The organism is Promicromonospora thailandica (assembly GCF_024171955.1).
Taxonomy (GTDB): Bacteria; Actinomycetota; Actinomycetes; order Actinomycetales; family Cellulomonadaceae; genus Promicromonospora; species Promicromonospora thailandica.
This window is the reverse complement of sequence record NZ_JAMTCS010000002.1, coordinates 56,596-114,266: the sequence shown is the minus strand read 5'-3', so window position 1 is coordinate 114,266 and position 57,671 is coordinate 56,596. Positions and strand designations below refer to the sequence as shown.

The following is a 57,671-nucleotide window of genomic DNA, read 5'->3' as shown; positions in this document are numbered from 1 at the left end:
TCGACCAGGAAGTTGAGCAGCACCACGAGCACCACCAGCACCGCCACGACCGACTGCACGGCCAGCAGGTCGCGGTTGCCCACGGAGTCGAGCAGCAGGCTGCCGAGCCCCGGCACGGCGAACACCCGCTCGATCACGACGGCGCCGATCAGCATCGAGGCGATCTGCACGCCCACGACCGTCACGACGGGCACGCCGGCGTTGCGCAGCCCGTGCCGCACGAGGGCGCCGGTGAAGGTGAGCCCCTTGGCCCGGGCCGTGCGCAGGAAGTCCTCACGCATGATCTCCAGCACGGCGCTGCGCACGTACCGCGTGATGATCGCGGCCTGCACCGAGCCGAGCGCGACGGCGGGGAGCAGCACGTGCCGCCAGAACTCGCCCCACCCCTCGACGGGCGCCGTCCACCCGCCCGACGGCAGCCAGCCGAGCCGCACCGCGAACAGCGCCACGAGCAGCACGCCCACCAGGAAGTTCGGCACGGCCACGCCCACCTGGCTCACCGCGGACAGCACGACCCCGCCCGCGTTCCGGTGCCAGACGGCGGCCAGCGTGCCCACCGGCACCGCCACCACCAGAGCGATCAGCATGCCGAGGAGCACCAGGATGCCGGTGACCTGCACGCGGTCCGCGACCAGCGGCGTGAGGTCCTGCGCCGTCACGTAGCTGGTGCCCAGGTCGCCCGTGAACAGCCCGCCGACCCAGCTCAGGTACTGCGCGAGCAGCGGCCCGTCCGTGCCGTGCTCGGCGCGCCAGGCCGCGAGCGCCTCCGGCGACGCCTCGATCCCGAGTGCGACGACAGCGGGGTCGCCGGGCAGCACGCGCAGGAGCACGAAGATGGCCGCCGTGGCCACGAGGAGCGTGGCGACGAGCTGGGCGACGTGCGAGGCGAGGTGTCTGAGCACGGGCGGTGAGCGGCGGCGGGCCCGGTCAGTCGGACCAGCGCAGGCCGGTCAGGTCCATGGACTCCGTGGTGGCGTTCGCGGCGATGCCCTGCAGCGCCGCGTCGGCCACCACGGTGTTCGGGAAGAGGAACAGGGGGTCGCTGGCGGCGTCGTCCACGATCATGCGGGCGACCTCCTGCATGCCCGCGACGTACTGGTCCGGGCTGCCCTCGTCGGCCTGCTCGGCCACCTCGGCGAGCCGGGGGTTGTCGTAGCCGATGTAGTAGTCGGGGTCGCCGAAGATGGTCAGCATGTCCCGGGCCTCGGTGTGGAGGATCACGGACATCTGGTAGTCGTGCTCGGTGAACACCTTGTCGAGCCAGACGGCGGGGAACTCGGCGGGGACGATCCTCGCGTCGACGCCGACGTCCTTGAGCTGGGACACGACCACCTGGGCCACGGCCTCGGCGTAGGGGCGCGTGGGGACGTCGAAGGTGATGCTGAGGTTCTCGGCGCCCGCCTCTGCCAGGAGCTCGCGCGCCCGGTCCGGGTCGTGGGGGTAGGCGCCGGTCAGGTCCTGGTAGTACGGGTCGGTGGGCGGCACCATCGACCCGATGAGCTGGCCGTGGCCGGCCCACGCGGTGTCGAGCACGGCCTGCCGGTCGATCGCGTACATGATCGCGCGGCGCACCCGGAGGTCGTCGAACGGCGGGGCGGCGTTGTTCAGCGCGAGCAGGACCTCGCCGGTGGACGTCCCGTCGATCACCTGCAGCCGCTCGTCCTGCTCCAGGCCCGCGATCAGGTCGGGTGCCTGCAGGTTGTACGCCAGGTCGACGTCGCCGGCGCGAACGGCGTTGGCCTGCGCGTTCGCATCGGCGAAGTAGCGCACGGTGATCTCGTCGAGCGCCGGGGCCTCGCCCCAGTAGTCGTCGCGGGCGGCGAGCGTGACGTGCTCGCCCGTGGCCACCTCGGTCACGGTGTAGGGGCCGGTGCCGACCGCCTCGGTCGCCAGGTCGGCGGACAGGTCGTCGGGGAACATCGCGCCCACGGACGTGCCCATGTCGAACAGCCAGGCGTTGCTCGGATGCCGCAGGGTCACGACGACCTCGGTGTCGCTCGTGGCCTCGGCGCTCTCCACGACGTCCATCTTGGACTTCAGGCTCAGCGTCCAGTCGTCCTGCACGCGCGCGATCGACGACACGACGTCGTCCGCGGTGAAGGCCGAGCCGTCGGAGAACGTCACGCCGTCGTGCAGCATGAACGTGTAGACCGTGCGGTCCCCGCTGACCTCCCACGACTCGGCGAGCTGCGGCTGCACCTCGCCGTCCTGGTCGATGGTCACCAGGCCCTCGTACACGTTGTTCATGAGCAGCTGCGGGATGGCCGACCCGGACGTGGTCGTGAAGTCGAGGTTGGTCGGCTCGCCGGTGAGCCCGACGACGACGTCCGTCCGGTCCTCGCCGCCCGTGGAGCTGCCGGCGGAGCACCCGGCGACGAGTGCCGCTGACAGGAGGGCGGCGGCGGTGCCGAGGGCACGACGCCCGGTGAGGATCTGCACGCGACCAGCGTAGTCGGGGGGAACCTTCCGGCGATCAGGGTCCGAGAAGTGCGGCGGGGATCACATCACGCGCTCCGGGTGCCTGCTCCGGACGGCCCCGGGAAGAGACCGGCTCTCCCGAAGATGTCGCGGAGAGTAGACACGGTCTACTGTGCGCAACCCGTCCCCGCGGGGCGGCTTCCCGCCCGTGGGTCGGCAGGAGGCGGTGCCGCACGTACGCTGGCCCGGTGCGCCTCGTGACCTGGAACGTGAACTCCATCCGCTCCCGTGTCGACCGCGTGCTCGCCTTCCTCGACCGCTCCCAGGCGGACGTGCTGGCGATCCAGGAGACCAAGTGCCGGGACGACCAGTTCCCCACCGCGGCGTTCGAGGCCGCGGGCTACGAGGTGGCGCACTTCGGGCTGTCGCAGTGGAACGGCGTGGCGCTCGCGTCGCGCGTGGGCCTGGACGACGTCGCCACGCGGTTCCCCGGGCAGCCCGGCTTCGCGAAGACGGTCGCCGACGACGCACCGGACGCGCTGCTCGACGTGGACCCGCCGATCGAGGCGCGAGCGATCGGCGCCACGTGCGGCGGCGTGCGGGTGTGGAGCCTGTACGTGCCGCACGGCCGCGCGCTCGACGACCCGCACTACACCTACAAGCTGGCCTGGCTGGAGGCGCTGCGCACCTCGGCACAGACCTGGGCGGACGCGCAGGACGCCGTCGCGCTCATGGGCGACTGGAACGTCATCCCGCTCGACACCGACGTGTACGACGCCGCGGCCTTCGCCGGCAAGACCCACGTCTCGCCGCCGGAGCGAGCAGCCTTCGACGCGTTCGGCGAGGCCGGGTACACGGAGCTCACCCGGGCCTTCCTGCCCGCCGAGCACACCTACACCTACTGGGACTACCAGCAGCTCGCGTTCCCGCGGAACAAGGGCCTGCGGATCGACTTCTGCTGGGCGTCGCCCGCGGTCGCGGAGCGCGCGACCGGTGCCGTCATCGACCGTGACGAGCGCAAGGGCAAGGGCGCCTCCGACCACGTGCCGGTGATCGTCGACCTGGCGGACTGAAGCGCCCGCGTACGGGCCAGGACCGCCCGGGGTTCCCTCCGGGACGGGGAGATCAGCGGGTGAAGTTGTCCGTAAACGGAACGCACCCCGACCGGGTGCCGTCCGGGTGACAAGGACGATGCCGAATGTCGGTAAGTTAACCTGCATGACGCCGACGCCCGACCAGTCCCCGGCAGCCACCGACGACGCCCGGGTCCCTGACACGGATCATGTCGAGACGGCGTCCGCGGACGAGCAGGCGTCCGCGCCCGAGGGCGCCGCTGCTGACGATGCCGTCGCCGGCGTGGACGACGGCGTGGACACGCGCGGTGCGAGCTCGGAGGAGTCGCGGTCCGGGGAGCCGACGGGCGACGACGGTTCGGTCGAGGGCGGTGTTGTCGCGGAGGGTGCTGCCACAGGCGGCGCTGTCCCGGACGGTGCTGCCGAGGAAGGTGCTGCCGAGGGCGGCCCGACGGACCAGGGCGGGGCGGACGAGGGGGCGGCCGACCAGGGCGGGGCCGGCGACGATGCCGCGGGCGACAGTGCCGCGGATGTTGCCGCGGACGATGCGGCCGCGAACGCCGCCGACGGGGCCGGGAAGGGGCCGGCTGACGGGACCTCCCAGCCGGCCGACACCGACTCCGGCCGCGCGGGCGAGGCAGCTCCGGAGCCGGACACCGCGGCTGGTGCCACCGAGGAGCCACGCCCCGCAGCGCCCGCGCCCGACACCGACGACACGAGGGCCGGCGCGTCGGACGCGAGCCCGTCGGAGACCGGCGCGCCGGAGACCGGCACGTCAGACACGGGCAGCGCCGACGCGGGAGGTCCGGCGCCCGCCGGAGCCGCCGCGCGCACCGCCGCCGACGCGGGTGAGACACAGACCGGGACACCGGCCGAGGCGCCCGCAGAGGCGCCGGCAACCGGCGACGGTGGCGCGGCCGACGAGGCGTCCGGTCCGGCCGAGGGCGCCGACACGGCGGACGACCCGACCGGGTCGGCCGACAGCACGGGCGAGACGACGGCCGACACCACGACCGACACGACGACCGACACCGCCGCTCCGGGGCCGACGGCGACCGCCGGGTCGATCCGCGCACCGAGGCGCGACGAGACCCCGACCGAGGAGATCAGCGTCGTCCCGCCGGCCGCCGCGGCCCCCGCCGACGGGGCCGTCGCGAGCCCGGCCGACGCCCCCGCCGCGTCGGCGAGCAGTCCAGCCGCCCCCGTCGTCGACGAGAACTTCGACTTCAAGGCGCTGTCGTTCGCCGCGATCGCCGAGGCGCACAAGAAGGCGCTCGGTCCGCGCACCGTCGTGAGCGAGACCACCCCGGACGACGCCCAGGCGTCGGATGCCGAGCAGACTCCCGACGAGGGCGGGACCGCCTCGCCGAACGAGACCAGCCCGGCCGAGGCCAGCCCGGCCGAGACCAGCCCCGCCGGGGCGATCGCCGCACCGGCTGCCGGTGAGGCGCCCGAGCTCTTCGCGTCGCCCACCACGCACACCCCGCCGCCCACCGCGCCCCCGAGCCCGTTCCCGACGCCCGCCGCGCCCGTGCAGCACCACCCGGGGGCTGCGGGCCGGCCCGCCGTCACCCAGCCGCCGTCGCCGTTCCCGGCGGCTCCCGGCAGCGCCGCGCACGGCTTCCCGGCGGTGCACGACTACGCCCCCGAGGCCACGTACGTGGGCTGGCGGCCCGCCACGCCGGCCGACGAGGCCGCCCGGCGCCGCCGCTATGCGCTCGTCGGTGGCGCGGTGGTGGCGGTGATCGCCGTCGTGGCGGTGGTCGCCGTCGTCGTCAACGTGGTCAGCCGGCAGCAGTGGGACCCGATCGAGGCGATGATCGCCGAGCCCCGTGAGGTGCACCCGCTGCAGCTCGTGCTCGGCTCGTGCGTGGAGAGCCTCCCGGAGGACGGCGAGGTGTCCGAGGTGCTAGCCGTGCCCTGCAACGAGGACCACACCGCCCAGGTGGTGGGGCGCACCGACTTCGCGGACGCCGCCGTCTGGCCGGGCCGGGACGAGGTGGACAAGCGGGTGGCGCAGGTGTGCGGCACCAAGCAGCTCGGGCCGGTCGCGCGGACCAGCCCGGTCGTCAACAACGTGCGCTACGTGGTCTGGGGCCCGAGCGAGGACTCGTGGGACGACGGCGACCGCGTGGGTCTGTGCCTCGCGGCCACCGCCGAGCCGATCACGCAGGATCTCCTGCAGTAACCGACTGCCGGGCGGGCGTGAACAGGGCGGGCGCCACCGGAGTCTGCCCGGCGCAGCCGTCCAGGAGCGTCTGGCCGAGCGGCGTCGGCGCGTGGATCACGGAGTTGCGCTCGCGCCCCGACGCGACCAGTCCCGCGTTGCGCAGCACGGTGGCGTGCTCCGACGCCGACGCGGGCGAGATCGCGAGCCGCTGCGCGATCTCGCTGGTCGTCGCGCCGGTGCCGAGCGCGCGCAGCACCGCCGCCCGGGTGCGGCCGAGCAGGGCGGTGAGCTGTCGGCCGCCGTCGGCCGCGGACTCGAGCGACCGGTCAGGCGTGACGTTCTCGTGCACGATCGGGTAGATCAGCACGGGCGGCAGCTCCGGGTCGGCGAGCGTGATCGGCGCGCGCAGGCAGAAGTAGGACGGGACGATCAGCAGGCCGCGGCCGGCCAGGTCGACGTCGCGCTCGGCCGCCGTGGCCACCGACAGGACCGGGTGCTCCCACCGCACCGCGGGGTGCAGGGTGCGCAGCGCGTGCTCCGTGCCGCCCTCCACCCAGGCCCGGGTCCGCGCCGCGCGGTCGAGGTCGACGGCGGCCCGGATGCCGCTCCAGTACGGCCCGATCGCGTGGTCGTAGTAGGCGCGCAGCGCGACCCCGAGCCCGCGCACCGCGGGTGCCGAACCCGCCCCGAGGTCGCGCATCCACAGGTGCGGCCGGTACCCGCGGGTGAGCAGCGCCATGTCGGTGCCGAGCCTCGACCGCGGCGTGGACAGCACGGCGTCCAGGCCCGAGTCGAAGCTGTCGGTACCGGTCACCGGCGTGAGGAAGTCGGGTGAGTACCCGCGGGGCGGCGCCAGGCGCAGCAGCATCCGGGCCGCCGGGGGCAGGTCGGTCAGCACCCGCTCCCGCCAGGACGCGAACAACGGCACGCCCGGGCGCTGGTTCACCACGTGCGCGCTGAGCAGCACCTCCCACATCGGGTCCGGGCCCGGTGCTATCCGGACCCGGGCTAGATCGTCCGCAGTGAAGTGGAACCGCAGCATCAGGCCCTCCCTGACCGTCCGCCTCTCCCCGTGGCCCCCGTCGGCTCGCCCCCCGCGTGCCCTGACCGTGCGGGTCCTCCCGCGCGGCGAGCCGCGCGGGGATTCACCCGCACACAGAGGGACGAGCGGGAAATCCTGTTCTGGTCGTCGGCATCGACACCTTCACAAGACCGACACACCCGTCCTCGTCCGTCCAGGATGGCAGGCCGCGCCCGTCCGCACATCGGCCGAGAAGCGTAGTCCGGTGTCCGTCGTTCGACGGACACCGGACCACCGGTCACAGGCCAGGGGTCACACCACGGGCACGCGTCGTTCGAGGGTCAGGCCCTCTCCGTCCGCCCGGTCCACGACCACCGCGTCGCCGTCCGACACGTCGCCCGCCAGCAGCAGGCGCGCGAGGCGGTCACCGATCTCGCGCTGCACCAGGCGGCGCAGGGGCCGGGCCCCGTAGGCGGGGTCGAACCCGTCCAGCGCGAGCCACTCGCGCGCGGCCGGGGTCACCTCCACCGTGATGCGGCGGTCGTCCAGGCGCTTCGCGAACGCGTCGACCTGCAGGTCCACGATGCGGCCCAGCTCGTCGAGCGTGAGCGCGTCGAAGACCACCACGTCGTCGAGCCGGTTGAGGAACTCCGGCTTGAACGCCGCGCGCACCGCCGTCATCACCGAGTCGCGCCGCTCCTCCTGGGAGAGCAGCGGGTCCACGAGGAACTGCGACCCGAGGTTGGAGGTCAGCACGAGGATCGTGTTGCGGAAGTCGACCGTGCGGCCCTGGCCGTCGGTGAGGCGGCCGTCGTCGAGCACCTGGAGCAGGATGTCGAAGACCTCGGGATGGGCCTTCTCCACCTCGTCCAGCAGCACCACCGTGTAGGGCCGACGACGCACGGCCTCCGTGAGCTGGCCGCCCTCCTCGTAGCCGACGTACCCCGGGGGCGCCCCGACGAGCCGCGCCACGGAGTGCTTCTCGCCGTACTCCGACATGTCGATGCGCACCATGGCGCGCTCGTCGTCGAACAGGAAGTCCGCGAGCGCCTTGGCGAGCTCGGTCTTGCCGACGCCGGTGGGCCCGAGGAACAGGAACGACCCGGTGGGCCGGTCGGGGTCGGCGACGCCCGCGCGGGTGCGCCGCACGGCGTCGGACACCGCGGCGACCGCGGAGCTCTGCCCGATCAGTCGCTGCCCGATGACCTCCTCCATGTGGAGGAGCTTCTCGGACTCGCCCTGCAGCAGGCGCCCGGCGGGGATGCCGGTCCACGCCGCGACGACCTCGGCGATCTCGTCGGCGCCGACCTTGTCCGCGATCATCGGCTGGTCGGGGGACGGCAGGCTCTCACCTTCGGACTCCTCCTGCTCGGCCGCCGCCAGCTCCTTCTCGACCACGGGGATCTCGCCGTACCGGATGCGCGCCGCGCCCTCGAGGTCGCCCTCGCGCAGCTTGCGCTCGGCGTCGGTGCGCAGCTCGTCGAGCCGTGCGCGCAGGTCGCCGACGCGGTTGTGGCCCGCCTTCTCGGACTCCCAGCGCGCGGTGAGCGCGGCGAGCGCCTCGCGGCGGTCCGCGAGGTCGGCGCGCAGGCGCTCCAGGCGGTCCTTCGAGGCGGCGTCCTCCGACTCCGACAGGACCACCTCCTCCATCTCCAGGCGGGTGACGGCGCGCTGCAGCTCGTCGATCTCGACCGGCGAGGAGTCGAGCTCCATGCGCAGGCGGGAGGCGGCCTCGTCGACCAGGTCGATCGCCTTGTCGGGAAGCTGCCGGCCGGAGATGTACCGGTCCGAGAGGGTGGCGGCGGCGACCAGGGCGGAGTCGGCGATCGTGACCTTGTGGTGGGCCTCGTAGCGCTCCTTGAGACCGCGCAGGATCGCCACGGTGTCCTCGACCGACGGCTCGCCGACGAAGACCTGCTGGAAGCGACGCTCCAGGGCCGGGTCCTTCTCGATGTGCTCGCGGTACTCGTCGAGCGTGGTGGCGCCCACGAGACGCAGCTCGCCGCGCGCGAGCATCGGCTTGAGCATGTTGCCCGCGTCCATGGCGCCCTCGCCGCCCGCGCCGGCACCGACCACGGTGTGCAGCTCGTCGATGAAGGTGACCACCTCGCCGTCGGACGCGGTGATCTCCGCGAGCACGGCCTTGAGGCGCTCCTCGAACTCGCCGCGGTACTTGGCGCCCGCGACCATGCTCGCGAGGTCGAGCGCGACCAGGCGCTTGCCCTTGAGCGACTCGGGCACGTCGCCGCCGACGATGCGCTGGGCGAGCCCCTCGACGACGGCCGTCTTGCCGACACCGGGCTCGCCGATGAGCACCGGGTTGTTCTTGGTACGGCGGCTGAGCACCTGGACCACCCGGCGGATCTCCGCGTCGCGGCCGATGACCGGGTCGAGCCTGCCGTCCCGAGCCTGCTGCGTGAGGTCGGTGCCGTACTGCTCGAGCGCCTTGTAGGTGCCCTCGGGGTTGGGGCTGGTCACGCGGCCCGACCCGCGGACGGCGGGCAGCGCGGCGCGCAGGGCGTCGGCGGTGGCCCCGGCGTCGGACAGGATGCGCCCTGCGGACGACTGACCCGACGCGAGGCCGATGAGGAGGTGCTCGGTGGAGACGTACTCGTCGCCCAGGCCCTGGGCCTCCTTGCCCGCGAGGTCGAGGACCGTCGCCAGGGCGCGGCTCGCGCTCGGCTGGGCGGTGCTCGTACCGCTGGCCTGCGGCAGCTCGACGAGCGCGGCGCGCACCTGGCGGCCGATGGCCTGCGCGTTCGCCCCCACCGCGTCGAGGAGGCCCACGGCCACGCCGTTCTCCTGCTGGAGCAGCGACGCGAGCAGGTGGACGGGCTCGAGCTGCGGGTTGCCGGCGGCCGACGCCGACTGGATCGCGTCGCCGATCGCCTGCTGCGACATGGTCGTGAACTTGGTGTCCATGAAGCCTCCCGGGGGCTGAAAGAAGTTGGGCAGAGGTCCGTGGAAGAGAACCCGCGCAAAGTTGAGTCTATTCCACTCAACTTGGATTTCCACTGTAGCGCGCACCACTGACAGTCGTACCGTGGCCGGATGAACGCCCAGGTCATCGTCCTCAACGGCGGTTCCAGCTCCGGCAAGTCCACGATCGCCCGGGCTCTGCAGGAGCTGCTCCCGGAGGCGTGGCTCTCGCTCAGCGTCGACACCCTCGTCGACGCGATGCCCGCCCGGCTGACCGCGGGCGGCGACGGTATCGGGTTCGCGGACGACGGCGTCGTCGACGTCGGGCCCGACTTCATGGCGCTGCAGGACGCCTGGATCACCGGGCTGGTCGCCATGGCCCGCGCGGGCGCGCACCTCGTGGTCGACGACGTGTTCCTCGGTGGCGGGGCCTCGCAGCACCGCTGGCTGGCGGCCCTGGGTGACGTCCCCACGGTCTGGGTCGGCGTGCGGTGCGACCCCGCCGTCGCGGCGCGGCGCGAGGCCGCCCGCGGAGACCGCGTGGCGGGCATGGCCGCGCAGCAGGCCGACGTCGTGCACCGGGGCGTGGCCTACGACCTGGAGGTCGACACCTCGCGCGCCGAGGCGGCGGACTGCGCGCGGGCCATCGCCGCGCACCTGAGATCATCGCGGGGTGACCGCGCAGACTGACGACTCCCTGACACCACCCCGCGCCGCCCTCGTCGGGGTCGTCGGCGGGGCCTTCTCGGGACTGTTCGGCCTGGGTGGCGGCATCGTGATGGTGCCGCTCCTGACCTCGCTCGGCGGCCTGACGCAGCGCCGCGCCAGCGCCTACTCGCTCGCCGCGATCCTGCCCGCCGCGATCGTCGGTTCGATCCCGTACCTGACGCACCGGGCCGTGGACCTCGTGGCAGCCGGGCTGCTCGTCGTCGGCTCCGTGGTGGGCGCCGTGGTCGGTGCCCGCCTGCTCGCCCGGGTGCCGGAGACCCTGCTGCGCTGGCTGTTCGTCGGCGTGCTGGTCGCGGGGATCGTCCGGTCGCTGCTGGACGGGTTCGGCGAGCCGCCGTCCGTCGACAGCGCCGAGGGTCTGCCCAGCCTGCTCGACGGCACCGGGATGGTGGGCCTCGGCCTGGTCATGGGCATCGCGTCGGGCCTGCTGGGCATCGGTGGCGGACAGCTCGCCGTGCCGGGGCTGTCCGCACTGTTCGACTTCGCGCCCGCGCTGGCCAAGGGCACGTCGCTGGTGGCGATGATCCCCACCGCCGTCTCCGGCACCTGGGTGAACGCGCGCAACCGCCTGGTGCACCTGCGCACGGCGGCGATCATCGGCCTGGTGGCATCGGTGTTCTCGTTCGGTGGTGCGAGCCTGTCGGTGGTGCTGCCCGACCGGGTCGCGTCGGTCGCGTTCGCGGCGCTCCTCGTGTTCGCGCTGGCCCAGCAGGTCCGCAAGGCCCTGGAGAAGCGCCCGCGCTGACGGTCCGGGCCGGGCCCGGACCACTTTCGAGACCGAGGTTGCTTCGCTTCGAGGGGCTTCATAGCGAAGCAACCTCGGTCTCGAAGACGATCCCCGGGTGCCGCGATCCCCTCGGGCCTCACACGGGCCGGGCCGCCACCTGCTCCCACAGCACCGCCGCGCACTCCGCCGCCACCGCCACCGCGACGTCGCGCGCCGTGTCTCCGTCGCGCTCCGGGACCACGCGCTGCACGGCGCCCTCCGCGAGCAGGTCGACGGCCCGCACGTGCTGCGCCTCGGCCAGCTCCGCCGCGTGCACCGTGTCGCCGTGCACGATCACGCTCGCGCCCTCGGGCGGCAGCGGCGACAGCCACGCGTGCTCGGCCGCGAGCACGGTCCGCGCGGGCAGCAGCGCCAGCGCACCCCCGCCGCAGCCCTGGCCCAGGATCACGGACAGCGTCGGCACGGTCATCCGGGTCAGCGCCGCGATGCAGCGCGCGATCTCGCCCGCCAGCGCGCCCTCCTCGGCGGCCTGCGAGAGCTCGGCGCCCGGGGTGTCGATCACGGCGACGAGCGGGAGCCGCAGCTCCTCGGCCAGCCCCATGGCCCGCCGCGCCACCCGGAGGGCGGCCGGCCCCATGGGCGCGGTCTCCGACTGCCGGGACCGGTCCTGGCCCACCACCACGCACGGCTGCCCGCCCAGACGCGTGAGCGCGACCAGCATCGACTCGTCCCGCTCGCCCTCGTCCGTCCCGGACAGCCGCACGGTGCCCGACGCCCCGTAGCGCAGCAGGTCGCGCACGCCGACCCGGCCTTCGGCCCGCGTGCGCAGCACGGAGTCCCAGGCCGACGTCGTCCCGGACGGCTCGCCCGTGCGGCGTGGCAGGCCGGACGGCGCCGGCGGGTCGACCAGCACGGCGAGCACCCGCTCGATCAGCGCGGGCAGGTTCTCGGGCGCGACGACGCCGTCGATCACGCCCTTGGCGGCGAGGTTCTCGGCGGACTGGACGCCGTCCGGCAGCGCGTGGCCCGTGAGGGCCTCGACCACGCGCGGTCCGAGGAACCCGATGAGCGCTCCCGGCTCGGCCACGGTGAGGTGCGCGAGCGAGCCCCACGAGGCGTAGACGCCGCCGGTGGTGGGGTGGCGCAGGTAGACGAGGTACGGCAGCCCGGCGTCGCGGTGCTCCATGACGGCCCGGGAGATCTCGACCATGCGGAGGAAGGCGGGCGTGCCCTCCTGCATCCGGGTACCGCCCGAGGCGGTGGTGGCCAGCACGGGCAGCCGCTCGGCGGTCGCACGGCGGACGGCGGCCGTGATCCGCCGGGCGGCCGCGCGCCCGATCGAGCCGCCGAGGAACCGGAACTCGTTGGCGACGACGACCACGGGCCGGCCCCGGACGCGGCCCCGCCCGGTCAGCACCGACTCGTCGGTGCCGGCCTTCGCGGCGGCGGCCGCCAGCACCTCGCGATATGTCTCGGGGTGGCCGGACGTGTCGACCGGCTCGTCCCAGGACTCGAAGCTGCCGTCGTCCAGCACCAGGTCGAGCAGCTCCCGGGCGGTCCAGCGGCGGGTCACGGCCCGGCCTCCGGTCCGGGTGCGCCGTCCACGCCGTCGAGCCACTCCCTGATCCGCGCGGCGTGCTCGTCGAGCACTGGCGGCGCCTGGTGGTCCCGGCGCGTGACCTCGGCGCCGGACGGGTCGAAGAACCGCAGCGGCGGCCCGGGCAGGGTCACGGTGCCGAGGCTCGTGTGCTCGACGTCGACGAGCAGGCCCTGGCTCGCGGTCTGCTCCCAGCCGTACACCTCGTCGAGGGAGCGCACCCGCCCCGCCGGGATGCCGGCGTCCGACAGCCGGGTGAGCAGCGCGTCGGCGTCGTACGCGGCGAACGCGGCCTCGACCGTCTCGATGACCTGGTCGCGGTGGGCCACCCGCCCCGCGTTGTCCCGCAGGCCCTCCGCGTCGGCGTCGAGGTCGAAGGCCAGGCAGAACTTCTGCCACAGCGCCTCGGACCCGACGGCGATCTGGACTGCGCCGTCACGGCAGCGGAACAGGCCGTACGGCGCGATCGAAGGGTGGTGGTTGCCCTGTGCGCGGCCCACCTCCCCGGCCACCGTCCACCGGGTGCCCTGGAAGGCGTGCACCCCGGTGACGGCGGCCAGCAGGGACGTGCGCACCACCTGGCCGGCACCGGTGGTGTGCCGCTCGTGCAGCGCCGCGAGCACGCCGTACGCGCCGTAGATGCCGGCGAGCAGGTCGCCGATCGGCACACCGACACGCTGCGGGTCGTCCGGACCGGACCCCGTGAGCGACATCAGACCGGCCTCGCCCTGGGCGATCTGGTCGTACCCCGCCCGGCCCCCCTCGGGCCCGTCGTGCCCGAACCCCGTGATCGAGAGCACCACCAGGCGGGGGTTGCGCTCGAGCAGCGACTCGACGCCGAGGCCGAGCCGGTCGAGCACACCCGGCCGGAAGTTCTCGACGAGCACGTCGGCGCGGTCGACGAGCTCCAGGAGGGTCTCGCGGTCGGCGTCGGCCTTGAGGTCGAGCGCGATCGACTCCTTGTTCCGGTTGGCGGACAGGAAGTAGGTCGACTCGCGCGCGTCCTCCTCGCCGACGAAGGGCGGGCCCCAGCCGCGCGTGTCGTCGCCCCGCCCGGGGGCCTCGACCTTGACGACACGGGCTCCGAGGTCGCCCAGCATCATCGTGGCGTGCGGGCCCGCGAGAGCCCGGGAGAGGTCGACGACGACGACGCCGTCCAGGGGTCCGGTCATGGTGCTCACCAGCCCGGCAGCACGAGGATGGCCCACACGAGCAGCGGTCCGGCGAGGGTCACGATGACGGCGTACCCGAGGATCTGCTTGTAGTAGGCCTGCTCGGAGATGGTGTCCGGGCGGTTGGCGAGCATGAGGGCTCCGTTCGTCGAGAAGGGGCTCACGTCGACGATCGTCGAGGAGACGGCGAGGGCCGCGGCCATGGCCCAGGGGCTGACGCCGCCGGCCGCGATGAGCGGCACGGCGATCGGGATGATCACCGGCAGCAGCGCCGTGGAGGACGCGAACGCGGAGACGATGCCGCCGACGTAGCACAGGACGAGCGCGCCGATCGCGACGAGGCCGAGGCCCGCGGCCCAGTTGCCGATGTACTCGGGCACGCCGGCCGCGGTGAGGATGGCGGCGTAGGTGCTGACCCCGGCCACGAGCAGCACGGTGGGCCAGGCGATCTGCTTGACGGCGTCCTTGTGCTGCTTCGGCGACAGCATCGCCAGCGCGACGGCGGCGGTGATGGAGACGAAGCCGATGTTCTGGTCGAACGCGAGGGCGGTGACCGCGACGGCGGCGAAGGCGACGAGCGTGAGCACGTGGTCGCGGCGCACCCCGACGGCGCGCGTCTGGGTGGAGACGCCGGCGCCCTGGCCGCGGACGGTGACCGATGCGCCGCCCGCGTGCAGGTCGTCGGCGAGGTGCGACGACGCCTCGGCCGGGTCGACCCGCTCGCGCATGAGCTGGCGGCCGCCGAGGGCGAGGAACAGGATCACGGCCATCGCGATGTTGACGCCGAGCGAGGCGAGGAAGACGCCCATCTCGGTGCCCTCGTAGCCGACCTCGGACATGACCGAGTTGGTGATCGTGCCGTAGATGCTGATGGGCGAGAACCCGCCGCCCTGGGCGCCGTGCACGACGAACATGCCCATCATGAGCGGGTTGATGTTGTAGCGGCGGGCGAAGCCGAGCGCGACGGGGCCGATGATGGCGCAGGCCGCGGGGCTGGCCGCGCCGATGGCGGTGAGCAGCGCCGTCACGGCGAACATGACCCAGGGGATCAGCGCGACGCGACCGCCCACCGCCTGGACCGCTTTGGACACGATGAGGTCGACCGTGCCGTTGTTCTTGGCTATGGAGAACAGGTACGTGACGCCGATGAGGGTCAGCACCAGGTCGGCGCTGATGCCGCCCAGCACCTCCTTCTCCTCCATCTGCAGCGCGAAGACGCCGACGAACCAGGCGGCGACGTAGGCGAGCGCGCCCATGTTGATCGGCAGCACCGTCCCGGCGACGAACAACGCGACGAGCGCGATGATCGCGATCCACTCAGGACCCATGACAACTCCTCTTCCCATCGCGGCGGACATCCTTGACCGACGACGCACGATGGATCAGTGGCCTAGCCAATAGGCCAGTGGTCCATCTGTCAAGTACTCTCGGGTGGTGACCCCACAGGCATCCGCCGACCTCCCGACGCCGCTCGCCCGCACCCGCCTCTACGAACAGGTGGCCGAGCAGATCACCGCCTGGATCCGGCAGAACGGGCTGCAGGCCGGGGACCGGCTGCCGCCCGAGCGCGAGCTGGCCGCCCGCCTCGGGGTCAGCCGCGCGACGCTCAGCCAGGCGCTCGTGGCGCTGGAGGTCGTGGGCGTGGTCGTGGTGCGGCACGGCGACGGCACGGTGCTGACCGGCCGGCACAGCGAGAGCCGCATCGTCGAGGCCATCCGCGCGCACGCCGACCGGATCCCCGAGATCATCGACATCCGCGACGCGCTGGAGACCAAGATCGCGGCGCTCGCCGCACAGCGCCGCACGGAGGAGGACCTCGCGGCCATCGACGCGTCGCTCGACGCCATGGCGGCGGCCATCGAGCACGGGGAGCGCGGCGTGGACGCCGACGAGCAGTTCCACGCCGCCGTGACGGCAGCGGCCCACTCCGACCTGCTGGCGCAGACCATGCGGGAGATCTCGAGCCTCATCCGGGAGACGCGGATCGAGTCGCTGTCCCAGCCGGGCCGCCCGCGCAACTCCCTCTCGGGGCATCGCGCCATCGCCGCCGCGATCCGGGACGGCGACGCGGCCGCCGCCGCGGCGGCCATGCACGCCCACGTGGAGATGGTCAGCGACGTCGCGCTGCTGCGAGGCGACGAGCGGTGACCGGCTGGGAACCGCTCGCCGTGCTCGGCGCCGGGTTCGGCGCGGGCATCCTCACCTCGACCGTGGGCGTGGCGTCGCTGCTCAGCTTCCCCGTGCTGCTCGCCGTGGGGCTGCCGCCGGTGGTCGCGAACGCGTCCAACACGGTCGGGCTGGTGCCGGGGGCCCTGAGCGGCTCGTTCGGGTACCGGAGGGAGCTGCGGGAGCACCCACGCGTCACCGCGGTCGTGCTGATCACGTGCGCCGTCGGGTCGGTGGGCGGCGCGGCCCTGCTGCTCGCCCTGCCGCCGGGCGTGTTCGAGGCCGTGGTGCCGTGGCTCATCCTGCTCTCCTGCCTTCTGGTCGGCGCGCAGCCGTGGATCAGCCGGTGGCTGCGGCGCACCCGGAACGAGCCCGCCCGCCTGCGCCACGACCTCTCGCCCGCCACCGTGGTGTTCGCCGTGCTCACCGGCACCTACGGGGGCTACTTCGGGGCCGGCTCGGGCGTCATGATGGCCGCGGTGCTCGGCCTCGGCACCGACCTGCCCGTCCGCGTGGTCAACGCGCTCAAGACCCTCGCCGTCATGGCGGCGAACGTGGTGGCGACCGCGATCTTCGTGGTCGTGGCCGACCTCAGCTGGGCCGCGATCGGCCTGCTCGCCGCCGGCTCGCTGGTGGGCGGGTACGTGGGGGCGCGCGTGGGGCGCAGGATGTCGCCCACCGTGTTCCGCGTGCTCGTCGTGGTGGTCGGCGTGACCGCCGCCGTGCTCATGCTGGTCTGACCACCCCTCGCGCCCTCGTGGCGTCGCACCACCGGATGCGTGCACAATTTTTCTGCACACCTCTTGTGCACACGGTCTGTGCACAGATAGTGTGCACGCATGACCGCTTCCCACGACGACTTCCGCCTCACGCCCGAGGCCGTGAAGGTGCTGGCCCACCCCCTGCGTTCGCGTCTGCTGGGCACGCTGCGCAAGGGCGGTCCCGCGACGGCGACGGCGCTGGCCGCGGCCCTCAGCACCAACTCGGGGGCCACGAGCTACCACCTCCGCAAGCTCGAGTCGGTGGGTCTCGTGGCCGACACCGGCGAGGGCACCGGCAAGCAGCGCCTCTGGCGCGCCGCCACGAGCTCCCACAGCTGGGAGCGCACCGAGCTGTCGCACGACGAGGATGCCGCCACCGCCCTCGGCTGGCTGGAGCGGGACTACCTGCGGCTCTTCAGCACCGACTTCGGCCACTGGCTCGACGTCGCGGAGTCCTGGCCGGACGAGTGGCAGGACGCCGCGGGCATGGGCGACGTCTGGGTCACGGTGACGCCGGACCAGCTCAAGGCCCTGCGCCGGGAGCTGCAGGAGGTGCTCGACCGCTATCTCGACGCCGAGCCACAGCCCGGGGCCCGCCGGGTCACGTTCTGGCAGGCGGCGTTCCCCCTCGAGCCCGACGAGATCCCGGCCGACGACGACGCCCCCGGGACGGACGCGCCATGACCCCGCTGTCCCCCACCCGCGCGCGGCAGGTCTTCCTGCTGCTCACGCTCACCCGGTGGCTCCCCGTCGGGCTGATCGTCACCGTCACCACGCTGCTCCCGCTCGAGCGCGGGCTGTCGGTCACCGAGGCGCTCACGGCGCTGTCCCTGACCGGGCTCACCGTGTTCCTGCTCGAGCTGCCCACCAGCGGTGTCGCGGACGCGATCGGACGGCGCCCGCTGCTGATCACCGCCGCGGTGCTGCAGGTCGCGGCGGCCGCCCTCTTCCTCACCGCGCAGAGCTTCTGGGCGTTCGCCCTCGCCGCGGCCGTCACGGGGATCTTCCGGGCGCTGGACTCCGGCCCGCTGGAGGCCTGGTTCGTGGACACGGTGCACGCGACCGAGCCGGGGGCCGACGTCGACCGGCCGCTCGCCGCGCAGAGCACGATGCTCGGGGTGTCGATCGCCGCGGGAGCACTGGTGTCCGGCGGGCTCGTCTGGTGGCACCCGGTCACGGCCTGGTCGGCGCTGACCCTCCCCTACGCCCTCTACACCGTGCTGTCCGTGGGACATCTCGTCGCGGTCACCCTCCTGGTCCGGGAGGTGCCGCGCACGGCGGACACCCCGCCGTCCGGCGGCCGGGGAGGCGCGCGTCGAGCGCTGGCCTCCGCGCGGCAGGCGCCGCGTGTGGTCCTGGACGGGCTGCGCCTCGCGCGCGACAACCGTGTGCTCCGCTGGCTGCTGCTGGTCGAGGTGTTCTGGAGCCTCGGCATGATCGTCTTCGAGACGTTCCAGCCGATCCGCCTGGCCGAGCTGCTCGGCGGCACCGCGGCGGCAGGTGCGGTGACCGGCCCCGTGACGGCCGCCGGCTGGGCCGTGTTCGCGGGCGGTGCCGCACTGACCGGGCTCGCCACGCCGCGGCTCGGCGTGGCCCGCACGGCGATCCTCGCCCGTGTGCTCAACGGGCTGGGGGCGGTCTGGATGGGCCTCGCGCTCGGTCCCGTCGGGCTGATCGGCGCCTACCTGGTCACCTACTCGCTGCACGGCGCGTGCGGCCCGGCGTACCAGGCGCTGCTGCACCGCGAGGCCGAGGCGCGCAACCGGACCACCGTGCTGTCCATGGCGTCGATGCTGTCGTTCGCCGCCTACTCGGTGGCCGCCCCGCTGCTCGGCTGGACCGCGGACCTGCTGTCCACGCAGGCGGCCATGGTGATCGCCGGCGGGCTGAGCACGCTGGGCGCCGCCTGCTTCCTGCCCGCGCTGCGCCAGGAACGGCGGCGAGCCGCCGCCGACCGCACCCCGGTGCCGCTCGCCGCCTGACCGTACATGGGGACAACTCCCCGTGATCGGACTTTTCGATCCCGGGGGTCGGCCGTCATGCTGTCTCCGTGACCCCCACCCGCCGCGTCGGAACCGTCGCAGTCGCCGCCGTACTGACCCTGGCTCTGTCCGGGTGCGTGCGGATGGGCGTCGAGCTCGACCTGAAGCCGGACGACACGGCGGGTTCCAGCGTGGTGCTCGCCATCGAGGACCGGTACCTGGACCAGACGGGCCAGTCACCGGACGACGTCATCGACACCCTGACCCGCGACCAGGAGGACCCCGGTCAGGACGCGGTGCGCACCGAGCAGTTCGAGCAGGACGGCTACACCGGCACCCGCTACGTGTACGCCGACACCGGCATCGGCGCGGTGGGCGACCAGGTGGGCTGGCCCATCGAGGTGGTGCGCGAGGGCAGCGACTACCTCGTGTCGGGCACGCTCGACCTCACCGAGCAGGGCCTCGGCGGGCGGGGGGCCGCCGCCATCGAGAACCTGAGCGTCACCGTGGACATCACGTTCCCGGGCGCGGTCGAGACGTCGAACGGCACCGTGGACGGCAACACCGTGCGCTGGGAGCCCACCGTCGGCGAGAAGGTCGAGATCCACGCGCGCGGGTCCGCCGTCGGCCCCCGGGACGCGGCTTCCCGGGGGGCGGCCGGGGCCACGGAGGTCGTGACCCTGCCCGTGGTGCCCGAGTGGATGGTGCTGGTGCTCGGGCTGAGCGGGCTGGTGATCCTGCTGCTCATCGGGGTCATCGTGTGGCAGGCCATGCTGCGGGTCCGGGACCGGCGCCCGGCGGACGCCGCGCCGGGCTACGTCCAGGCGCCCGGGGCGCCGTACGGCGGCGCGCCCGGGTACGGGGCACCGGGGTACGGCGGCGCGGCCGGATACGGCACGCCCGGGTACGGCGCCGCCCCGGCGCCGCACGGCGCCACGCCCGCCACGCCCGCCGCGTACGGCGCGGCACCCGGGCACCCGCAGGAGCAGCCGACCCCGCCGGACCCGAACCGGCCACCGAGCTTCCCGCCGGGCTTCTGACCGCCCGGCTTCTGACCGCCGGGCACACACCGCCGGCGACACGGGGCCCGCCGTGCTGGGCGCAGCCGGTCCGGATGCTGCCGTGCCCCGTGCTGCCGTGCCCGATGCCGCAGTGCCGATGCCTGGCTGCCCCGCGCCTACTATGGTCGGCCCACGGCCACCCGCGCGGTCGGCCGACGGCGGCCGCGGGTCGCCGACCGCAGGCATGACGCACGGGAGCGACATGGACGACACGCGCAGCGACCCCAGCACCGACCCCAGCACCGACCCCAGCACCGGGAGCAAGACCGGGGCCGACAGCGGAGCGCCCCACGGCTGGACCCCGGACGTGCTGGGCGCGGGCTTCGAGGCCCGCACGCTGCGTCTGCCCGTACCCCCGGGGCGCCGGCGGGGCGGACGGCGGGCGACCGCCGACCCCGTTCCCGAGGCGACCCTGATCCGCTACGTGCCCGAGGACGGCCCCGGCGTGGGGCGGTCGCCGGTGCTGTACGTGCACGGGTTCGCCGACTACTTCTTCCAGCGCCACCTCGCCGAGGCCGTCGCGGGGCGGGGCTATCCGTTCTACGCCGTCGACCTGCGGGGGCACGGGCGCTCGATCGACGCGTGGACGGCGTCGGGCGGCGATCCCAACATGGTGAACGACCTGGACCTCTACCTGCAGGACCTCGACGCCGCCGCGGACGCGATCGCCGCCGACGGCCACACCGGGCTCGTGCTCCTGGGCCACTCGACCGGCGGGCTGGTCACGGCGCGCTACGCGCACGCCCGGCCGGGCCGTGTGACCGCCCTGGTGCTGAACAGCCCGTGGTTCGACCTGCGCGGCAGCTGGTCCGACCGCGTCGTGGCCACGCAGGCGGTGTACGTGCTGGGCCGGATCGCGCCGCGCGCCGTCGTGAGCAGCCTGGGCGGGGACTACGGCCGAGCCCTGCACCACGCCACGGGCGGCGAGTGGGAGTACGACCTGCGCTGGAAGCCGTACGAGGGGTTCCCCGTCCGGGCGGGCTGGCTGGCCGCGATCCGGCGCGGCCACCGCGAGATCGGGCGCGGGCTGACCGTCGGCTGCCCGACGCTCCTGTGCACCAGCGACCGCACCGGGCCCGACGGCGGCGAGGCCGCCGAGATGCTCAGCACCGACGCGGTGCTCGACGTCGCGCACATGCACGCCCGGGCCTCGCGGCTCGGCGCGCCGGTGGACGTCGCGGTCGTCGAGGGCGGGGCCCACGACCTGGCGCTCTCCCCGCGCCCGGCCCGCGAGACGTACCTGACGACGGTGCTGGACTGGCTCGACACCCACACCTGACCGACGAAGCGCACATTCGGCATGAAACCGTGACCACGTCCACGCGCGGCGTGGTCCCCGGTCCGCGGGTGGTTCCGCCAGGCTTTCGGTCATGGAAGAGACGTGGGTCAGTCACGCGCTGCGGCGCCTGCCCGACACCCGCACCTGCCCGGCCTGCGGCACCGCCCTGCACGACGGCGTGTGCGGGCACTGCGCGCTGGACCTCCGCGGCCCCCGCGGGCTCGAGCTCTACCAGGCGTCCCTCGCCGTGGAGCGGGCGATCCGGGACCGGCAGCGGATCCTCGACGAGATGCGCGCCGAACAGCCCGCCGCGGCGCGGTTCGCCCGGTCGGCGGACGGCGGGACGCGCGCCTCGGCCGCCGTCCCGGCGACCGTCGGCGCGGCCGACGCCGGGGACACCGGCCGGACCGCGGACGCCGGCCGGCCGGACGACACCCCGGGCCTCGCCGCACCCGCGCCCGTCGGCGCCCCGGCCGGCCCGCACCCCGGCGTCGCCGCGACGCCGGACGGCCCGGCCGCCGCGCCCCGCCCCGCCGTGGCGCTCCAGCCCATCCTCGCCGGCGTCGGGGCCGCGCTCCTGGCCGTCTCCGCCGTGGTCTTCGTGTTCTTCACGCTCGCGGACCAGCTCGTGCTCCGTACCGTCGCGACGCTGCTGGTCACCGCGGCCTCCGTCGTCGCGGCGGCGCTGATGCGCCGGGCGGGCCTGCGTTCGTCCGCCGAGGCGGTCGCCACGCTCGCCGTCGCGCTGACGTGGGTGTGCGCCGAGCTGGGCCTCCAGGCCGGGGCGGTCGACGGCGCGGCGGCCCAGCTCTGCCGGGCGGCGCTGCTCGCGGTGGTCGCGCCCGCGCTGGTGCTGCTGGGCGCCCGGCTGCGGATCCGCTCCTGGGCCGCGGCCGGCACCGTCGCCGCGCCGCTCGTCCCGCTGCTGCTCGCCGCCGGCCTGACCGACGGCGCCGGGCTCACCTGGGCCTGGATCCCCGCCGCCGTGGGAGTGGCACTGCTGGCCCACGCCGGCACCGTCGCCCAGACGCGGGTGGGCGCACGGCTCGGCCTCGCGCTGCGGTGGGAGTCGTCCGTGCTGCGGGTGGTCCGGACCGTCGGCCCGGGCGCCGCGCTCTACGCCGTCAGCGACCTGGCCGTGACCGACCCCGCGCTCACCACCGCCGGGTTCGCCGCGTGGTGGGCCGGCGTCTCGGCCGGCGCGATCGCTCTCGGCCATGCCCTGCGCGTGCGCGCGTGGGCCACGACCGGCCTGGTCGCCGCCCCGTTCGCGGCGTTCCCGGCGGCGCTCGCGCTACCCGTCGCGACGGTGCCCCGGGCCTGGGCCGTGGGCGCCGGGGCGCTGCTCGTCGCCCTGGTGACGCTGGCCGGGCCGTGGGTCGCACGCACCACCGGCCCGCGCGTGGGCTCCGCGCTGCGCGCCGAGCTGCGGCTGCTCGAGGTGGTCCAGGGACTGGCCGTCGCGACCGCCGTCGGCGCCGCGCTGCTGGTACCGCCGCTGCCCGCGCTGGCTCCGCTCCCGGGGGACGGCGAGACCGCCGTGCTGCTCGCCGGCACGGCCGTGGTCGCGGCCGTGCTCCGCCGGGGGACGCACCGCCGCTGGTGGACCTTCGCCGCCGGCGCGCTGGGCACCGTCCCCGCCCTGTTCCTCGCCACCGGCGACGGTGCGGCGATGCTGTGGGTGCTGCCCACCGCGGCCGGGCTGACCTGGGCGGTCCTCGCAGTCACGCTGACCGTCCTGGTGGCGCTGCGCGTGCGCCGTCTGCTCCCCGGTGCGCGCACCCGTGCCGACCTGCTGCTCGCATCCTGGCTGGTCGCCGTGCTCGCGGCGGTCCCGGCCGTCTCGCTGGCCTGGCCCCGGCTCGCCGGCGTGCTGCTCGTGCCGCTGGACGGCGAGCCCGCGCCGGCGCTCGGCGGCGGCGCGCTGGGCTCCGGGTTCCTCGCCGTCGGGCTCGCCGTGCCCGCCCTGTCGGCGTTCGTCGTGCTGACCCTGCTGCTCCTGGCCGCCTCGCGGCTGGGCCCGGCGGCGGGCACGGCCGAGGGCCGCACGTCCCTGCTGGTGCGCGTGGCGCGCGCCCTCGCGCCCTGGGCCACGCTGCTGCTCGCCGTGCTCGCGGCGCTGCACCAGGACCTCGACGGCACGACGTCGCTCGCGCTGCTCGCCGCGCTGGCCGCGGTGCTGCTCGCCGCCGCGACCCGGCCGGAGCGCGCCTGGCCGATGCTGCGCCCGGTCGTCTCCGGGGTGCGGTCCGCGGCCCGCGGGCTGCTCCGGGCCTCGCGGGTGCTGACCCGCGCCGGCGGCACGCCCGTCGGCGGGGACGAGACGCCGGTCTGGCGGTCGGCCGCCGTCGTCGTCGCGTGCACCGCGCTCGTGCTGCTGACGGCCGGGTCGTGGCAGAACCGGCCCACGGTGCTCGGGGCCGCCGCGGTGGTGGTGCCGCTCGTGCTGGCCTCCCGCGGGGCGCTCCCACGCGCGGCCGCGCCCGGCCTGGTCGGCGGGGCGTACGCGTACGGCCTGGTGGTGGCCGGGGTCTGGCTGGGCTGGCTCGGGCTCGACTGGGTCGCGGCCGTGTGCACCGTGTCGGCGGCCGCCTCGCTGACGGCCGCGGCGGTGACGGTCGGCCCGCGGGTCACGCGCGGCGAGTGGTTCGCCGTGCTCGGCGTCACCGGGGTGCCCTTCGCGCTCGGCGTGCTCACGGTGGTGGGGGAACGCACCTGGTGGTCCGCGGGCGCCGCGGTCGCGATGCTGCTCCTGGAGCTCGTGCTGCTGCTCACCCGGCGACCCGGCCTGGCCCCGGCCGTGCGCGTGCTCGCGGCGGGCCTCGTGCTGCCCACCGCTGCCGTGGCGGTCGTGAGCGCCGGCGCGGTGCTGCTGCCCGGCAGCGGCTCCCCCGTGCTGCTGCCCGTCGTCGCGACGGCGGTCGCGGTGGTCGCGGGCGGCGCACCCCGCGTCGCGGGCTTCCTCACGAGCCGCGTGCCCGACGCCGGGACCACCGCCCGCCTGGTCCGCGGCGTCCTCGAGCTGAGCGCCGTCGTCACGGGTGCGATCACGGTCGGGCTGGCCTACGGGCGGCCGTCGGCCGGCCCGGACATCGCCGTCGCCGTGCTGCTGCTCCTCGCGATCGGGGCGGGCGTGGTCGCCCGGGAACCCGACCGGACCCGGGCCTGGTGGCTCGCCGCCGCCCTCTCCACGGCGGCCGTGTGGACCGCGCTGGCCGACGGCGGCGTGCGGCTCGTCGAGGCCTACACGCTCCCGCCCGCGGTCGGCGCCGTCCTGGTGGGGACGCTCCTGGCCCGGCGCGCGGCGCTGCGGTCGGCGGCGGAGACCGGTGCGGACCGCGCCCCGGCGCACGGGTGGCGGCTGGCCGCGGCGGGCCTGGTGCTCGCGGTGGTGCCGAGCGACCTCACGCTGGCCCTCCGCGACGGGGCCGGCGACCCTCGCGCCTGGATCCTGCTGGCGGCCGGCGTGGTGCTGACGCTCACGGTCGTGCTGCTGCTGCGCCGGCCGCGCGTGTCGGCGTCCTGGGCGGCGCACGCCCGGGCGCTGCTGGCCGGCACCGTGCTGCTGACGAGCGCGGGACTGGCGATCGAGTCCCTGCAGGTCGCGGCGTCGGCGCTCGGCGCCCCGGGCGCCCGGTTCGCGACCGGCCTCGCGTGGGCCGCCGCGGCGGGTGCGTCGGCGCTGGTCGCGGCGGCGGGCGCCCGGCCGGGTGCGCCGTCGGCCCGCCTGCGCCGTCTGCTGGACGTGGCGGGCCACACGCCCGCGCTGCTCTTCCTCACTGCCGGGGCGGTGGCGAACGCCGAGCCGCACTGGGGCGCGATCGTCACCCTGTGGGCGCTGGAGGTGGCCCTGCTGGTGCTGCTCGTGCTGGTCGCGCGCCGGCTGCTGCGCGGGCTGACCACGGGCGTCCCGGCCTGGGCGGTGTGGGGCGCGGCCCTGGCGGCGGCGATCGCCGCCTGGAGCCCGCGCGAGCTGCGTGTCGAGGTCTTCTCCCTGCCGCTCGGCGTGGGGCTCGTGGTGGCGGGCTCCTTCGCCCTCGGCGCCTGGGAGGCCCGCCTGCGGATCGCGGGGCCGGGCACCGCCGACCTGCCGCGGCCGACCCTGGTGGGCTGGCCGGTCGGGTGGACCGGGTCGTGGGCGCTGCTCGCGCCGGGCATCCTCGCGCTGCTCGGCCCGTCGGTGCTCGCCACGTTCACGGACCCGCAGACCTGGCGGGCGGTGCTCGTGGTGGGCGTGGCGCTGGCCGGGGTGCTCGTGGGCTCCCGGCGCCGGCTCGCGTCCCCGTTCCTGCTCGGGGTCTGGGTGCTGCCGGTGGAGGTGCTCATCGTGTTCGTGTCCCAGCTCGGCACGGAGATCTCGGCGGTGCCCTGGATGCTCACCCTCGCGGCGGCCGGCGGCGTGCTGCTCATCATCGCGACGCTGGACGAGCGCCGCACCGAGGGCTACGGCGGGGCGGCGGCGTACCTGCGCGACCTGCGCTGAGCCCCGCTGCCGTGTCCGAATCCCGCTAGTGCGGGGCGGGGCGGCGGGCGCAGGATGGGTGTCATGACCGACGTCGAGCTCCGTGATCCCGCGTTCGCCGAGCGCTACCGCGCCATCGCCGCGCGCGACCCGCGCTTCGACGGGCAGTTCTACACCGCGGTGCGCACCACCGGCATCTACTGCCGGCCGTCGTGCCCCGCCCGCACGCCCAAGGCCGAGAACGTCTCCTTCTACCTCACGTCGGCGGCCGCGCACGAGGCCGGGTACCGGGCCTGCAAGCGCTGCCTGCCCGAGGCCGCCCCCGGCACGCCCGAGTGGGACCTGCGCCGGGACCTGGTCGGCCGCGCGATGCGCCTGGTCGCCGACGGCGTCGTGGACCGCGACGGCGTGTCCGGCCTGGCCTCCCGCCTGGGCTACTCCGAGCGCCAGCTCCACCGGCTGCTCGTGGGCGAGCTCGGCGCCGGGCCGCTGGCCCTCGCCCGGGCGCAGCGCGCGCAGACCGCCCGGGCCCTCCTGGTCGGCACGTCCCTGCGCCTGGCGGACGTCGCGTTCGCGGCCGGGTTCGGCTCGATCCGCCAGTTCAACGACACCGTGTCGGAGGTGTTCGGCACGACGCCCTCGGAGCTGCGCGCCCGCCGGACGGCCCGCGAGGTCGGTCCCTTGCCTCGAGATCGGTCCATCGATGGGCCGATCTCGAGGCAAGGGACCGACCTCGGCGGGGGTGTGCGAGTCGCACTCATGCTGCCCGTGCGGGAACCGTTCGACGCGGCAGGGGTGCTCCGGTTTCTTGCCGTCCGGGCGCTCCCCGGCGTCGAGTCCGCGGAGCTCGGGCCGACCGTGCTGCGCTACGCCCGCACCGTGGCGCTGCCGCACGGGCCTGGGGCGTTCGAGGTGCGGGTCACGCGGCCCGGCACCGGCCGCGTGGAGCTCGACCTGGAGCTCGCCGACCTGGCGGACGCCCCGGTCGCCGTCGCGCGCGTGCGGCGGCTGCTGGACCTCGACGCCGACCCCGTCGCCGTCGACCACGCCCTGGCGCACGACCCGGCGCTCGCGCCGTCGGTCGCGGCGGTGCCCGGCATCCGCGTGCCCGGCGCCGTCGACCCGGCGGAGCTGCTGGTCCGCGCGGTCGTGGGCCAGCAGATCAGCGTCGCCGCGGCGCGCACGCACCTGACCCGCCTGGCCCACGGCGCGGGCAGCCCGTACGCCTCGGCGTTCGAGGGCCTCGACCGGCTGTTCCCGACGGCGCAGCAGATCGCCGGGCCGGCGCCGGACGCGCCCGCCCGCAGCGCCGCCGAGGCCCACCTGCGGCTCCCCGCCCGGATCCTCGGCACCGTGCTGGCCGCGGCCCGCGACCTCGCGGACGGCAGCCTGACCCTCAGCGTCGGCGACGACCCGGACGACCTGCGCCGTCGTCTCGTCGCCCGGCCGGGCATCGGGCCCTGGACCGCCGGGTACGTGACGCTGCGGGTGCTCGGCGACCCGGACGTGCTCATGGACGGCGACGTCGCCCTGCTCGCGGGAGCACGGAACCTCGGGCTCGTCGACGCGGAGGCCTCCCGACCCCACCAGTTCAAGGAGCTCGCCCGGCGGGGCGCGGTCTGGGCGCCCTGGCGCTCGTACGCCGCGATGCACCTCTGGCGCTCCGCCTGACAGACCGCGCTCTCCCGGGCCCGGGCCCGGCATCTCCGACGGAAGGCACACCATGTACGCCACCACCCTCACCACCCCGGACGGCCCCTTCAGCATCCTGGCCGACGACGACGCCGTGCTCGCGTCGGGCTGGACCGACGACCTGGCGGGGCTGCTCGCCCTCGTGCACCCGACGCTGCGCGGCCCGGCCGGCACCGGCCCGCTGGCGGCGTCGTCGGCCCCGGACGGGGTGCTCGCGGAGGCGGCGGACGCCGTCCGCGACTACTACGAGGGCGACCTCGGGGCGCCCGGGCGGGTGCCCGTACGGCAGGCGAGCGGGCCGTTCCGGACGCACGCGTGGGACGTGCTGCGCGAGGTGAAGGCGGGGGAGCGCCTGACGTACACGCAGTACGCGGCGCGCGCGGGCCGGCCGGCCGCGGTGCGTGCCGCCGCCGGGGCGTGCGCGATGAACGCCGCGGCGCTGTTCGTGCCGTGCCACCGCATCCTGCGCACCGACGGCTCGCTGGGCGGCTTCCGCTACGGCCTGCCGGTCAAGGAGAGCCTGCTGACCCGCGAGACGCCGACGCCGAGGTAGTCAGGTGACTACCTCGGCGTGGGCGGGCGGGTGGGTCAGCCCTTGACCGAGCCTGCCAGGAGGCCGCGGACGAAGTAGCGCTGCAGCGCCAGGAACACGATGAGCGGCACGATCATCGAGATGAACGCACCGGCCGACAGGACGTGCCAGTCACCACCGCGCGAGCCCGCCATCTCGGCCACGCGGACCGTCAGCGGGAACGTGTTGGTGCCGCCCATGACCAGCGCGACGAGCAGGTCGTTCCACACCCACAGGAACTGGAAGATGCCGAACGCCGCGATCGCCGGGGTGAGCAGCGGCAGCATGACCTGGAAGAAGATCTTCACGTGGCCCGCGCCGTCCACCCGGGCCGCCTCGACGAGCGAGGCCGGGATGTCCTTCATGAAGTTGTGCAGCAGGAAGATCGCGAGCGGGAGCGCGAACATCGAGTGCGACAGCCAGATGGGCCAGAAGGTGCCGTTGATCCCCGTGTCCACGTAGGCGGACAGCAGCGGGATCAGGGTGATCTGGATGGGCACGATCTGCAGCGCGAACACCGCGACGAACAGGAAGTCGCGGCCCTTGAAGTCGATCCACGCGAAGGCGTAGGCCGCCAGGAGCGCCACGGAGATCGGGATGAACACCGCGGGCAGGGTGATCACGAACGAGTTGACGAAGTAGTCGATCAGGTTGGTCGAGCTGTCGAACAGCGCCGACTCGTAGTTGCGCAGCGAGAACACGCCCTCGCCCGCGAACGCGTCGCCGAACACCGTCCACCAGCCGCTGCGCCGGATGTCGAGCTCCGGCCGGAACGACGTGACGAGCAGACCGAAGGTCGGCACCGTCCAGATCACCGCGATCACCACGGCGAGCGTGCTGGCCCACGGCGACGTGAGCGCCTTCTTCGCCTTGCGTGACCGGTCGGCCACCGACGACGGCACCGGCACCGCCTTGGGCGCCACGGCCGGCTGTGTGGTACTCATCGGACCTCCTCGGCCAGGCGCATCTGGCGCACGTTGTAGATGATCACGGGGATCACGATGATGAACAGGAGCACGGCCAGCGCGGCGCCGAGGCCCGCGTTGTTCTGGCGGAAGCTCTGCTCGTAGAACTCGTTCGCCACGACGGACGTGCCGTACCGGCCGGCCGTCATGGTGCGGACGATGTCGAACACCTTGAGCGTGGTCATCGCGATGGTGGTCAGGACCACCACGAGCGCCGGGCGGATGCTCGGGATCGTGATGCGCCAGAACATGCCGAAGCCCGACAGGCCGTCCAGGCGGGCGGCCTCGACGATGTCGGTGGGGATGGCGCGGATCGAGGCCGACAGCAGGGTCATCGAGAACCCGGTCTGGATCCAGATGAGCACCACCATGAGCAGGAAGGTGTTGCCCGGGCGCTCCAGCAGGAACTGCACGGGCGAGCCGCCCAGCCAGACGATCAGCTGGTTCAGCAGGCCGGTCTGCTCGATGCCGGGCTGGTCGGGCTTGTACTCGTAGACGAAGCGCCAGATGATGCTCGCGCCCACCATCGAGATGGCCATGGGCAGGAACACGAGGGCCTTGGCGAACTTCTCGAAGCGGCTGTGGTCCACCACCACCGCGTAGACCAGGCCGATGAACGTCGCGAGCGCCGGCGCCACCAGCACCCACAGGGCCGTGTTGCCGAGGACGAGCAGGAACGCGGGGTCGCTGAACGCCCGCGCGTAGTTGTCGAAGCCCACGAACTCGGAGCTGTTACGCCTCTGGAACGAGTTCACGATGGTGCCGATCGCCGGGTACAGCAGACCTGCCGCGAGCAGCAGCAGGGCCGGACCGACGAACCCACCCGCGATGAACCACTTCGACGGGTTCCGTGGCTTGTCCACGACGAAGAGGATCAGGGCCATCACCGCGACGAAGAGCACGATGGCGATGATCATCAGCAAGAACTTGTGCGCCGGGTCGTCCCCGGCATTCAGCAGCCAGTCCATGGATCCTCCAGATCCTGGTAGTCGCGTCCGGTCGTCACCGCCCGGACCGGCCTCGGCCCGAGGGCCGACGGAGGCGCGGGGCCTGATGCCCCGCGCCTCCGCGCGTCACCTCGGACCGCGAACCAAGATCAGTTCGTGGGCCAGGAGTTCTCGATGTCGTCGGTGACCTCCTGGCTGCTGGCGTCCGAGGCGAACCACTCGGTGATGCCGGCCCAGAAGGACCCCGTGCCGACCTCGGACGGCATCAGGTCGGACGCGTCGAAGCGGGCGACCGTGGCCGGGTCGGCCAGGATCTCGGCCGAGAGGCGGTCGAACTCCGTGGCGAGCAGCTCCGGGTCGAGGCCGTTGTTGGCGCTCACCCAGCCACCGGCGGGCGTGGCCGCGGCCTTGGCGTTGGCCCAGTCCGAGCTCGACAGGTAGGTCTGGAACGCCTGCACCTCGGGACGGTCGGTGAACGCACCGATGAACTCACCGGCCACGAGGGTCGGGCGCTCGTCCGTGCTCTGCGACGGGAGGTAGAACGCGTAGACGTCGCCGTCCGGCGCCACCTCGGTGCCCTCGGGCCACTGCGTCTGGTAGAAGTTCGCGGCACGGTGCATCCAGCAGGAGCCCTCGAGGATCGGGAAGCCCGCGTCGGTCCAGGGCGCCGTGGCGATCGAGTCGACGCCGCCGAGGCCACCGTTGACGTAGTCCGGGTTCTTCAGGATCTCGCCCGCGGTGTCGAACGCGTCGACGATCTGCGGGTCGTTGAACGGGATCTCGTGGGTGTACCACTGGTCGTAGACCTCGGGGCCCGCCGTGCGCAGCACGACGTCCTCGATCCAGTCGGTGCCCGGCCAGCCGGTCGCGTCACCGGACTCGACGCCCGCGCACCACGGGATGGCGCCGCTCGCGGCGATCTCCTCGGTGAGGGCCATCATGTCGTCCCAGGTCTCGGGGACCTCGTAGCCGGCCTCCTCGAACATGGACGGCGAGTACCAGACGTAGGACTTGACGTTCGAGCCCAGCGGCGCGGCGTAGAACGTGCCGTCGACGGTGCCGTACTCCTTCCAGTCCTCGCTCCAGAACTCGTCGACGTTGGCCTCGACCTGCTCCGGCGCGGGGAGCACGGCGTCGTACTGCGTCACCAGCGTGTTGAGCAGGCCGGGCTGCGGCAGGATCGCGATGTCCGGCGGGTTGCCCGCCTGGACGCGCACGGGCAGCTGCGCCTCCATCTCGCGCGACGCCTCGTACTCGACCGTCACGCCGGTGCACTCCTCGAACGGCTCGTACGACGCCGTCTGGGTGACCGACTCGGGCTCGACGATCGTCGTGTAGACGCTGACGCTCGTGCCCTCCAGGTCGCCGAACTCCTCGTAGGGCGCGCAGTCGATCTCGAAGGAGGCCGCCTCGCCGCCTCCGTCGCCGCCGCCACCGTCCCCGCCGTCACCGGTGTCGGCACAGGCCGTCAGGATCAGGGCGAGGCTCGCGCCGGTCGCCGCGAGGGCGGCTGCTCGGCGTCGTGAAGCCATCCGGATAGTCATCTCTTGCTCCTCCACTGCTTCGTGGGCTCCATGACCCTGTGACATGCGGGTACGGCCCGGCAGACTGCCAGGTTGCCCTTCCTCAACGCAACCGTGGTTTATCGTCCAATGCAAGCCCATACAGCACCGGCTTGCATTACGAAACCGTTTCAATCACCCGGCCTGCCCAAGGTGGGTGAATCCCCTGGTCGGCCGCGTGCAACGGTTCGATCGCCCGGGCGGCGCCGGGACGTAGGCTTGTGCCTGCCAGACCATCCCGGCGCCCCAACGGAAGGACGGACATGATCGAGCTGAGGACTCCGCGCGAGATCGAGGAGATGCGCCCGGCGGGACGCTTCGTCGCGGACGTGCTGCTCGCCGTCCAGGAGGCAGCCGGGGTGGGCGTCAACCTGCTCGAGCTCGACGAGGTCGCGCACAAGATGATCCGCGACCAGGGCGCCGAGTCCTGCTACATCGACTACCACCCGTCCTTCGGCGCCATGCCGTTCGGCAAGGTCATCTGCACCTCGGTGAACGACGCCGTGCTGCACGGCCTGCCGCACGACTACGCGCTGCGCAGCGGCGACCTGCTGTCGATCGACTTCGCCGCGTCCGTCAACGGCTGGGTGGCCGACTCGGCGCTGTCGTTCGTCGTCGGCGAGCCGGCGCCCGGCCGTGCCGAGGCCGACGCGACGCTGATCCGCACCACGGAGGTCGCGCTGGAGGCGGGCATCGCCGCCGCCCGGCCGGGCGGCAAGATCGGCGACATCTCCGCCGCGATCGCCGAGGTGGCGCATGCGGCCGGGTACTCGATCAACACCGACTTCGGCGGCCACGGCGTGGGCCGCACCATGCACGGCGACCCGCACGTGCCGAACAACGGGCGCGCGGGCCGCGGGTTCCCGCTCAAGCCGGGCCTGGTCATCGCCGTCGAGCCGTGGTTCCTGGAGACCACCGACGAGATCTTCACGGACCCCGACGGCTGGACGCTGCGCTCTGTGGACGGCTCGCGCGGCGCCCACTCGGAGCACACGATCGCGATCACGGAGGACGGCCCGCTGATCCTGACGGCCCGCTGACCCCCACCCCGCCGAAGTAGAACCAGGGCGAGGTAGAACCGCAGCGAAGTAGAACCAGGGCGAAGTAGAACCAGGGCGAGAAAGTTCCAGCGCTGCGGTTCTACTTCGCCCTGGTTCTACTTCGCTGCGGTTCTACTTCGGCGGGGTGGGGTTAGATCAGGGTCTTGAGGGCTTGGATGACGCCGTGCTCGGTGATGTCGCCGACCGTCTCGTCGGCGATCGCCTTCACCTCGTCAGGGGCGTGCCCCATCGCGACGGAGCGGGCGGCCCAGGTGAGCATCTCGATGTCGTTCACGCCGTCACCGACGGCCAGCGTGTTGTGCGCCGGGACGCCGAGCGCGGAGCGGACGTTCTCGAGCGACGTGGCCTTGCTCAGGTCCCGCGGAGTCACGTCGATCCAGTCGAGGCCCGCGGGAGTGGCGGTGACGCCGTGCCGGCGCAGCGGCTCCAGCAGGTCGAGCACGCCCGGGCCGCGCAGGATCGCCCGCGAGGCGGGCAGCTCGCCCAGCTCCTCGGTGGGCACCACGCGCTGCTCGCCGTTGACCTCGTGCGGCTCGAAGATCCGGTTCACGCGGTAGCCGACGCCGATCTCCTCGACACCGATCTGGACGTCCGGGAAGCGGCTGAGCGCCATGGCGGCCACCGGGCCGACGTCGAACGTCAGCACGTCCTCCAGCATGTAGCCGTTGGTGCAGGTGGGGCACAGCCGGGCCGTGACGGCCCCGTTCGAGGCGACCACCCAGCCGTCGGTGATGCCCAGCTCCCGGGCGACGGGCAGGATGCCCGTCAACGACCGTCCCGACGCGAGGACCACGTGGTGCCGGCGCCCGCGCACGAGCTGCACGGCCAGCACCGTCGGCTCGGGCACCCGCTGCCCGGTGACCAACAGGGTCCCGTCGATGTCGAGGGCGACCAGGTGGGGCGCATCGTTGCGCACCCGCATGGACACCGGTTGGTCGTCCAGGATCATCACGTACCCCCATGGCACCGTGAGCGCCGTCACCCTTCGACGGATCGCGCCCAAATGTACAGGCATCCGCCCGTGGTTCCATACCTTTGCACGAATAACATTCACCCGCGTGCACGACCCGCCGGTTTTTTGTGCCCTGACTGATGATCAGTCAACGGCACCCTAGCGGGAGCGGGCCCTCAGAGCAGCGAACGGAGCACGGCGACCACGCCGTCGTCCTCGATGGAGCCGGTCACCTCGTCGGCCGCGGCGCGGACGGCGTCCAGGGCGTGCCCCATGGCCACACCGCGCCCGGCCCACCGCAGCATGTCGATGTCGTTGCTGCCGTCACCCACGGCGACCGTGTCCGCCGGGTCCACGCCGAGCGCGGCGCGCACCATCTCGAGGCCCGACGCCTTGGTCACGCCCTGCGGCGCGATGTCCATCCAGGCGGACCAGCCCACGGCGTAGGTGACGTCGTCGAAGCCGAGCCGCGCGGCGATCTCGTGGAACTCCGCGCTGGTCTCCCCCGGGCTGCGCACCACCACGCGGGTCACCTGACCCGCCCAGAGGTCCTCGAAGTCGACCACCTGGTGCTCGCCGTTGAGCTCGCCCTCGGGGAACAGCTCGTTCATGCGGAAGCCCACGCCCACGTCCTCCACCGCGTACCGCGCCTGCGGGAGCTCCTCCTTGAGCATGCGCAGCACCGGCTCCGGGTCGAACGTCTCGACCCGCTCCAGCACGTAGCCCATCTCGGCCGCGGGGTCCAGGCGCGCCGTGACCGCGCCGTTGGACGCCACGATCCACGACTCCTCGATGCCGAGCTCGCGCGCGACCGGCGTCATCGCGATGAGCGACCGGCCCGAGGCCAGCACCACGTGGTGCCCGGCCGCCCGGACCGCGGCCACGGCGTCGCGCGCCTCGGCGGAGAGCACGTCGTCGTACGTGACGAGCGTGCCGTCGATGTCGAGGGCGATGAGCTTCGGGGAGTCGTGGGCCACAACGGCACCCTACCGATCCGCCCGTGAACGGCAGGGGACCGTGAGGGGTCTACTTCGCGGGCTCCAGGACCTCCAGGCCGCCCAGGTAGGGCCGCAGCCCCTCCGGCACGCGCACCGAGCCGTCCGGCTGCTGGTGGTTCTCCAGGATGGCCACGATCCAGCGCGTGGTGCCCAGCGTGCCGTTCAGGGTGGCGACGTTGCGCGTCGAGCCGTCCTCGGTGCGCTCGCGCACGCCCAGACGGCGCGCCTGGAACGTGGTGCAGTTCGAGGTCGAGGTGAGCTCGAGCCAGCGCTCCTGGGTGGGCAGCCACGCCTCGCAGTCGAACTTGCGGGCCGCCGACGAGCCCAGGTCGCCCGCCGCCGTGTCGATGACACGGTAGGGCAGCTCGACCTTGGCCATCATGGCCTCCTCCCAGCCCAGCAGGCGCTGGTGCTCGGCCGCCGCGTCCTCCGGGGCGCAGTAGCTGAACATCTCGACCTTGTGGAACTGGTGCACGCGGATGATGCCGCGCGTGTCCCGGCCGGCCGACCCGGCCTCGCGGCGGTAGCAGGCGCTCCAGCCCGCGTAGCGCAGCGGCCCGTCCGAGAGGTCCACGATCTCGTCGCTGTGGTACCCGGCGAGGGCCACCTCGGAGGTGCCGACCAGGTACAGGTCGTCCTTCTCCAGCCGGTAGATCTCGTCGGCGTGCGCGCCGAGGAAGCCGGTGCCCTGCATCGTCTCGGGCTTGACCAGCGTGGGCGTGATCATGGGCGTGAAGCCCTCCTGCACCGCCTGGTCCATGGCCATGTTGAGCAGCGCGAGCTCCAGGCGCGCGCCGATGCCGGTGAGGAAGTAGAACCGCGCGCCCGACACCTTGGCACCGCGCTTGGTGTCGATCGCGCGCAGGCCCTCGCCGAGCTCCAGGTGGTCCTTGGGCTCGAAGCCCTCGGCCGCGAAGTCGCGCGGCGTGCCGACCTGCTTGACATCGATGTAGTCGTCCTCGCCGCCGGCGGGCGCGCCCTCGATCACGTTGGCGATCGAGTACAGCACCCGGTCCAGCTCCGCCTCGGCCTCGGCCGCGGTGGCCTGGTGCTGCTTGACGTCCTGGGCGAGCTGCTTGGTGCGCGTCAGCAGGGCCTGCTTCTCGTCGCCCTGCGCCTGCGCCACCTGCTTGCCCAGGGACTTCTGCTCCGCGCGCAGGTTCTCGAACTCGGTCAGGGACGAGCGGCGGCGCGCGTCGGCGTCGAGGGCCGCGTCCACGAGGTCGGGGTCGTCACCGCGGGCCACCTGGCTCGCGCGGACGACGTCGGGGTTGTCGCGCAGAAGTCGGAGATCGATCACGGGGTCGAGCCTATCGGGGCGGTGCCAGAGTTTTCGTGCGCAGCGCGACCATCGTGACCAGGGGCACGGCCGGGATGAGCGCGATCATCGCGATCCGCAGGCCGAAGTCGTTGACCAGCGAGCCCAGCACGGCCATGGCCCACATCGCCACCAGGGCCGGCCGGAGGAACTCCCAGCGCTCCTGCGCGGCCACGAACCAGGCCGGGCTCCACCGCTGCCGCCAGGCCACAGGACCGAACAGGGCGATCCCGACCACCACGAGCACCAGCACCGTGACCCAGACGGCCGGGCCGCCCGTGATCGAGTTCAGCGCGTACAGCGCCTTGCGCAGCACGGTCGACACGGCCTCGCCGTCGACCACCTGGGCCACGAACCGCCCGAGGTGCGACCGCGACTCGGGCGGCCGCAGCCAGTCCAGCACGCCGACCAGGGCGACCACGCCGACGCCGGCGGCCGCGACGCCCGTGAACCGCCAGAAGGTGAGCCGCAGCCCCGAGGCGGCGGTCGCGACCACCACGAAGGCCGGCACGAGCACCAGCCCGCCGCCGAGGTCGGCACCGAGGTTGGGCAGCACGTCGACCGCCATCGCGATGACGCCGACCACCGACACGGCGAGCGTCGCCAGGACCCGGCGGCCACGGGAGACCAGGAGCTGCGCCAGCGCGGCCGCCAGCACGATCGCGGCCACGGCGTACACGGAGAACGTGGGGTTGCCGAACCCGTAGAAGCGCGCGCCGAACGTGGGCGCCGAACCCAGCGGCGCCGCCCGGTTCAAGGGTGTGCCGAACAGGGCGTCGACCGTGAGCGCCACGAACGTGATGCCCGCGACCACGGCGGGCGCGGCCCAGAGCGGACGGCGCGGTGCGAGCAGGCTCAGCCCCGCGACGGCGGCCGTCACGAGCACGGTGGCCCCGAGGAGCGCCAGGGCGGGCAGGTCGAACCGCCACCAGCCGGTCAGCGACACCAGGAACCCGCCGGCCGGGAGCGCGGTCAGGGCCGTCGCGGCGACCTCGGCGGCGCGCTGCCAGCCGGGCCGCACGTCACCCTGGCCGTGCGCGCGCAGGCGCCGGGGCAGCCACCAGCAGACGGCGGCCAGGCCGAGGCCCAGCCAGAACGGCACGTCCACGAGCCAGATGTACGCGTCGCGGCGCACGTGGTCCCGGGCGGTCATGTCCGCGAGCTCGTCGGCGGTGAGCCAGGCGGACGCGGGGCGCTCCCCGCCGCGCAGGAGCGGCGTCGGGTCGATGCCGGCGGGCAGGTCGACGCCGACGGCGTCGAGCACCGCGGCCGGCACGTCCATGAGCCGGGCCACGCCTTCGGTGCGGGTCGCGGTGCTCGCCAGGTACCGCGGCAGACCCTCGTCGGCCGCGGACGGGCGCATCATCGCCAGCCCCAGCTCGAGCGCGTGCTCCGGCACGGTGGACACGTCGATGACCAGCACGGTCGCGTCGGCGGGCGCCGCCTCCAGGACGCGCCAGACCGCGAGGTCCACGTCGGAGACCAGCTCGGCGCGCTGTGCCGCGACCTGCTCGCGGCCGTCCGGCTCGCGCTCCAGCTCGGCGCGCTCCCGGACGTCCAGGAGCGCGGACCCCGCGTCCACGAACGTGACCGGGCAGTCCCACGCGCCCGACCCGTCGGCCACCGCCGCGTCCAGGTCGAAGTAGCGCCCCACGCCGCCGTCCCGGCCCGCCAGCGCGACGGCGGCGCCCGGCCCGACCGCCGTGGAGCACGCGTCGCCCAGCGCCTCACCGAGGGTGCCGGGCCGGGCCGCGTAGCCCGACCCGCGCTGCAGCTCGAGCAGGCGGTCCCACTGGTCGACGACGGCGGGGCCGCCGGGCCGGGGCGCGACCGGCCCGTCGGCCGCCGCTGCGTCGTCCGCACCGCCCGCGCCGGAAGCCCCGGCGCCCTCGCCGGAACCCGTCGCGTCCTCGCCGGCGCCGTCCGCCCCGTCGCTCGGTCCGGTCGCCGCCGACACCGTGAGGTCGTCGCAGACCCAGTGCCGGTCGGCGTCGCGCTCGTCGGCGATCTCGGTGAGGCGGCCCGCCGAGAGGCTGAGCCAGCCGCTGTCGGGGCACCGGGCGGCCCGCCCGTTGGGCAGGGTGAGGCCCGCGGCGTCGGCTCCGTCGGTCAGGAGGCCGTACAGGGTCGGCGCGGGCGCCTGCCCGGTGTCGAGCGACGGCTGGACGTCGGTCCAGCGCAGGCCCTGCGTGCCGATGACCACCAGGCTGCCGCCCGGGGGGACGATCGGGGACGCCGCCGACAGCGAGCCCGACTCCTCGCCCGCCGCGTCGGCGCCGGGCACCGGGAGCAGGGCGGCCGCGAAGAGCAGGCTGAGCAGCAGCGCCCCGGACAGGCCCAGCACGGCCGACGGCACCCCGCGCACGGGCCGCGCCATGCGCGCGGGGGCCGTCCGGGGCACGGGCGGCGTGAGCCAGCGGCGCACGCGGGCGTACCGGGCCAGCGGTCCTGGACGCACCACCAGGAGCGCGGCCAGGGCGAACGGCACGAGCAGCAGCAGCCCGCGGGTCCGGTCGCCGAGGAACGGCGCGGCGTCGACGGCCACGGTGACGAGCGCGACGGCGGCGACCACCAGCGGCGCGGCCCAGGGCACGCGGGCGGGGCGCCCGCCACCGGCCGGCAGGCCGGCGGGCCGGCGCTGCACGACGGCGACCGCGAGGCCCGCGGCGAGCAGCAGGCCGGACCCGGCGTAGAGCGCGAAGGCGACGTCGGAGAAGCCGTAGAACCGGTCGGCGGTGGCCAGCGAGGGCCCGAGCAGCGAGCCCTGCAGCAGCGTGAACCCCGTGAGGCCGTCCACGGTGAACACGAGCCACGTGACGGCCGCCGCGGCGAGCGCGGTGCGCGACGGGACGGGCGGGAGCAGGCGCGACAGCCCGCGCACCGCGAGCGCGAGCACCACCGTCGCGACCGTCAGGGACAGCGCCAGCCCGAACTCCGGGGCGGGCCAGACCCACCACCGGGCGAGGGTGGCCAGGCTGGCCGCCGCGGGGGCGGAGACCGCGAGCAGCGCGGACCCCAGCGCGAGCCGCCGCCGGTACGGGCCGGGCTCGCGGCGCGGCCGGCCGGTGCGCCGGGGCAGCACGAGCACGAGCACCGCGACGAGCAGGAACAGGACGATCGCGCCCGCGAAGGCGGGGACCTGCGCGGGGATCGTGTCGGCCAGCACGTTGATGTACTGCCGGTTCTCCACGGTGCGGGCCACCGTGGTGCGCCGCGGCTCGCCGACCACGACGGGCATGCCGTCGATCGCCGGTTCCTCGACGGCGGGCTCGGGCCCGGGCACCTCGGCCTCCGGGTCGGGGAGCGCGCCGCCCGCCTCGGCCGCGGTCGCCGTGAGGTCGGTGAGCTGCACGAACCCGGTGCTGCGCGACGCCTCCGACGTCAGCCAGCGCACGCGGGGCACGTCGGCCACCCAGTCGACCACGACCTGCAGCCCCTGCTGCGTGAGCGGGGTGTCGGCGATGCCGGCCACCAGGACGCGGGTGCCGGAGGGGAGGCCGCCGCGCAGCGTGCTGAGCGTGTCGTCCAGGCCGTCCAGGGCCGCTGCGCGCTCCGGCCCCTCGGGCAGGCTCCCGGCGTCGACGACGGTCACGGGGCACTCGGTCAGCGCGTCACCCCAGCCCGTCCCGGGGACGGCCGGCCGCGTGGGCCCGTCGTCGTCGGCCTCCTCGGGCGCCGCGGCCCGGATGAAGGCGTCGAGCGACGGGACGTACCGGTCCACCGTGCCGTTCTCCCGGGCGAGCATGACGGCCGCGCCCGGGCCCACCGCCGTCGTGCAGGCGCCGGCCTCGTCGAGGAGCTCGCCGAGCAGACCGGGCGCCGGGGTCCTGGCCGCGTCGACGGCGGGCTCCTGGTCGTCGTCCTGCACGGGCAGGCCGGCCCAGCCCTCGACGGTGGCGGGCGCCGGTCCGTCGCCGCCCGTACCGGTGGCGCGGGGCACGGGCGTGCACGACGTCGCCCCGCGCGCCTCGGGCGTCTCCTCCTCGGCCGCGTCGGGGGCGTCGGCGCGCTCCGCGCTGCCCGCCGAGACCGTGCGGCTGCCCGCCGACAGCGTGAGCCAGGCGTCCAGGGGGCAGGTCGCGGGCGCCGCCGTGCGGACGTTGATGGAGGCGACGGAGCCGCCGCCGATCATGTGCCACAGGTTCGGGGTGGTGCTGCGCGAGACGTCGGTCCAGCGCAGTCCTGCCACACCGACCACCACGACGGGCGCGGGCTCGGCCGGGGCGGCCGGCGCGGCCGGGGCGGACGCGGCCCACGCCGCCGGGCCGCCCAGGCCCAGCAGCACCGACACGAGCAGGACCAGGACTGCGGGTACGGTCACGGCTCGCGCGGGACGGGGATTCACCCGCCCAGGGTAAGGGGCGCGGGCGGTCACGGTGCCCGGACGAGCAGGGCGCCTTCCTGCACGTGCACGTCGATCTCGACGGCGCGCCCGAGCGGGTCGCCGTCCACCTGCGCCTCCTCGCCCCCGGGCACGCGGATGCGCGCGCGGCGGGCCTTGGTGTGGTCGATGCGCCCCAGCTTCTCGGGCAGCTCGTTGCGCACGCCCACGCCCTGCATGGCGATCTCCAGGGTGAGCTGCGCCCAGCCGAACACGCCCCCGCGGACGTCGACCGCCGCGACGTCGAGCACGCCGTCGTCCAGCACGGCGTCGGGCAGCAGGGTGACGCCGCCCGGGAGCATGCCGCAGTTGCCGACCATGATCGACCGGGCGCGCGCCTCGACCGGCGCGCTGTCGTCGAGCTGCAGCGTGGCGCGCATGCGCCGGGCCTGCATGTGGGACAGGCCCGCCACGAAGTAGGCCACCCAGCCCACGCGCTTCTTGAGCGTGGCGTCGGCGGTGGCGACCATGGCCGCGTCGAACCCCAGCCCGGCGATGACCAGGAAGATGTGCCGGCGCTCGGTGTCGGGCTCGTGGTCCGGCTGGTTGGGGTGGTCGCCGTTGCGGGGCTCGTCGGCGAACTCGGTCACGCGCAGCCAGCCGACGTCGATCGCGCGGGTCCGCCCGTGCACGATCATGTCGAGGGCCTCGTCCACGCCCGTGAGGGGGAGCTCGAGGTTGCGCGCCAGGAGGTTGCCCGTGCCGACGGGCACCACGCCCATGGGGGTGCCCGAGTCGACCATGGTCTCGGCGACGGCGCGCACCGTGCCGTCGCCGCCCGCCGCGACGACGATGTCGGCGCCGTCCTCCAGCGCCCGCCGGGCCGGGCCCTGGCCGGGGTCGTCCACGGTGGTCTCGTACCAGAGCGGCTCGGCCAGGCCGTGGGCGCTGCAGTACGCGCGTACCTGCACCTGGAGCCCGCCCGCGCCCGGCTTGGACGGGTTGACGACGACGGCGAGCCGCGGCGCCGGCCCCGCCCCCTCCGCCATCGCCCGCTGCGGGCCGCGCCGGCGCATGCGCGCCTGCTGCGTCCAGACCACGACGGCGACGGAGAGCGCCAGCACCGCGAGGACGATCGCGACGATCCCGAGCCAGGCCTGCCACTCCATGGCGTCAGCGTACGTGGCGGCAGGGGGTGCGACGGCCGGGCGCCTGCCGTCCGGCCGGGCGCACCGTCGTCAGCTGCGGACGTTCGAGCCCGCGTGGCGCACCGCGTCCACCGCGCCGCGCATCTTGCGCGCGTTCACGGCGAGCAGCACGTCGCGGTACTGGGCGGCCCGGTGGATCTGGCCCTTGAGGTCGTTGGCCGAGGCCCGGTGCTTGAGGTCGCACGGCACCTCGACCGCCACGTACCCCTTGCGCAGCAGGTCGATGGTCATGCCCGTCTCGACGCCCCAGCCGCGGGCGAGCGGCGTGGCCGCCTCGAACGCCTCGCGGGTCAGGCAGCGCATGCCGGACAGCGGCTGCGACGGGCTCCAGCCCGTCATCGCCTCGATCGCGCGGCGGGACGCGCCCACGACGACCCCGCGGCCGCCCGCCCCCGCCTGCTTGGGCAGCAGCGCGATCGCGAGATCGGCCACCCCCTCCCGGACGGGGCGGACCAGCGGCGCCGTGTTGACGGCCGTGTCGCCGAGGTCGCCGTCGATGAACATGAGGAGGCGCGGCGGGCGCCCGTCGGCGTCGCGCATCGCCACGACGGCGGCGCCGGTCTCCATCGCGGCGGCCTTGCCGCGGTTGTGGGAGTGCCGCACGACGACGGCGCCCGCGGCACGCGCGACGTGCTGCGTGTCGTCCTCGGAGCCGTCGTCGACCACGAGCACGAGGTCGACGTGCGGGATCGCACGCGCGGAGCGCACGGTAGCGGCAATGCGCTCGGCCTCGTCCTTGGCCGGGATGATCGCCGCCACCCGTTGGACGTTCTTGCCTGCCTGTGCATTGCCGGGACGCGTGGTCTTCGCGACCGGGAGAGCGTTCACACCTGTCCTGCCTGAAGCGTCGATTTGCCGTGGTGGGTGTTCGGAGAGTCCTTTGCTTGGTGAGTGCAAAGGTTTACCCCTGGAATCCTACTCCCTTGGTCCGCTAGTTGCCGAAACCTGGGCCGCTCGTGGCGATCCGCGGTGACTGCCGACGCGTTCCGGGTCGCTCGCACCAGACCGGCCGGGGCGTCCGGCCTAGCGCAGGGTGACCTGGCGAGAGACGATACCTGCTCTTGCGCGTCGCTCGTTCGCATCAAGCGGCTCCTTGATGGAAAGTGCTTTCGCGAGCTTCTCGCCCAGCTCGGCCACCGGCGCCTCCAGGTCCTCCGCCTGCGTCCCCCTCGGCAGCTCCCAGACCGGGACCACCAGCCCGGACGCGCGAAACGCTCCCACGAACCTTCCACCCGCGAGCCCTGACTCACGCTTTGCGTGCAGGCGGGAGATGGCATCGATGACGTCGTCCTCCGGCTCGGGACGTGCCCAGCGCAGGAACTCCCGCGACATGCTGCACCAGTACGCCGACTCGACCGACGACACCTTGACCGTGGGGATCGCGCCGTCGGCGGCGTCCTCCAGGTTCTGCTTCAGCTCGGGGGTCAGGTCCGCGCTCGGGTCCAGCCAGTAGTCGAACGAGTCGTGCACCGTGACCTCGAACGGCACGGTCAGGTCGAGCACGTCCTGCAGGCGGGGCCCCTCGCCCGGCAGGGCGCCCGACTCGACGGCGGTGCCCGGCTCCAGCTCGAGCGCCTCCAGCAGCGCGGCGGCCAGGTCCCGGCTCACGTCGCCCGAGCCGACGATGCCCTGCACCGCCAGCAGGACGGTGCCGTCGGCGCGGTGCAGCGCCGTCCAGGCGCCCGGCAGCAGCGTCACGACCGTGACGTCGCGGGCGCCGTACTCGGCGGTCGTCCGCGCCGTCGCGGTCGCCGACGGGACGATCTCGCGCATCGCCACCCAGTCGGTCTCCCCGGGAAGACCCTCGAAGGGCCGGAGCACGAAGTCGGAGGAGGGGTTCTTGGCCATGCGGCGAGTGTATCCACGAGCCCGGCCCCGGAACCGACGGGCCCGTGATGTTTCCGGGCAGACCCGTGAACAGCCTGCGAGGTCCGGGCGATGATGGGGCGGTGGATGCCTGGCTCGCCGCTCACCTGCCCGTGCTCGACCTGTCGCGCGCCGCCGTCCGGGCGGTCGGGAGCGCCGTCGCGCGCCTCGACCGCGCCCGGGGGCGCGGCGCCGGCCAGGGCGCGGCCGAGCCCGACCCGGCCCGCGTCGCCGCCGCCTTCGGGTCCGACCGGCTCTTCGCGATCGACGGCCGGCCCGTACCGGGGTTCGCCCCGCTGTCCGGGTTCTTCCGGACCGCCGACGGCTGGGTCCGCACGCACGCCAACTACCCCCACCACCGGCGCCGGCTGACGGCCCTCGCCGGCCTGCCGGACGACGTCGGCCGGGACGCCTTCGCACGGCGCCTCGCCGACCTCCCGGCGGACGACCTGGAGGAGCGGGCGGCCCGGCGGGCGCGATCGTGGCGCGCGTGCGGACCGAGCAGGAGTGGCGGGAGTCCGCACCGGGCCGGGCCGCGGCGGCGGGACCGCTCGTCCGGGTCGCGGAGCGTGAGCCGGGCGGCAGCCCGCGGGCCCCGCGGCCGTCCGAGGGTGCCGGGCCCCTGGCAGGCGTCCGCGTGCTCGACCTCACCCGGGTCGTCGCCGGGCCGGTCGCCACACGCACGCTAGCGCTCCTCGGGGCGGACGTGCTGCGCGTGGACCCGCCGGACCCCGCGGAGATCGCGTGGCAGCACCTCGACACCGGGCAGGGCAAGCGCAGCACGGTCCTGGACCTGCGGACGGCGCCGGGCCTCCGGACCGCGCGGGAGCTGCTCGACGCCGCCGACGCGCTCGTCACGGGCTACCGGCCGGGCGCCGTCGAGGCGCTCGGGCTCCGGGCGCCGTCCGGCGTGGTGACCGGCCGGGTGTCGGCCTGGGGCGACGCGGGACCGTGGGCCGGGCGGCGGGGCTTCGACTCGATCGTGCAGGCGGCGTGCGGCATCGCCCTGCTGGAGGGCCACGACGGGGCGCCCGGGGCCCTGCCCGCGCAGGCGCTGGACCACGCGTCGGGCTACCTGCTCGCGGCGGGGCTCGTCGACGCGCTCACGCTGCGGGACGGAGGGCCGGGCGCCACGGGGGACGGCCGAGGACGGGACGTGTCGGTGTCGCTGGCCCGGACCGCCACCTGGCTCCTGGACCTCCCGGGACGGGACCCGGTGCACCCGCCGGCCGCGGCGCCGTCGGGCAGCGGGCCGGACCCGCGGACGGTGACGCACGACCGGGTGACGACCGCGCGCCCCGCGCTACCGGGGTACGACGACTACCCGCACCCGGCCCGGCCCTGGGGCGAGGACGTACCGGTCTGGCGCTGAGAGAGGGTCAGGCGCGGGCGCGGCCGCGGCGCGCCATGACGAGCGCCCCCGCGCCACCGACCACCAGCGCGCCCGCGGCCGCCGTGAGCGTCGCGGCCTCGGCACCCGTCAGGGCGAGGCGGATCGGGGCGTCCAGCGTGGCCTCGGCGAGCGCGGCGGTGTCCTGGCCCGCGGCCTCCGAGCGCTCCGGCACGTAGGAGGTGAGCTCCGCACCGGCGGTGTCGGCCGAGGTGGGGCCCTCCCACTGCTGGCCGGGCGCCTGGACGGCCAGCGGTTCGGACGTGGCCAGGGGCGTCACGGCGGCCGCCTGCGTGACGGTCGTCGACGCGGTCTGCTCCGTGGTCCCCGTCGTGGCCGCCTGCGTGGTGGCGGGCTTGCGCTGGACCGGCTTGACGACCTCGGGCTTCGGCTCGGGGGTCGGCGCGGTCTCCTCGGCGGCCTCGACGTACTCGCGGATCACCTCGCGCACCTTCTCGCGGTCCTGCTCGTCCCAGCCCTGGTCCCAGCCCTGGGTCTGGTCGGTGCGGTGCTGGGTGGTCTGGTGCCGTCCGGTGCGCTCCGTGCCGCCCTGGTCGCCCCCGCGGTCGCAGTCGCCCTGGGAGCCGTACCGCGGCACGTCGTAGTTGGGCTCGGTGTAGCGGGCCGGCTCGTACGAGCGCGGCGTCTGGGACTGGCGTCCGCCGTCGTACCCGGAGCGGCCGTCGTGCCCGTCGTGGCCCGAGTGGCCGTACCCGTCGTGGCCGCCGTCGTGCGCCATCGCCGGGGTCGCGACGGCTGTCGCGGCGGTGGCGAGCGCGATCGTCGCCACGACGCGGGAGGCCGTGGACCTGGCGGCGGACGAAGGCTTGACGGCGGCGTGCTTCATGAGAGCTGCTCCAGCTGGTCGGCTACAACGGCCCGGAATGGCAGGGCCGCGACGACGCTACCTGATCTCTGTTCCGGGAAAAAGGGGCACATCAGAAAAAGCACATCAGACGGTAACGATTCGATAACAAGCGCATTATCGGTGGAACCTTCTCGACCCGGAGAAAAACGTAAACAGGGTGGAGTGCCGAAGCACTCCACCCTGCTACGTCAAGACCGAAGAGGCTGGGGTCCTCTTGGGTTCAGCGGGTCAGGAGAGGCCACCCAGGAGGCCGCCCGTCAGACCGCCCACGACACCGCCGGTCAGGCCGTCCACGGTGTCGGTGACGCCACCGACGGTGTCCGCCACGGCGCCGCCGGCGACACCCTTGACGGTGCTGCCCACGGTGTCCACGACGGGCTTGGCGACGCCGTCCACGACGACGTCCTTCACGACGGGCTTGGCCACGCCGTCGACCACGACGTCCTGGACCAGCGGCTTGGCCACCTTGTCCACGACGGTGTCCTTCACGACCGGCGTCACGACGCCGTCGACGACGCCGTCCTTCACCACGCCGCCGACCACGTTGCCGAGGACGACGTCCCCGACGACGGGCTTCGCGACGTCGTTCACGACGCCCGGGACGACCTTGCCGGTCACGGTGCCGACGGTGCCCGGCACGACCGAGCCCGCCACGGAGCCGACGGTCGAGGTGACGCCCGGCACCACGGTGCCCTGCACGGAGCCCACGGCGCCCGGCACGACCTCGGTCACGGCCGGCTTCACGACGCCGTCCACGGCCACGTCGCCCACCACGGACTCGACCGCACCGGCGGCCGGGGTGGTGACCTTGGCGACCACGCCGGGCACGTTCGCGACGATGCCCGGGACGTTCGAGACGACGCTGTTCACGACGCCGCCCACGCCGCCGAGCACGCCCGGCAGGTTGGCGGTGAGGCCGGCGACCGGAGCAGTCACGCCGCCCAGCACGTTCGGCAGGTTGCGGATCACGTCGGCCACGGTGCCGGGCACGCCGTCCACGGCATCCGTGGCGGTGTCGGCCACGCCGGCCACGGTGCCCGTGGCACCGGAGACCACGTCACCCGAGGTCACGCCGCCGACGACGCCGGAGACGGCGCCCGTCGCGGTGCCGACGACACCGCCGGCCACGCCGTTCACGACGTCGCCCTGCAGCACGCCGCCGGCCACGCCGTTCACGACGCCCGAGGCGGTGTCGACGACGCCGCCGCCGAGCACGGTCTGCAGAGCCGACTGGGCGGTGCCGGTCACGCCGGACACGACCGAGCCGCCCGTCACGCCGCCGACGGCACCCGAGACGAACTGCGCGGGCTTGTAGTTGGGGGCCAGCGCCGTGGTCGGCGCGATGGAGGCGGGGAGCTCCTTGGTCACCGAGTCCACCACGGGAACGGCGGCCGTCAGCTCGTTGAGGTCGATCGAGGTCGACGAGAGAGCGGGAAGGCCCTGCGTGAGACCCTCGGCCGTCGTGCCGAGGTCACCAAGGGAGTCCAGCGGCGAGGCCTCTGCAGCCATGGCCGGGGCGGCCATGCTCGTGGCCGCGGTTGCGATGGCGACGGTCGCGATGGTCCGCGCGCCCGCCGATGCGGTCTTCTTCTTGGGTGCTGCGTGCTTCAAAAGTTGCTCCAGCATCTCGTTGCGCATATGCGCGTTCGGTCCTTGAGCCCCCGAACTTAGCCCTCACCTCCGGGTGAATAAAATCACCCTCATCACGATTGCATAACGATGCCCGGATTGGACCGCGAAAACCGGTCCGCCCGGCTTGTTCCCCGGGTTGGTGCGGGTCGCGTTATCGGCGAGCGGCGGAACCGGCGTCTCGCTGGGCGGACGCCTCGGCCGTCAGCGCCTCGGCGTCCTGCACGAGCGCGGCCTCCGCGGCGCGCGCCTCGGCCGTGGCGCGGGCCCGGACGGCGACGATCCGGTCGTGCAGCTCGGCGTGCACGCGCTTGCGCACGTCCCGGGCCACGAGGTCGACGTCGGCGTCCTGCGGCGCGGGCTCCCCGCGCGCGGCGAGCTCCGCGGTGAGGCGTGCGACGACGTCGGCCACCTCGGCCCGGACCCGGACCTCGGCCTCGTCGAACAGGGCGACCACGGCGGCGTCGGCCTCCCGGCCCAGCCGGGTCTCCTCGAAGCGGTGCGCCGCGGCGTCCACGATGTCCTGCGCCTGGGCGACGACGTCGCGGGCCACGGCAGGCGCGTGCGCCTTCAGCGTGGCGAGGTCGTAGAGCAGCACGCCCTCGACGTCGGCGACGCCCGGGTCGACGTCACGGTGCAGGGCGAGGTCGAGGATCACCAGCGGGCGCGGCTCCGGCTCGTCGCCCGCCCGGTCGGCGGCCCGCTCGCGCGCGCGGACCAGCGCGGCGGCGTCCAGGACGTGGCCGAGGCTGGCCTCGGGCGCGCCGTCCGACGTCAGGTGCGGCAGGGTCGTGGGACCGCCGTAGTTGCCGGCCACGAGGTCGGCGAGCCGCTCGTCGTGGGGCTCGGCGGCCTGTTGGTCCGTCCGCACGGCGAGCGCACGCCCGCGGGCTCCGCTGCAGCTCACCACGAGGTCGGCGTCGGCGAGCGCCTCGACGAGGGAGTCGACGGGCTGCACGTCGTGCGACTGCGCGAACGTCGCGGCGCGGCCCGACTGCGAGTACACGCGGATGTCGGCGCAGCCGCGGGCCCGCAGGGCCGCGACGGACGCCCCGGCGTACGAGCCGGTACCGATGAGCACGGCGCGCGTGGCGTCCCAGGGCGGCAGCTCGCGCTCGGCGAGGTCGAGCCCGAGGGCGACCACGGAGCGTCCGGCGGCGCCCAGCTCGGTCTGCGTGCCGACGCGCTTGGAGGTGCGCGACGCCGTCTGGAAGAGCAGCTCGAGCGTCTTGGACGTGGTCTCCTGCTCGCGGGCCTCCTCGAGCGCCCGCTTGACCTGGCCCGCGATCTCACGCTCACCCACGACCATCGCGTCGAGCCCGGACGCGACGGCGAACAGGTGCTCGGTGACCTCGGGGCCGGTACGGACGGTGAAGCTGCGCGCGGCGACCTCGCCGGTCACGCCCGAGGAGTGCGCCACCAGCTCGGCGACGTGCCGCGTCGCGTGCCGCACGCTGTCGCCGCTGAGCGGCGCGTCCACGTCGAGGTAGAGCTCGAAGCGGTTGCAGGTGGAGATCACGACGGCGCCCGCGACCGGGCCGCACGTACCGACGACGACGCGACCCACTGACGACGAACCCGTGGACAGGCGTTCCAGCGCGTCGAGGTCGAGCTCGCGGTGGCTGGCGGTGAGGGAGAGGAGAACCACAGTGCTCCAACTTTATGCACCCGGGCCGGGCAGGGCAGAATCAATGAGCGTGAAGTCCACCACGCTCGCCCCCGCCCACCCGCTCACCGACGGGCGGACCTCTGCCGCACCCCTGGTGCAGGCCCTGCGGGGTGAACGCCCTGGTCGGACGCCCGTCTGGTTCATGCGCCAGGCCGGCCGCTCCCTGCCCGAGTACCGCGAGGTGCGCCAGGGCACGGCCATGCTGGAGGCCTGCCTGCGGCCGGACCTCGCGGCCGAGATCACGCTGCAGCCCGTGCGCCGGCACGGCGTGGACGCGGCCGTCTTCTTCTCGGACATCGTGGTGCCGCTCAAGCTGGCCGGCGTGGGCGTCGACATCGTGGCCGGGGTCGGGCCGGTGATGGACCAGCCGTACCGGACGCCGGAGGACGTCGCGCGCCTCACCGCACGCACCCTGGACGACGACGCGCTCGGGCCGATCCGCCAGGCCGTGGCGCTGACGGTCGCCGAGCTCGGGTCGACGCCGCTGCTCGGGTTCGGCGGCGCGCCGTTCACGCTGGCCGCGTACCTCGTGGAGGGCCGGCCCTCGCGCGACCACCTGGCCGCGCGCACGCTCATGCACGCCGATCCCGCGACGTGGGACGCGCTCGTGGCCTGGACCGCCGACCTCACCGGGGAGTTCCTGCGGGCGCAGGTCGAGGCGGGCGCCAGCGCGGTGCAGCTCTTCGACTCGTGGGCGGGGTCGCTCTCGCTCGCGGACTACACCACGCGGGTCGCGCCGTCGTCGGCCCGGGCGCTCTCGTTCGTGGCGGACGCCGGCGTGCCGGCCATCCACTTCGGCACCGGGACGGGCCACCTGCTGCCCGCGCTGCGCGACGTGCTGGTCCAGGCCGGGATGGCGGACCACGCGGTGGGCATCGACTACCGGACCCCGCTCGACGAGGCCGCCGCGCTGCTGCCCGGCGTGCCGCTGCAGGGCAACATCGACCCGGCGCTGCTCGGCGCGCCGTGGGACGTGCTGGAGGCGCACGTGCGCGACGTCGTCTCCCGCGGGCTCAAGGCGCCCGGCCACGTCGTGAACCTGGGCCACGGGGTGCCGCCCGAGACGGACCCGACCGTGCTGACCCGGGTGGTCGAGCTGGTGCACTCGCTGTGACCCCGGCCCCCGGTCCGGCGGACCGCGCCCCGGCGGGGACCGCGGACGCGCGGGCGGGGGCGGTCGACGCCGTCGTGGTCGGCGCCGGGATCGGGGGGCTGGTCGCCGCGCACACCCTCGCGGGGCAGGGGCTGCGCGTCGTCGTCCTGGAGGCCGGCGACCGCGCCGGCGGCCCGGTCCGCGGCGGGGCGTTCGCCTCGGTGCCGGACGTGCCGCTGGACCTCGGCGCGGAGTCCTTCGCGGTGCGGGGCGGCGCCGTCGAGCGGCTGGCCGCCGAGCTGGGGCTGACCGTCGAGGCGCCCGCCGCGCTCACCGCCTGGGGCTACGCCGCGGGGCGCGCGTTCCCGCTGCCCGCCGCCGGGGTGCTGGGTATCCCGTCGCGCCCGTGGGCCGCCGACGTGCGCCGGGCGATCGGCTGGCCGGGGGTGCTGCGCGCGTCGCTGGACCGGGTGCTGCCCGCGCGGCTCGTCGACACCACGGACCTGGGCACGCTCGTGCGCTCCCGGCTCGGCGCCCGGGTCGCGGACCGGCTGGTGACACCCGTCGCCTCCGGTGTGCACTCGGCGCCGCTGGACCGGCTCGACGTCGACGCCGTGGCCCCCGGGCTCTCCGCCGCCTACGCCGGAACGGGTTCGCTGTCCCGCGCCGTGGCCTCCCTGCGCGCCGCCGCGCCGCCGGGCTCGGCCGTGCGCGGGATCGACGGCGGCATCCACGCGCTGGTCGACACCCTGGTGGACCGCCTGGACGTCCGCCTCGGCGCGCGGGTCACGAGCCTGGCCCGGGTGGCCGCCCCGGCGCCGGGGGCCGACTGGCTGGTCCGCACCGCCGACGGTCAGGTGCTGCGCACCCCGCGCGTGGTCCTGGCGGCGGCGCCGGACGCCGAGATCGGTCGCCTGCCCAGATCCGCCAGCGAGGTCGGTCCCCTGTCTCGAGATCGGTCCGACGATGTACCGATCTCGAGACAAGGGACCGACCTCGACGCAGCCACCAAGCAACCGACCGAACTAGGCGCAGCCGGCGGGGTCATGGCGCCGGTCCGCGACGAGCGCGGCGCCGACATCCGGCTCGTGACCCTGCTGGTCGACGCGCCCGAGCTGGACGCGGCGCCGCGTGGCTCCGGGATGCTCGTCGCGCCCGGCACCACGCCGGGCACCGTGCGCGCCAAGGCGCTGACCCACGCGACGGCGAAGTGGCCCTGGCTCGCCCGGCGGGTGCGTGCCGCTGCCGGGCCGGGGGTGCACGTGGTCCGGCTCAGCTACGGCCGCATGGGCGAGCGGACCGCGCAGCCCACGGCCGAGGAGGCCGCACGTGATGCCTCGGCCCTGCTCGGAGTGGACCTGACCGACCGGGTCCGCGAGGTGCTGCACCAGCGTTGGGACGGCGCTCTGCCCCCGCCCACGCCGGCCTACCGTGCCGCCGTGACGGCGTACGCCGAGGCGGTCCGGGCCGAACCGGGCCTTGACGTCACCGGCGGCTGGGTCGCGGGCACGGGCCTGGCTGCGGTCGTCGCGCACGCGCAGCGCACCGCCGAACGCCTCGAGGTGCCCCCACCCACCGCTCCGGGGGAGCCTCGTTCTGACAGGCCGCCAGCAACCCTGTGAGATCCGTCCGGGCTGCGCCTCCCGGTTTTCTCCCGGTGGGGGTTCGGGTGGAGACTGGGTTGGTGACCCCGACCCCCCTCTCCGTCAGCACCCCCGGAAGCGACCGGGCCGACGCCGCGCCGATCCGCCTCGGCACGCGCGCGAGCGCCCTGGCCACCACGCAGAGCGGGCTCGTGGCCCGGCGCCTGGAGGAGCTCACCGGACGGCCGGTCGAGCTGGTGCGCATCCGGACCGAGGGCGACGTGAAGACGGGGAGCCTCGCGAGCCTGGGCGGCACCGGCGTGTTCGTCACGGCCCTGCGCGAGGCGCTGCTGGACGGCCGCTGCGACGTCGCCGTCCACTCCCTCAAGGATTTGCCCACCACGCCCGCCGAGGGCCTCACCTTCGTGACGCCCGACCGCGAGGACCCGCGCGACGCGCTGTGCGCCCGTGACGGCCTCACGCTCGCGACGCTGCCGCGCGGCGGACGTGTCGGTACGGGGTCGCCGCGCCGTGCGGCGCAGATCCGCGCGGCCCGCCCCGACCTCGACGTCGTGGACATCCGCGGCAACGTCGGCACCCGCCTCGACCGCGCGCTCGGCCCCGAGGCCGACCTCGACGCCGTGGTCCTCGCGTACGCCGGCCTGTCCCGCCTAGGGCGCACCGAAGTGATCAGCGAGGTGCTCGACGTCGACGTCGTCGCGCCGGCCCCCGGGCAGGGTGCGCTCGCCGTCGAGGTGCGCACCGCCGACATCGCGTCCGGCGAGGCCGGTCCCCGCGTACCCGACCTCGCCGAGGCCGTCCACCTGCTCGACGACCGGCCCACCCGCCTCGCCGTCCTCGCCGAGCGGTCCGTGCTGGCCCGCCTGGAAGCCGGGTGCGCCGCCCCGGTGGGCGCGCACGCCACGGTGTCCGGCTCGACGCTGCGACTGCGCGCCGTCGTCGCCGCCGTCGATGGTTCGGAGCAGATGGCGCGCACCGCGGAGACCCGGCTCTCGCCGGACGTCGCCCCCGACGTCATCGACGCCGCCGCCCGCACGCTGGGCGTGTCGGTCGCCGAGCACCTGCTGGCCGACGGCGCCGAGCGGCTCGCCCCGCTGAGCGCGACGGTCCCGGAGAAGGCGTGACCGAGCCGGTCCCCCCGCCGGGCGCCGCCCCAGAGGATCCCGCGCGACCGGACGCCGGCCGGCCGGACGTTGCGTCGCCGACCGACGCCGCCGCCGGGGCGCCCGCCGTCCTGGTCGCGCGCTCGCCCGAGCGAGCCGCCGGTCTGCTGGCGCTGCTGCGCGAGCGCGGGCTGGACGTGGTCGCGGCGCCCGTCATCGAGCGCGCGCCCGTCGAGGACCAGGCAGTGCTCGACGCGGCCCGCGAGCGCCTCGCTGCCGGCGCGTACGCGTGGGTGGCGGTCACCAGCGTGAACGCCGTGGACGCCCTGCTCGGTGCCTCCGCGCGCCCCGCCGCCCCGGCTGCGGGAGGGCCACTGGAAGAGACAGTCTCGCGCGGACGGGTTGCTCAGAGTAGACAGCGTCTACTCAGCGCAACACACGCGCGCGCAGGCGACTCTCCCCGCGGCGACACGCCCGGGACCATCGACACGCCGAACACGTCCAGCGCCCACGAAGTGGCCGGCGCACGCGAAACGGCACGCGACACGACCGGAGCGCACAGCGCGGTCGGCGCACGGTCCGTGCGGTGGGCCGCCGTCGGGCCCGCGACCGAGCAGGCGCTCGCCGCGCACGGCATCTCCGCCGAGCTGGTGCCCGGCACCGCGACCGGGGCCGGTCTCGCCGACGCGTTTCCCGCCGCACCGCGCCGGCCCGACGCCGGCCCGACCGGACAGCGGCGGTCCGGCAGCCCCGCGCCGGAGGACGCCGGGCGCCCGCGCGTGCTGCTGCCCCTCGGGGATCTCGCGGCCGACACCGTCCGCGCGGGCCTCGTCGCCAAGGGCTGGGCCGTCGACGTCGTGACGGCCTACCGGACGGTCGCGCGCGAGCTGCCCGCGGCGGTGCGGCGGCGCCGGTACGACGTCGTCGTGGTCGCCTCCGGATCGGCCGCGCGCCGGCTCGCCGCCGAGGTGGGCCCGCAGCGGGTGGTCGCGATCGGGGAGCCGTCGGCCCGCGCAGCGGGCGACGTCGGGCACACGGTGCTCGGCGTCGCGGCGAGCCCTACGGACGAGGCCCTCGCCGACGCCGTGACCGAAGCCATCGTCAGAGCCTGACACCACACCGAGAGAGAAGGACACCGTGAGCACCTCCGGGATCGTGTACCGGCCGCGCCGTCTGCGCGCCACGCCGGGTATGCGCCGCCTCGTCGCCGAGACCCGCCTGCACCCCGCCGACCTCGTACTGCCGCTCTTCGTCAAGGAGGGCCTGACCGAGCCGGTGCCGCTGGCGAGCATGCCCGGGCAGGTGCAGCACACCGAGGAGTCGCTGGTCGAGGCGGTCCGGGCCGCGCGAGACGCCGGCCTGGGTGGCGTGATGCTGTTCGGCATCCCCGCCGAGAAGGACGCGAACGGGTCGCAGGCCGACGCCCCGGACGGCATCCTGCAGCGGGCGCTGCGGGCGTCGCGCACCGCGCTCGACGAGGGCCTGGCCCCGGGCGAGGCCACGCCGGTGCTCATGGCGGACACGTGCCTCGACGAGTTCACGGACCACGGCCACTGCGGTGTCCTGACGTCCACAGGGGCTGTGGACAACGACGCGACGCTGATCCGGTACGCATCCATGGCGGTGGCGCAGGCCAAGGCGGGCGCGGACGTCATCTCGCCGTCGGGGATGATGGACGGCCAGGTCGCGATGATCCGCGACGCCCTGGACGACGCAGGCTTCGCCGACACGAGCATCCTGGCCTACAGCGCCAAGTATGCGAGCGCCTACTACGGCCCGTTCCGCGAGGCCGTGGACTCCGAGCTCAGGGGTGACCGGAAGACCTACCAGATGGACCCCGCGAACGGCCGCGAAGGCCTGCGCGAGGCGGACCTGGACCTCGCCGAGGGCGCCGACCTGGTGATGGTGAAGCCGGCCGGCTCCTACCTGGACGTGCTGCGCGCGGTCGCGGACCGCAGCGACGTGCCCGTGGCGGCGTACCAGGTGTCGGGCGAGTACGCGATGATCGAGGCGGCCGGCGCGAACGGCTGGATCGACCGCGACCGCGCGGTGCTGGAGTCGGTGACGAGCATCAAGCGCGCCGGTGCCGATGTCATCCTGACCTACTGGGCGCTGGAGATCGCGGGGTGGATCAAGTGAGCGAGCAGAGCCAGGAGACCGTCGAGGCGCAGGGGCTGCGCCGGGCGCCCGAGGCCAACCACGCGGCGTTCCTGCGGGCGCAGGGCGCCATCCCGGGCGGCGTGAACTCGCCGGTGCGGGCCTACGGGAGCGTGGGCGGCGACCCGCGGTTCCTCGCGTCGGCCCGCGGCCCGTACGTCACCGACGTCGCGGGGCGCGAGTACGTGGACCTGGTCGGGTCGTGGGGCCCGGCGCTCCTGGGGCACGCGCACCCCGATGTCGTGGCGGCCGTGCAGGACGCCGCCGCGCGCGGGCTGTCGTTCGGCGCCCCGACGGTCGGCGAGGTCGAGCTGGCGGAGGAGGTGCGCCGCCGGGTGCCCGCCGCGGAGCGGGTCCGCCTGGTCTCGACCGGCACGGAGGCGACCATGACGGCGATCCGTCTGGCCCGTGGTGTCACGGGCCGGCCGCTCGTGGTCAAGTTCGCCGGGTGCTACCACGGGCACATGGACGCGCTGCTGGCGGAGGCCGGGTCGGGCGTCGCGACGCTCGCGCTGCCCGGTTCGGCAGGGGTGACCGAGGCGACCGCCGCCGAGACGCTGGTGCTGCCGTACAACGACCTCGCGGCCGTCGAGGCGGCGTTCGCGCAGCGCGGCTCGGAGATCGCCGCCGTCATCACGGAGGCGTCGCCCGCCAACATGGGCGTCGTACCGCCCGCCGAGGGCTTCAACGAAGGGCTGCGGCGGATCACGGCGGCGCACGGCGCGCTGTTCGTCATGGACGAGGTGCTGACGGGCTTCCGCGTGGGCCCGGCCGGCTGGTGGGGCGTGGAGAACGCCGCGATCCGGACCGCCGGGGGCGAGGGCTACACGCCCGACCTGTTCACGTTCGGCAAGGTCGTCGGCGGCGGCATGCCCGTGGCGGCGCTCGGTGGCCCCGCCGCGATCATGGACCACCTGGCCCCGCTGGGTCCCGTCTACCAGGCGGGCACGCTCTCCGGGAACCCCGTCGCGGTCGCCTCCGGCCTCGCGACCCTCCGCCTGGCCGACGACGCCGTGTACGCCCGCGTGGACGAGGTCTCGCGCACGGTGTCGGACGCCGTCGGCGAGGCGCTGACCGCCGCGGGCGTCGAGCACCGCGTGCAGCGGGCGGGCTCGCTGTTCTCGGTGTTCTTCGGGCCGCTGGCCGCGGCGTCGGGGGTGCGCGACTACGCGCAGGCCCAGGCCGCGGAGACCTTCCGGTACACGCCGTTCTTCCACGCGATGCTGGAGGCGGGCGTCAACCTGCCGCCGTCGGTCTTCGAGGCCTGGTTCCTCTCCGCGGCCCATGACGACGCCGCTCTGGCCCGCATCCTGGACGCCCTGCCGCGCGCCGCCGAGGCTGCCGCCGCCGCCACGCGTTGACGAACCTCAAGAACCTCAAGAACCTCAAGGGCGATCCCGGGCAGCCCTTGAGGTTCTTCGGCTGAGCGTTGAGTTTCACCCGCCACGCTGGAGGCAGGTCCACTCGACGGAGGCATGCCATGGCGGAGACACGACGACACCCCGAGTGGGGCGTCGGCTCGCTGACTGCGGGCTCGCACCGCGCGGACGACCTCGGGACCGGCCCCGCGCCGGACGTCCTCGACGAGGGCGTGCTCCTCGACCTCGCCCGCGACCTCGGCCAGCCGGCCGCGCGCCGCTGCGCCGAGCGGTACCGCACGAGCCTCAAGCGACGCATCGAGCTCCTCACCGTCGCCGCGCTGGAGGTCCGCGAGCACGCCGTCTGCGAGACGGCACTCGACCTGGCCGTCAGCAGCGCCACGGTGGGAGCGGTCGCCCTGGCCAAGGCGGCCTGGGCCGTCGCGCACGACGTGGTGCAGACGCGCGCCGTGCCTCAGGTCGACGCGCTGGAGCGGCTCATGTGGCTGGCGCACGACACCGAGAGCGCCCTGGTCAGGCTCTCTCGAACCGGTACCCCAGACCCCGGACCGTATGGATGAAGCGCGGGTGGGTCGGGCTGTCGCCCAGCTTGCGCCGGACGTTGGCCACGTGCACCTCGACCGTGCGGCGGTCCGCCTCGGTGACCCCGCCGTAGCCGTGGTCCTCGGGCCGGAGCAGGGCGGCCAGGTCGCCCTTCGGCACCGGCCGGCCCCGCGCGTCGTGCAGGGCCGCGAGCAGGGCGAACTCCGTGCGCGTGAGGTGGACCGGCTCGCTGCCCAGGCGCACCGTGCCCCGGGCGGTGTCGATCTCGAGCCCTCCGCCGTCCACGCCGGGGGCGTGCTCCTCCACGACCGGCACCGGAGCGAGGTGACCGGTCCGGCGCAGGAGCGCGTCGATCCGGGCGCGCAGCTCACGCGCCCGGAACGGCTTGGTGACGTACTCGTCGGCACCTGACTCGAGGCCCATGAGCGTGTCGACCTCGTCGACCCGTGCCGTGAGCATCACGACCACCGTGTCGGAGAAGGTCCGGAGCCGGCGCACGACCTCGAAGCCGTCGATGTCGGGCAGGGACACGTCCACGGTGGTCACGACGGGCCGGTGCGCCTTGACCAGCGCCACACCCTGCGCCCCGGTGGCCGCGGGGTGCACGACGAAGCCGGCCTGCTGGAGGATCACCTCGATGACCTCACGGATGAGGTCGTCGTCCTCGACCACGACGGCGACACCCCGCCCCCCGGACTGGTCCATCTGCCGAACGTAGCAACCGCCTGGCCACCACGCCGTTCGGCGCACTTGACGCACTACCCCCGAGGGGTATGTCATTGGGGGATGACCGAGGCGACGGAGACCACCGAGGCGACCGAGGCCGCCGCCGGACAGCACGACCACCACGACCACCACGGGCACGGCCCGCACGACGGGCCGCACGGCTACGCGTCCGACAAGCCGGGGTACCTCAAGCGGATGCGCCGGATCGAGGGCCAGGTGCGGGGCATCGCGCGCATGATCGACGAGGACGAGTACTGCATCGACGTGCTCACCCAGGTCAGCGCCGTGACCAAGGCCCTGCAGGCGGTGAGCCTCGCCCTGGTGGAGGATCATCTGGCGCACTGCGTCGTGGACGCGGCCAAGGCGTCCGACGACGAGGGCGCCGCCAAGGTCAAGGAAGCTTCCGAGGCGATCGCCCGCCTCGTGCGCATGTGACCGCCGACTTTCTCGAACCGAACTTTCTCGACCCGAGGGGACCACACGACATGACCACCGTGACCACGCTCGCCGTG

The 57,671-nt window shown here is 74.7% G+C and carries 46 protein-coding genes (2 of these 46 only partly in view); 25 read left to right on the top strand and 21 right to left on the bottom strand.

Going from position 1 to position 57,671, the window contains the following annotated elements:
- Together APR03_RS03655 and APR03_RS03650 are read right to left on the bottom strand one after the other, a co-directional pair.
- Window positions 1-902 carry the 5' portion of an ABC transporter permease gene (locus tag APR03_RS03655; protein ID WP_253832911.1) on the bottom strand. The gene continues 46 nt to the left of window position 1, outside the view, so only the first 902 of its 948 coding nucleotides appear in the window; the start codon lies at window positions 900-902; the stop codon falls past the left edge of the window.
- A 25-nt stretch (window positions 903-927) separates the two neighbouring features.
- Entirely contained in the window at window positions 928-2,439 is a 1,512-nt protein-coding gene (locus tag APR03_RS03650; RefSeq protein WP_253832910.1) for an ABC transporter substrate-binding protein, read from the bottom strand.
- A gap of 227 nt (window positions 2,440-2,666) precedes the next feature.
- Between APR03_RS03650 and APR03_RS03645 the strand changes: the two genes are divergently transcribed.
- A complete protein-coding gene (locus APR03_RS03645) occupies window positions 2,667-3,491 on the top strand; it encodes an exodeoxyribonuclease III (protein ID WP_253832909.1) in 825 nt (274 codons plus the stop codon).
- A 145-nt stretch (window positions 3,492-3,636) separates the two neighbouring features.
- Window positions 3,637-5,679: a septum formation family protein gene (locus tag APR03_RS03640; protein WP_253832908.1), complete on the top strand. Its 2,043-nt coding sequence runs from the start codon at window positions 3,637-3,639 to the stop codon at window positions 5,677-5,679.
- On the opposite strand, the gene APR03_RS03635 is transcribed toward APR03_RS03640, so the two are convergent.
- Window positions 5,657-6,703, bottom strand: coding sequence for an ArsR/SmtB family transcription factor (locus APR03_RS03635; protein ID WP_253832907.1), 1,047 nt, complete (start codon window positions 6,701-6,703; stop codon window positions 5,657-5,659). The two genes, APR03_RS03640 and APR03_RS03635, sit on opposite strands and share 23 nt — an antisense overlap.
- Before the next feature lie 291 nt (window positions 6,704-6,994).
- Window positions 6,995-9,604: an ATP-dependent chaperone ClpB gene (gene clpB / locus APR03_RS03630; protein WP_253832906.1), complete on the bottom strand. Its 2,610-nt coding sequence runs from the start codon at window positions 9,602-9,604 to the stop codon at window positions 6,995-6,997.
- A gap of 129 nt (window positions 9,605-9,733) precedes the next feature.
- Between clpB and cpt the strand changes: the two genes are divergently transcribed.
- Window positions 9,734-10,291 (top strand): chloramphenicol phosphotransferase CPT, encoded by a 558-nt coding sequence (gene cpt, locus APR03_RS03625; protein ID WP_253832905.1) that lies wholly within the window; start codon window positions 9,734-9,736, stop codon window positions 10,289-10,291.
- Complete coding sequence (locus APR03_RS03620) at window positions 10,275-11,075, top strand: sulfite exporter TauE/SafE family protein (protein ID WP_253832904.1); 801 nt, start codon at window positions 10,275-10,277, stop codon at window positions 11,073-11,075. The genes cpt and APR03_RS03620 overlap by 17 nt, the downstream gene beginning before the upstream one ends.
- 118 nt (window positions 11,076-11,193) lie before the next feature.
- On the opposite strand, the gene APR03_RS03615 is transcribed toward APR03_RS03620, so the two are convergent.
- Genes APR03_RS03615 through APR03_RS03605 form a run of 3 tightly spaced genes read right to left on the bottom strand, consistent with a single transcriptional unit; the run spans window position 11,194 to window position 15,154 of the window.
- The gene (locus APR03_RS03615) at window positions 11,194-12,630 is read right to left on the bottom strand and encodes a carboxyl transferase domain-containing protein (protein WP_253832902.1); all 1,437 of its coding nucleotides are present in this window, start codon (window positions 12,628-12,630) and stop codon (window positions 11,194-11,196) included.
- Complete coding sequence (locus APR03_RS03610; protein ID WP_253832900.1) at window positions 12,627-13,826, bottom strand: CaiB/BaiF CoA transferase family protein; 1,200 nt, start codon at window positions 13,824-13,826, stop codon at window positions 12,627-12,629. Before APR03_RS03610 ends, APR03_RS03615 begins: the two co-directional genes overlap by 4 nt.
- Before the next feature lie 5 nt (window positions 13,827-13,831).
- Window positions 13,832-15,154: an SLC13 family permease gene (locus APR03_RS03605; protein ID WP_253832898.1), complete on the bottom strand. Its 1,323-nt coding sequence runs from the start codon at window positions 15,152-15,154 to the stop codon at window positions 13,832-13,834.
- 103 nt (window positions 15,155-15,257) lie between these two features.
- On the opposite strand from APR03_RS03605, the gene APR03_RS03600 reads away from it, so the two are divergent.
- The 9 genes from APR03_RS03600 (at window position 15,258) to APR03_RS03560 (ending at window position 27,782) form a co-directional block, all read left to right on the top strand.
- Complete coding sequence (locus tag APR03_RS03600; RefSeq protein WP_253832895.1) at window positions 15,258-15,974, top strand: FadR/GntR family transcriptional regulator; 717 nt, start codon at window positions 15,258-15,260, stop codon at window positions 15,972-15,974.
- Window positions 15,971-16,732 (top strand): sulfite exporter TauE/SafE family protein, encoded by a 762-nt coding sequence (locus tag APR03_RS03595; protein ID WP_253832893.1) that lies wholly within the window; start codon window positions 15,971-15,973, stop codon window positions 16,730-16,732. Before APR03_RS03600 ends, APR03_RS03595 begins: the two co-directional genes overlap by 4 nt.
- A gap of 99 nt (window positions 16,733-16,831) precedes the next feature.
- Complete coding sequence (locus tag APR03_RS03590; RefSeq protein WP_253832891.1) at window positions 16,832-17,437, top strand: winged helix-turn-helix domain-containing protein; 606 nt, start codon at window positions 16,832-16,834, stop codon at window positions 17,435-17,437.
- Complete coding sequence (locus tag APR03_RS03585; protein ID WP_253832889.1) at window positions 17,434-18,735, top strand: MFS transporter; 1,302 nt, start codon at window positions 17,434-17,436, stop codon at window positions 18,733-18,735. Before APR03_RS03590 ends, APR03_RS03585 begins: the two co-directional genes overlap by 4 nt.
- Before the next feature lie 68 nt (window positions 18,736-18,803).
- Window positions 18,804-19,775, top strand: a complete 972-nt coding sequence (locus APR03_RS03580) for an LppM family (lipo)protein (RefSeq protein WP_253832888.1) — start codon at window positions 18,804-18,806, stop codon at window positions 19,773-19,775.
- A gap of 223 nt (window positions 19,776-19,998) precedes the next feature.
- A complete protein-coding gene (locus APR03_RS03575) occupies window positions 19,999-21,075 on the top strand; it encodes an alpha/beta hydrolase (RefSeq protein ID WP_253832886.1) in 1,077 nt (358 codons plus the stop codon).
- A gap of 91 nt (window positions 21,076-21,166) precedes the next feature.
- A complete protein-coding gene (locus tag APR03_RS03570; protein WP_253832884.1) occupies window positions 21,167-25,558 on the top strand; it encodes an SCO7613 C-terminal domain-containing membrane protein in 4,392 nt (1,463 codons plus the stop codon).
- A 63-nt stretch (window positions 25,559-25,621) separates the two neighbouring features.
- Window positions 25,622-27,208, top strand: coding sequence for an AlkA N-terminal domain-containing protein (locus APR03_RS03565; RefSeq protein WP_253832882.1), 1,587 nt, complete (start codon window positions 25,622-25,624; stop codon window positions 27,206-27,208).
- 52 nt (window positions 27,209-27,260) lie between these two features.
- Window positions 27,261-27,782, top strand: coding sequence for a methylated-DNA--[protein]-cysteine S-methyltransferase (locus APR03_RS03560; protein WP_253832880.1), 522 nt, complete (start codon window positions 27,261-27,263; stop codon window positions 27,780-27,782).
- 35 nt (window positions 27,783-27,817) lie between these two features.
- On the opposite strand, the gene APR03_RS03555 is transcribed toward APR03_RS03560, so the two are convergent.
- The 3 genes from APR03_RS03555 to APR03_RS03545 form a co-directional block, all read right to left on the bottom strand.
- Window positions 27,818-28,744: a carbohydrate ABC transporter permease gene (locus tag APR03_RS03555; protein WP_253832878.1), complete on the bottom strand. Its 927-nt coding sequence runs from the start codon at window positions 28,742-28,744 to the stop codon at window positions 27,818-27,820.
- A complete protein-coding gene (locus APR03_RS03550) occupies window positions 28,741-29,733 on the bottom strand; it encodes a carbohydrate ABC transporter permease (protein ID WP_253832876.1) in 993 nt (330 codons plus the stop codon). The genes APR03_RS03555 and APR03_RS03550 overlap by 4 nt, the downstream gene beginning before the upstream one ends.
- A 128-nt stretch (window positions 29,734-29,861) precedes the next feature.
- Window positions 29,862-31,244 (bottom strand): ABC transporter substrate-binding protein, encoded by a 1,383-nt coding sequence (locus APR03_RS03545; RefSeq protein ID WP_253832874.1) that lies wholly within the window; start codon window positions 31,242-31,244, stop codon window positions 29,862-29,864.
- 293 nt (window positions 31,245-31,537) lie between these two features.
- On the opposite strand from APR03_RS03545, the gene map reads away from it, so the two are divergent.
- On the top strand, window positions 31,538-32,314 hold the full coding sequence (map, locus tag APR03_RS03540; protein ID WP_253832872.1) for a type I methionyl aminopeptidase: 777 nt from the start codon (window positions 31,538-31,540) through the stop codon (window positions 32,312-32,314).
- Between the two features lie 151 nt (window positions 32,315-32,465).
- On the opposite strand, the gene APR03_RS03535 is transcribed toward map, so the two are convergent.
- The 7 genes from APR03_RS03535 to APR03_RS03505 all read right to left on the bottom strand — a co-directional run bounded on the left by APR03_RS03535 (window position 32,466) and on the right by APR03_RS03505 (window position 42,980).
- Window positions 32,466-33,317, bottom strand: coding sequence for an HAD family hydrolase (locus tag APR03_RS03535; RefSeq protein ID WP_253832870.1), 852 nt, complete (start codon window positions 33,315-33,317; stop codon window positions 32,466-32,468).
- A gap of 146 nt (window positions 33,318-33,463) precedes the next feature.
- The gene (locus APR03_RS03530) at window positions 33,464-34,264 is read right to left on the bottom strand and encodes an HAD family hydrolase (RefSeq protein ID WP_253832868.1); all 801 of its coding nucleotides are present in this window, start codon (window positions 34,262-34,264) and stop codon (window positions 33,464-33,466) included.
- A gap of 49 nt (window positions 34,265-34,313) precedes the next feature.
- Window positions 34,314-35,585 (bottom strand): serine--tRNA ligase, encoded by a 1,272-nt coding sequence (serS, locus tag APR03_RS03525; protein WP_253832866.1) that lies wholly within the window; start codon window positions 35,583-35,585, stop codon window positions 34,314-34,316.
- 10 nt (window positions 35,586-35,595) lie between these two features.
- A complete protein-coding gene (locus APR03_RS03520) occupies window positions 35,596-39,948 on the bottom strand; it encodes a hypothetical protein (RefSeq protein ID WP_253832864.1) in 4,353 nt (1,450 codons plus the stop codon).
- A 26-nt stretch (window positions 39,949-39,974) separates the two neighbouring features.
- Window positions 39,975-41,093, bottom strand: coding sequence for a diacylglycerol/lipid kinase family protein (locus APR03_RS03515; protein ID WP_253832862.1), 1,119 nt, complete (start codon window positions 41,091-41,093; stop codon window positions 39,975-39,977).
- Between the two features lie 69 nt (window positions 41,094-41,162).
- Window positions 41,163-41,960, bottom strand: coding sequence for a glycosyltransferase family 2 protein (locus APR03_RS03510; RefSeq protein WP_142032120.1), 798 nt, complete (start codon window positions 41,958-41,960; stop codon window positions 41,163-41,165).
- A gap of 195 nt (window positions 41,961-42,155) precedes the next feature.
- The gene (locus APR03_RS03505; RefSeq protein ID WP_253832860.1) at window positions 42,156-42,980 is read right to left on the bottom strand and encodes a DUF5926 family protein; all 825 of its coding nucleotides are present in this window, start codon (window positions 42,978-42,980) and stop codon (window positions 42,156-42,158) included.
- 101 nt (window positions 42,981-43,081) lie between these two features.
- On the opposite strand from APR03_RS03505, the gene APR03_RS03500 reads away from it, so the two are divergent.
- Together APR03_RS03500 and APR03_RS03495 are read left to right on the top strand one after the other, a co-directional pair.
- On the top strand, window positions 43,082-43,687 hold the full coding sequence (locus APR03_RS03500) for a hypothetical protein (protein ID WP_253832858.1): 606 nt from the start codon (window positions 43,082-43,084) through the stop codon (window positions 43,685-43,687).
- Complete coding sequence (locus APR03_RS03495; protein WP_253832855.1) at window positions 43,636-44,370, top strand: CoA transferase; 735 nt, start codon at window positions 43,636-43,638, stop codon at window positions 44,368-44,370. The genes APR03_RS03500 and APR03_RS03495 overlap by 52 nt, the downstream gene beginning before the upstream one ends.
- A 7-nt stretch (window positions 44,371-44,377) precedes the next feature.
- Here APR03_RS03495 and APR03_RS03490 read toward each other — a convergent pair whose 3' ends face one another.
- From APR03_RS03490 to APR03_RS03480, 3 genes are all read right to left on the bottom strand, one after another.
- Window positions 44,378-45,235 (bottom strand): hypothetical protein, encoded by an 858-nt coding sequence (locus APR03_RS03490; protein WP_253832853.1) that lies wholly within the window; start codon window positions 45,233-45,235, stop codon window positions 44,378-44,380.
- A 249-nt stretch (window positions 45,236-45,484) separates the two neighbouring features.
- Window positions 45,485-46,894 (bottom strand): hypothetical protein, encoded by a 1,410-nt coding sequence (locus APR03_RS03485; protein ID WP_253832851.1) that lies wholly within the window; start codon window positions 46,892-46,894, stop codon window positions 45,485-45,487.
- A gap of 145 nt (window positions 46,895-47,039) precedes the next feature.
- Window positions 47,040-48,533, bottom strand: coding sequence for a glutamyl-tRNA reductase (locus APR03_RS03480; protein WP_253832849.1), 1,494 nt, complete (start codon window positions 48,531-48,533; stop codon window positions 47,040-47,042).
- Between the two features lie 43 nt (window positions 48,534-48,576).
- On the opposite strand from APR03_RS03480, the gene hemE reads away from it, so the two are divergent.
- From hemE to APR03_RS03445, 7 genes are all read left to right on the top strand, one after another.
- On the top strand, window positions 48,577-49,668 hold the full coding sequence (hemE, locus tag APR03_RS03475) for a uroporphyrinogen decarboxylase (RefSeq protein WP_372494751.1): 1,092 nt from the start codon (window positions 48,577-48,579) through the stop codon (window positions 49,666-49,668).
- Window positions 49,665-51,269 carry a protoporphyrinogen/coproporphyrinogen oxidase gene (locus APR03_RS03470; RefSeq protein ID WP_253832845.1) on the top strand — a complete coding sequence of 535 codons (1,605 nt, stop codon included), beginning with the start codon at window positions 49,665-49,667 and terminating at the stop codon, window positions 51,267-51,269. Before hemE ends, APR03_RS03470 begins: the two co-directional genes overlap by 4 nt.
- A 62-nt stretch (window positions 51,270-51,331) precedes the next feature.
- Window positions 51,332-52,375 carry a hydroxymethylbilane synthase gene (gene hemC, locus APR03_RS03465; protein ID WP_253832843.1) on the top strand — a complete coding sequence of 348 codons (1,044 nt, stop codon included), beginning with the start codon at window positions 51,332-51,334 and terminating at the stop codon, window positions 52,373-52,375.
- Entirely contained in the window at window positions 52,372-53,466 is a 1,095-nt protein-coding gene (locus APR03_RS03460; RefSeq protein WP_308216431.1) for a uroporphyrinogen-III synthase, read from the top strand. The genes hemC and APR03_RS03460 overlap by 4 nt, the downstream gene beginning before the upstream one ends.
- 79 nt (window positions 53,467-53,545) lie before the next feature.
- On the top strand, window positions 53,546-54,493 hold the full coding sequence (gene hemB, locus APR03_RS03455) for a porphobilinogen synthase (protein ID WP_253833442.1): 948 nt from the start codon (window positions 53,546-53,548) through the stop codon (window positions 54,491-54,493).
- Window positions 54,494-54,528: 35 nt separating this feature from the next.
- A complete protein-coding gene (hemL, locus tag APR03_RS03450) occupies window positions 54,529-55,872 on the top strand; it encodes a glutamate-1-semialdehyde 2,1-aminomutase (RefSeq protein ID WP_253833440.1) in 1,344 nt (447 codons plus the stop codon).
- Between the two features lie 119 nt (window positions 55,873-55,991).
- On the top strand, window positions 55,992-56,450 hold the full coding sequence (locus tag APR03_RS03445; RefSeq protein ID WP_253832839.1) for a hypothetical protein: 459 nt from the start codon (window positions 55,992-55,994) through the stop codon (window positions 56,448-56,450).
- Here APR03_RS03445 and APR03_RS03440 read toward each other — a convergent pair.
- The gene (locus APR03_RS03440; protein ID WP_253832837.1) at window positions 56,404-57,138 is read right to left on the bottom strand and encodes a response regulator transcription factor; all 735 of its coding nucleotides are present in this window, start codon (window positions 57,136-57,138) and stop codon (window positions 56,404-56,406) included. The two genes, APR03_RS03445 and APR03_RS03440, sit on opposite strands and share 47 nt — an antisense overlap.
- Before the next feature lie 81 nt (window positions 57,139-57,219).
- Here APR03_RS03440 and APR03_RS03435 point away from each other — a divergent pair, with 81 nt between their 5' ends.
- A complete protein-coding gene (locus tag APR03_RS03435; protein ID WP_253832835.1) occupies window positions 57,220-57,594 on the top strand; it encodes a metal-sensitive transcriptional regulator in 375 nt (124 codons plus the stop codon).
- Window positions 57,595-57,644: 50 nt separating this feature from the next.
- A protein-coding gene (locus APR03_RS03430) for a heavy-metal-associated domain-containing protein (RefSeq protein ID WP_253832833.1) crosses the window boundary here: on the top strand, window positions 57,645-57,671 show its start. 282 nt of this gene lie beyond the right edge of the window; only the first 27 of its 309 coding nucleotides appear in the window; it begins with the start codon at window positions 57,645-57,647; its stop codon lies beyond the right edge, outside the window.

Bases quoted from the DNA above. Each gene is read 5' to 3' on its own strand.
- APR03_RS03640 (WP_253832908.1), top strand. From the start codon at position 3,637: ATGACGCCGACGCCCGACCAGTCCCCGGCAGCCACCGACGACGCCCGG.
- APR03_RS03635 (WP_253832907.1), bottom strand. From the start codon at position 6,703: ATGCTGCGGTTCCACTTCACTGCGGACGATCTAGCCCGGGTCCGGATA.
- clpB (WP_253832906.1), bottom strand. From the start codon at position 9,604: ATGGACACCAAGTTCACGACCATGTCGCAGCAGGCGATCGGCGACGCG.
- cpt (WP_253832905.1), top strand. From the start codon at position 9,734: ATGAACGCCCAGGTCATCGTCCTCAACGGCGGTTCCAGCTCCGGCAAG.
- APR03_RS03610 (WP_253832900.1), bottom strand. From the start codon at position 13,826: ATGACCGGACCCCTGGACGGCGTCGTCGTCGTCGACCTCTCCCGGGCT.
- APR03_RS03605 (WP_253832898.1), bottom strand. From the start codon at position 15,154: ATGGGTCCTGAGTGGATCGCGATCATCGCGCTCGTCGCGTTGTTCGTC.
- APR03_RS03590 (WP_253832891.1), top strand. From the start codon at position 16,832: ATGACCGCTTCCCACGACGACTTCCGCCTCACGCCCGAGGCCGTGAAG.
- APR03_RS03585 (WP_253832889.1), top strand. From the start codon at position 17,434: ATGACCCCGCTGTCCCCCACCCGCGCGCGGCAGGTCTTCCTGCTGCTC.
- APR03_RS03575 (WP_253832886.1), top strand. From the start codon at position 19,999: ATGGACGACACGCGCAGCGACCCCAGCACCGACCCCAGCACCGACCCC.
- APR03_RS03570 (WP_253832884.1), top strand. From the start codon at position 21,167: ATGGAAGAGACGTGGGTCAGTCACGCGCTGCGGCGCCTGCCCGACACC.
- APR03_RS03565 (WP_253832882.1), top strand. From the start codon at position 25,622: ATGACCGACGTCGAGCTCCGTGATCCCGCGTTCGCCGAGCGCTACCGC.
- APR03_RS03560 (WP_253832880.1), top strand. From the start codon at position 27,261: ATGTACGCCACCACCCTCACCACCCCGGACGGCCCCTTCAGCATCCTG.
- APR03_RS03555 (WP_253832878.1), bottom strand. From the start codon at position 28,744: ATGAGTACCACACAGCCGGCCGTGGCGCCCAAGGCGGTGCCGGTGCCG.
- APR03_RS03550 (WP_253832876.1), bottom strand. From the start codon at position 29,733: ATGGACTGGCTGCTGAATGCCGGGGACGACCCGGCGCACAAGTTCTTG.
- APR03_RS03545 (WP_253832874.1), bottom strand. From the start codon at position 31,244: ATGGCTTCACGACGCCGAGCAGCCGCCCTCGCGGCGACCGGCGCGAGC.
- map (WP_253832872.1), top strand. From the start codon at position 31,538: ATGATCGAGCTGAGGACTCCGCGCGAGATCGAGGAGATGCGCCCGGCG.
- APR03_RS03515 (WP_253832862.1), bottom strand. From the start codon at position 41,093: ATGGAGTGGCAGGCCTGGCTCGGGATCGTCGCGATCGTCCTCGCGGTG.
- APR03_RS03505 (WP_253832860.1), bottom strand. From the start codon at position 42,980: ATGGCCAAGAACCCCTCCTCCGACTTCGTGCTCCGGCCCTTCGAGGGT.
- APR03_RS03490 (WP_253832853.1), bottom strand. From the start codon at position 45,235: ATGAAGCACGCCGCCGTCAAGCCTTCGTCCGCCGCCAGGTCCACGGCC.
- APR03_RS03485 (WP_253832851.1), bottom strand. From the start codon at position 46,894: ATGCGCAACGAGATGCTGGAGCAACTTTTGAAGCACGCAGCACCCAAG.
- hemE (WP_372494751.1), top strand. From the start codon at position 48,577: ATGAGCGTGAAGTCCACCACGCTCGCCCCCGCCCACCCGCTCACCGAC.
- hemB (WP_253833442.1), top strand. From the start codon at position 53,546: ATGCGCCGCCTCGTCGCCGAGACCCGCCTGCACCCCGCCGACCTCGTA.
- APR03_RS03445 (WP_253832839.1), top strand. From the start codon at position 55,992: ATGGCGGAGACACGACGACACCCCGAGTGGGGCGTCGGCTCGCTGACT.
- APR03_RS03440 (WP_253832837.1), bottom strand. From the start codon at position 57,138: ATGGACCAGTCCGGGGGGCGGGGTGTCGCCGTCGTGGTCGAGGACGAC.
- APR03_RS03435 (WP_253832835.1), top strand. From the start codon at position 57,220: ATGACCGAGGCGACGGAGACCACCGAGGCGACCGAGGCCGCCGCCGGA.